The organism is Ruegeria sp. BA12 (genome assembly GCF_056539625.1).
On record NZ_JBQFVF010000004.1, the window covers coordinates 225,362 to 279,313 of the forward strand.

A 53,952-nucleotide genomic window follows, 5' to 3' on the forward strand; every position below is an offset into this window, starting at 1 on the left:
GGGTTTGCGCTTGGTCTGGCCGTGGTTGTGATTGTCGTGCTGAGATACCTGGCGTCCGAGGGGTCTGCCCCCTAGGCCAGGATAACGCCGGCTTCCCGCATTGCGGTTTCAGCAGCGGCCAGTGATCCATCCATATCGATAGCTCGGCACGCATCCATTCGGACCGTGACGTCAAAACCCAGACGTGCTGCGTCGATTGCGGAATAGTACACACAAAAATCAGTGGCCAAGCCGACGAGCGTCAGTTTCGTGATTCCGCGCGACTTAAGATACCCCTCCAACCCTGTTGGTGTTTTCTGGTCATTTTCGAAAAACGCCGAGTAGCTGTCGATACCGCTACGAAAGCCCTTGCGAAGGACAAGATCCGCATGGGTGTTCAGATCCGGATGGAAATTGGCGCCCTCGGTTCCCTGAACGCAGTGATCCGGCCAAAGTACCTGCGGGCCGTAGTGCATTTCCGTCATGTCAAACGGGTTCTTGTCGTCATGCGACCCGGCGAAGGACGAATGACCCGCCGGATGCCAGTCCTGCGTCAGGATCACGGCATCGAATTCGTCCATCATGGCGTTGATCGGGGCCACGATCTCATCCCCTCCGGGTACGGCCAGCGCGCCGCCGGGGCAGAAATCGTTCTGGACGTCGATCACAAGCAGGGCGTGGGTCATCGCGGTTTCTCCTTAGGTTGCTCTATCGGTAGGGCGCGCAGGCCCAATCGTCAATCTGGCTGCGAAGCGTCAATTCGATCCCTTGCGACTCTGTTGCGTCAGGTTTAGACCGCGCGCATGTATACCATCGCTGCTCTCTATCACTTCACCCGTTTCCAGGATCACGCTGCCCTGCGCGCGCCTTTGTTGGACCTGTGCCGTACGCAATCTGTCAAAGGCACATTGCTGCTGGCGCAAGAGGGGATCAATGGCACTATTGCCGGCCCCCGCGCTGGGATCGATGCGGTGCTGGCGCATATCAAAGCGCTGCCCGGCTGTGCCGATCTGGACTGGAAAGAGGCCACCGCCGATCACCCGCCTTTTGGCAAGATGAAGGTGCGCTTGAAAAAAGAGATCGTGACCATGGGGCAGCCGGATATCGATCCGCGCGCCCGTGTCGGCAACTATGTCGAGCCTGAGGATTGGAACGATCTGATCCGCTCGGACGACGTGGTGGTGATCGACACCCGCAACGATTATGAGGTGGCGATTGGCACGTTTGAGGGCGCAATAGACCCTGAAACGGCCAGTTTCCGTGAGTTCCCGGCTTGGTGGGAAGAGAACAAAGAGCGGTTCCACAACAAGCGCGTCGCCATGTTCTGCACCGGTGGTATTCGCTGTGAGAAATCCACCAACTTCCTGCTGGGGCAGGGGGTTGAGGATGTGTATCACCTGAAGGGCGGCATCCTGCGCTATCTTGAGGAAATGCCAGCTGATGACAGCACCTGGCAGGGCGAGTGCTTTGTGTTCGACAACCGTGTGTCCGTTGGGCACGGGCTGGTCGAGGGGCCGCATAACCTGTGCCACGGTTGCCGCCGTCCGATTCTGCCCGAGGATATGAAGCGCCCTGAATACGAACATGGCGTGTCCTGCCATCGGTGTGTTGACGAAACCTCTGAAGCCGACAAAATGCGGTTCCGTGAGCGGCAAAAGCAGATCGGTCTGGCGCGTCAGCGCGGGCAAGAGCATCTGGGCGCCGACTAACTCTCTGATAAATAAGGTTGCAGGCGCGGGTCGGAATGTCGATCATTGAACCTGCATCACCGTATCGGAGGTTTAATGCACCGCGACCCGACAACTCTGGATGAGTGGAAATCGACCTTGGTCGCGGCCCTGGGTCTGGTGGTCGTCAGCTTTGTTGCCTGGTATGGCCTGTCGCGGCTGAGCGAGACCACTGCTGGCGACAAAATAGGGACTGCAACAACCGTAGGGTTGACGATCTGGCTGGTGTCGCAGACCTGGTACTACATGACCCAGGTGAAATCCCCAAAGCGCCAACTGTTGCTGATGGGGATATCCTTTATTCAGGTCGTGCCTTTCTTGTTCGCAGCCGTTTACGGCTCGTTCGGGTATAACGATCTGTGTGTGGTCGGGGCCAAAGGGCCGTCAGACGTTTTGTATTTCTCATATGTCACATTCACGACGGTTGGGTTCGGAGACCTGCATCCCGCAGGCCTGTGCCGCGGGCTGGCCGTGGCTGAGGCGATCACTGGGTATATCCTGCTGGGCCTGTTCGTAGCGGCGGCCGTGGGCATTTACGCGCGCGGACACAGCCAGAATTGAACGGTCACTTGTTGTGGTCGATCCACTGGGACATTGCGTATTTGTCGCGAAAACACTCAGACGGGATTGGCCTGCGTTTGCTGCGCGAAATCCGTTCGGCAAAGGCGACCTGCTTGCCTGTGGGATAATTGGCAAAAGGTGACGGATCGTGTGGTTTATGTGCCGAAATCCAGGCTGACATTGATCGGCGGTCACGTTGTGCTTCGACCGGGATTTCCAGCGCCGACTGTTCCGCAATAGCGCGGGCAAAGCGCATCTGCCGGTCCGTGACGGGCAGCAGGTGATAGTCGTTTGTCGGGCCGCTTGGGGCGGAATTTCGCAAGTTCTGGGTCATCGGATGTTCCCCTGACTATGTAGAACATAAATGGAACATTAGCTTTTAATTTCAAGAGAGGGGGCTGCGACTCGGCGGGATATTGCCTGTTACGGCTTTTATTGACTGACCAATCAATAAAAGCTAAATCCGCGGATAACGCTCTTTGCCCGACGCGGGTGCAATCAAGAAAAGGACGCGGCATGAAGTTTCAGCCCAAGGCCAGCCATTTCATCAATGGCGAATATGTCGAAGACACAAATGGCGCCCCCATCGACGTCATCTACCCGGCCACTGGCGAGGTCATCGCGCGGCTGCATTCCGCCACGCCAGAGATTGTAAATCAGGCTCTAAACAGCGCCAATGCGGCGCAAGCGGAATGGGCCGCGATGTCCGGAACTGAACGTGGCCGGGTTCTGCGCCGCGCCGCCGATATCATGCGTGAGCGTAATCGTGAGCTGTCGATCCTCGAAACCCACGACACCGGAAAACCGCTGCAAGAGACCCTGGTGGCCGATGCAACCAGTGGCGCCGATGCGCTGGAATATTTCGGTGGGCTGACGGCGTCGCTGACGGGTGAGCATATCCCGCTGGGCGGTGGCGATTTCATCTACACCATCCGCGAGGCGCTGGGTGTCTGCGTCGGAATCGGTGCGTGGAACTATCCGACCCAGATCGCTTGCTGGAAGGGTGCCCCTGCGCTGGCCTGCGGCAACACGATGGTGTTCAAACCCTCTGAGACCACGCCCCTGTCGGCCTTGAAGGTGGCCGAGATTCTGATCGAAGCCGGCGCGCCCAAAGGCGTCTACAACGTGGTGCAGGGCTATGGCGATGTAGGTGCGTCACTGGTGACCGACCCGCGCGTGGCCAAGGTATCGCTGACCGGGTCCGTTCCGACGGGCCGCAAGGTCTATGCCGCCGCGGCGGATGGCATGAAACACGTGACCATGGAATTGGGTGGCAAGTCCCCAATGATCGTGTTCGATGACGCCGATATCGAAAACGCCGTATCGGGTGCGATTTTGGGCAATTTCTATTCCTCAGGTCAGGTCTGTTCCAACGGCACCCGCGTGTTCGTGCAGAAAGGCATCAAAGAGACCTTCCTGAACCGTCTGTCCGAACGTCTGGCAACGGCGAAAATCGGCGATCCGCTGGATGAAGAGGTCAATTTCGGCCCCATGGTCAGCGAAAACCAGATGAACATCGCGCTGGGTTATATCGAAAAGGGCAAGGCCGAGGGCGCACGGCTGGTCTTTGGCGGTGAGCGCATCGAAGGTGACGGGTTCTATATGCAGCCTACTGTTTTTGCCGATGTCACCGATGATATGACCATCGCGCGCGAAGAAATCTTTGGCCCGGTCATGTCGGTGCTGGATTTCGACACCGAGGAAGAGGTACTGGCCCGCGCCAACGACACAGAATTCGGCTTGGCCGCCGGTGTGTTCACCAACGACCTGACCCGCGCCCACCGCATTGTGGCCGGGTTCGAGGCGGGCACCTGCTATATCAACACCTACAACCTTGCTCCGGTCGAGGCACCGTTTGGCGGGTCGAAAATGTCGGGTGTCGGACGTGAGAATTCGAAACTGGCGATCAACCATTTCAGCGAGATGAAGACGGTTTATGTCTCAATGAACGATGTCGAGGCACCGTATTAACTCATCTCTGCGTGAAAATTATTCATACCGAGAATACTCTGTTCCCGACATTTCGCGTCGGGAACAGAGCATAAGCCACCTTTGACCTGTGGCTGACTTTCCTGACAGGGTGCGGTTCATGCGCCCGCCAGCAGGAGGTCACACCCATGAAAACCCACGCCCAGGCCGTTGTGATCGGAGGAGGCCTTGTCGGCTGCTCGATCCTTTATCATCTGGCCAAGCTCGGCTGGACCGACGCGGTGCTGCTGGAGCGGGATGAGTTGACCTCGGGTTCGACCTGGCATGCGGCGGCGAATATTCATGGGCTGCACGACAACAACAACATCACCCGCATCCAGCATTATACGATGAACCTGTATAAAGAGCTGGAAAAGGAAACCGGACAGGGCTGCGGCGTGTTCCAGTCGGGCTCGCTGTATCTGGCGCAGACCGAGGACCGCGAACACCAGCTGCGCCTGCAAGAGGCCAAGGCAAAATTCTACGGCCTGAACTTCTATGAGATCAGCTGCGAACAGGCGATGGAACTGCATCCGCTGGCGCAGTTCGACGATATCCGCTGTATCATGTTTGAACCCGATGGCGGCAACGTCGATCCGTCGGGTGTGACTCACGCCTACGCCGCAGGGGCGCGCGCGATGGGGGCAACGATTGAGCGGTTTTGCCCTGTAATAGGGACTGAACAGAAATCTGATGGCTCGTGGATCGTGCGCACCGAAAAGGGTGATATCCACACGCAGTGGGTGGTCAATGCCGGGGGTCTGTGGGGGCGAGAAGTCGCGGCGCTGGCCGGGATCGAACTGCCGCTGCAACCGACCGAGCACCAGTATTTCGTGACCGAGGCGATTGACGAGGTTGCGGAACTGGGCCGTCGCCTGCCCTCGATCGCCGATCGGGATGGTGAGTATTATTTCCGTCAGGAAGGAAACGGCCTGCTGATCGGAGCCTATGAGAAAGACATGCGGTTCTGGGCCGAAAACGGCACGCCGCTGGACTTCGCCCATGACCTCTTCCCCGACGATCTGGACCGGATCATGGAAAACGTGATCCGCGCCACCGAACGTGTGCCGGTAGCGGCAACGGCCGGGGTCAAACGGGTGATCAACGGCCCGATGATCTGGTCGCCGGACAGCAACGCGATCTGGGGGCCGGTGCCAGAACTGAAGAACTATTTCTGCTGTACCGGTATCATCCCCGGCTTCTCGCAATCCGGTGGCCTCGGGCTGTTGGCGGCGCAATGGATGGTCGAGGGCGAGCCGCAATATGACATGTTCGCCTGGGATCTGGCGCGGTTCGGCGACTGGGCCGATAAGAAATTCACCAAGGCCAAGGTGGAGGATGTCTATACCCACCGTTTTGCCATCCATTTCCCGAATGAGGAACGCAGCGCTGGCCGTCCGGCCCGTGTGCGCCCGGCTTATGAAATGCAAAAGCAGATGGGTTGTGTGTTCGGCCTGAACTGTGGCTGGGAACACCCCTTGTGGTTCGCCGATCAGCCCGGTGCGACCGAAACCAACGGCTTCACCCGCCAGAACTGGTGGGAGCCAGTTGGCCGCGAAGTGCAGATGCTGCGCGATCATGTGGGCGTCATCGATATCTCGAACTTTGCCAATTACGTGGTCAAAGGGCCGGGCGCGTATGACTGGCTGGATCGTCTGGTGGCCAATCAGGTGCCGACTGCAGTGGGACGGTCCTGCCTGACGCCACTGATCTCGGTTCGCGGTGGCGTGGCCGGTGATTTCACCATCACCAAAGTGGCCGAGGACGAATACATGATGATCGGCTCTGGCATGGCGGAACGCTATCATCAGCGCTTTTTCAACATGGTCGATCTGCCCGAAGGCACCACGTTCGAGGTTGCCACCAATCGGATTGCGGGCTTCAACGTGGCCGGTCCAAAATCGCGCGATCTGCTGCAACGGCTGACCAACGCAGACCTTTCGAACGAGGCGTTCCGCTTTATGCGGTCCCAGACCATCGAAGTGGCCGGGGTGACCTGTCTGGCCATCCGCGTTTCGTTCACCGGTGATCTGGGGTGGGAGCTACACTGCGCCGAATCCGATCAAATCAGGCTCTATTCCGCGCTTTTGAACGCGGCGAAAGAGTTGAACGGTGGCCCGGTTGGCGGTCGCGCGTTGGGATCGCTGCGCATCGAAAAAGGCTACGGCTCGTGGGGACGGGAGTATTCTCAGGAATACTGGCCGCAAGAGGTCGGGTTGGCCGGCCTGATCAAACTGGACAAGGATTTCCTGAACAAAGACGCCTATCTGTCCATCAAAGATAATTCTGCCCGCGAAGTGCTTTCGATCTTTGAGGTTGATGCCGTTGACGCTGATGCCACCGGAGGTGAGCCGATATTCATGCCCGATGGTACGCCTGTAGGCCGGGTGACCTCGGGTGCCTATGGCTATTCGGTGGGCAAGTCCCTGGCCATTGGGTATGCCGACCCCAAGGTGGCCGGCCCCGGCGATACGGTCGAAATCTACATTCTGGGCAAGCCGCACAGCGCCAGAATCCTCTCGGAACCGCCATTCGATCCCAAAGGTCTCAAATTGCGTGATATTCAGCCGGTCGTCGAAGGCGTCTCATGACCGGAACTTTCGCCCGCGTCGCAGATTTTGCCCTGAACCGATCTGCCGATCAGATGCCCGACAGCGCCAAGGAAGCGGCTGCGCTGATGATGCTGGATACGATGGGCATCCTGATCGCCTCTGGCCCGATGGAGGCCGGGGTGATCGCACGCGACACGGCGGCCCTGCTCTATGGCAGCTCTGATCCGGACTACAGCGCCCGGATGATGTTCGACGGGCGTCCGGTCAGCATGGCCGGGGCGGCTTATGCGGCGGCGACCCAGACGGATAACCTGGATGGGCATGACGGCTATAACCCGACTAAGGGGCATATTGGTGTCGTGGTTTTGCCCGCACTGATCGCCATGGCCGCCCATCGCCCGGATCTGACGGGCCCCGAAGCACTGGCGACGGTGATCACCGGCTATGAAATTGCCGGGCGCGCGGGGTTGTCGCTGCATGCCTCGGTCAGTGACTACCATACGTCAGGTGCATGGAACGCGTTGGGTGTGGTCGCGATGGCCGCCCGTCTGCGCGGTCATTCGCTGGATCAGATGCGGCAGGCGATGGGTATCGCCGAATATCACGGTCCCCGCAGTCAGATGATGCGCGAGATTGCCAACCCCACGATGCTGCATGACGGATCGGGTTGGGGTGCGCTTGTCGGAGTTTCAGCCGCTATTCTGGCCGAACGTGGCTTTACCGGTGCCCCCGCCATCACGATCGAGGCAGAAATCGCCGCGCCTCATTGGGCCGATCTAGGCCAGTTTTGGCAGGTCGAGCATCAATACGTGAAACCCTACCCAATCTGCCGTTGGGCCCATGCCGCAATCGACGGTGTCCGGGCGGTAATGCGGGACAATGACCTGTCTCATGCGCAAATCCGGTCTATTCAGATCAACTCATTCCATCAGGGTGCTTGCCTGTATGCCGGAATGCCCGGCACGACCTCTCAGGCACAGTATTCGTTGCCTTTCGCGGTGGCCGTGCAGGCGCTTTACGGTCGGATCGGGGTCGAGCATATTTCCGGTTCCGGTCTTTCTGACCCGGCAGTGGCCGCGCTGATACCCCGTATTCACGTGGCCGAGAGTGATCGTCACAATGCCCGCTTCCCCGAGGGGCGTTGGGCCGATGTCAGTGTCGAAACCACGGATGGGCAGATTTTCGACTCTGGAGATGTCCACGCCCGAGGCGGTCCTGAGGTCCCCATCAGCCGCGAAGAAGTGATCACCAAGTACTTGGAATTCGCAACGCCAGTCATCGGCCCGACCCGGGCTGCGGCAATTCGGGATGCAATTTTGGGATGGGTCGCGCCGGACTCTCGGATGTCTGACTTGTCTCCGTTGATATTTGATCCTTAGAAAATGTGTCGTTTACGTCGCGCGTGTCGACAAACATCAGGAAAGTGTCCGGGTTAGAGCCGTATTCACGGCTGACTCAATATGGCAAACAACTCCGCAATCCTGTTGCGGGTTTCCACGCTGTCCCTCAATAGGTTCTCCGCGTCGGCCAGGGGCGTTTCAGGAAGTCGGGCCGGTACGGCTGTTAGACCTTGGGATGTCTGGACGACCTGATCGAATTTGGTGTGATTTTCCAAATTCACTTGCTCTGGTAGATCGGCCAACCAGAACAAGCGGTTTGCTTCATCCTCACGACCTGAGTTGCGCATCAGATCACCCGCCGCCGCAAAATCCTCTGCTGCAATCAGGGCTTCAGTCCACAGCATAATCGCTGCGTCCGTCTGATCATCGGCCAGTTCCAGCATCGCTTGATGCGGACGCTGATCCAATAGCGCGGCTTTGGCCCGCAGACGGGCACGCTCACCCCGCCTCAGCCTGTCCTGAGGACGCTTTGCTAGTGCGTATGCATGTCGTGAAAACCCAAGCTTTGCCAGTCGGTCAGCAACGGCAATGGCTGTGTCGGTTGTCAGATTTTGAGAATGCTTATGTGACAAGATCAGGACGCGGCGCAAAAAGGTCGCATCATCGGCGCGTTCGGTCAGGATAAGCACCGCACGGTTCAGAGCGTCCGCGGATTCCGCATCCTCTGACAGCTCTGCCGCCAAATCCAGAGAGGCATCGAATTCCTGACTCAGGCTTAGCGCGAACATATGGGTTTGTTTCATCAGGGGGCCGATGTCAGAACGGCGAAACTCAATCGTGTAGGATTCCGCCAGAGCCAGTTCCTGAGGAGAGATTGCGCCACGTTCCAGCCAACGTTTGTCGACCAGTCGGGCCAGTGCCAACGGCGCCTCAAGCGTGGCGTCTGACGCTTCGATCGCTTCAGTCAGCAAGACTTCGGTCCGGGGGGCGTCACCTTCGGCCGCTGCAACCTTGGCCTTTGCCTGCGCGACATTTGCGCTGGTTTGCGTCTTGACGCGACCGACCGAGCGCAAGATCCGCCGGGCGGCTTCTAACTCGTCCCCTTCTACCAGAATGTCCGACAAGGCCGGGCCGACATGGCGCCGCAGATGGTCCGGTAAGCGGGCAAAAGACTGTTCGATAGCCGTTAGATTGGCGTCGCCTTGCAAGTTGCCTTCACTCAGCGCTGCCCACAAAGCCGCATCGCCCTCGCAACGCTGCAAGCCCTGGAACGGATTGTCTTCGATCAGCGGCCCATCATCCAGAACACGGGCAATGGCCGCGATGTGTTCGGTTTCCAAAGATCGCTCGTCCAGCAGGTCCAACGCCCGGATCGCTTCGGCGCCAAACCCGGAATGCGCGTACAGTTTCGCCAGTTTCAGCGCGCTCTCTTTGTCGATGGTATCGAATTCTTGGTACAGTTCTGATCGAAGCTGCGCGGCTTGTTCTGGAAACGGACGCTCGTCAGACCAACGGTCAAAAGCCAGCTCGGCGCTGGATACGCAGGGTGGGCGCCGTTCCACTTTTGGAACATCCGGACCCAAAAGCCCGTTCAAACCGTCCAAAACCGAAGTCACTTGAACATTCAATTCAACATCGGCTGGCAAAAATACGCTTTGATTCCCGTTGGATGCGCGTGGCCCCACCGGCGCAATGTTCAGATCAATGATTCCGCGGTCCGCCCCCTGCAGCAGCCGGGTCGAAAGCTGGTCTTCGAATCCGTTCGCGTTGAGGTTCAACAGCGGCAGGGCCAGTGCATCAATGGTCTGCTCCGGGCCTGTCGTTTTGATTTCTTTTGGGGTTTTGGGCAGGACCGGGGCCGGAATATCACTGGTGAGCGGCGGCAGGAAGGTGCCGGGTGCGATATCAATCACAATCATCGTACTTTTGAAAAGAAAGGCTGAAGCGACACAATCGCAACCGAACTCCAGTTCCAGTGCACCGCCTGGTTCGGCCTGCGAAATCGCGGCAAGTCGGTTTTGCGTCAGGCGTTGGAAGACGGTGCCGGTTCGGTATGTCACATCCTTCAGCGCGACGTTCAGGCGTGCGCCGTTTTTTGTCTGTTTCAGAACCCAATCGGTGTCTTGAGGCACTTTAACCACCAATCTGGTATAACCTTCATGCTCACCCGAGCGCACCGTCAGATCTTGCGCTGCGGCTCCGCTGGCCCCGGAGATGAACGCCGAGAATAAGAATGCAAACCGGGTCATGCGGCTGCCTGTTTGAGTTCTTTCAACGCTTCTTCCAACTCGGTGAAATCAGGGCGGTTGTGGGTTGGGGTGTTCTGACGCCCAACCTCAATGCACATGGCGGCGTTGTGGTTGTGCAGATTGGCGACCAACACTTCTTTGATCAGCTGGTAGAAGTGGTTGTCTTCTTCGACGACAGCTTTCAGTTTGCCCGCGAAAGGTCCGACCAGACCATAAGCCAGAAACACCCCAAGAAAGGTCCCCACCAGGGCGCCTCCGATCAATTTACCCAGCACTTCGGGGGGCTGGTCAATCGAACCCATCGTCTTGATCACGCCAAGAACCGCCGCAACGATGCCCAAGGCGGGTAGGCCATCCGCAACCGTCTGCAAGGCGTGGCTGGAATGCATGGCATGGTGGAAGTTCGCCTCCATCCGCTTTTCAAGAACTTCTTCCACCTGATGCGGATCATCATAGTTCATCGAGGCGGCGCGCATCGTATCGCAGATCAGGCCAACGGCCTCTTTATCTGCCTGAATTTTCGGGTAAGCCGAAAACAGAGATGAATTTTCCGGGTCTTCGATATGTTGTTCCACCTCGACCGGGTTGGCCTTGGCAATACGGATCAGCGAGAACAGCAGGCACAGCAGGTCGCAGTAGTCCTCAGGTTTCCATTTTGGTCCTTTGAACACTTTGCCCATGTCTTTGAGGGTGTGTTTGACGGCGCTCATGTCATTGCTGATCAGGAAAGCGCCAACAGCGGCACCGCCGATCATCATCATCTCAAAAGGAAGCGATTTCAAAATGATGGTCATTTTGCCGCCCGCAGCCAGATAACCGCCGAACACCATGGCGAAAATGACGACAATTCCGATTATTCCGATCATGGGTGATCTCCAGCAAAATCCTGTGCGGGGTTAGAGTTTTATTCCTGTGGGGCGGCGGCGTTGCGGCCTGCCATTATGACGCTGATGGTATAGGCGGCTTCGGGGCGCAGACCGGCCAGAACACCAGCAGCCGCATCGGGTGGCATGCGAGACAGGAATCCGGCGGCAAAGCTTGGGTCCATCGTCTCAAACAACGCTGCGGCGTCCTTGGGTTTCATGCTTTGATAGACATCCGTCAGGCGCGTCAGATCGGTCTCGGCAGCTTTTTCGGCAATGGCGAGCGTCGCGCGCAGGGCTTCTTCGGCCTCTTGCAGGGCAACCAGTCGCATCTCGATCGCCTGATCGGCGATGGCCAATGCCTTTTCCTTGTCAAGCGCTGCTGCCTCGCGCTTTTTCAGCGCTTCTTCCCGGCGCAGCAGTTCGGTCAGCAGGACCTGTGCGCCGGGCAGATCGGCCTGTGCGTGTTTGACTTTGGGGGCATAAGGTTCGGCAGTTTTTGCCAACGCTGGTCCTGCTTCCAGCCCAAGACGAATCGCGGCAGACCCGATCATCAGCAAAGAGATGACCGCCAGCACGCCACCTTTTGGGCGCCTATCGGCTTTCCGGCGAGTCATGATGCGGCCTCACCCTGAGAGCGATCGTGGCGGAAGAACATCAAGCCGCCCGGCCGCTTGGCCGGTTCTGGGGCGGTCGCGTCCTTTTTTGGCTTTTCGGGTGCTTCGATCGTTTCAGCGACTTCATCTGACTCAGCCACGGCGGATTCCGCCTGTTCCTCGGGTGCGGCGCTGATATCTTCTTCGGGGTCGGTCGACTGGTCCGGTTTGTCTTGCGATGGAACGACGTCGTGCATCGAAGCCATCATCAGCTCTAACCGCTGCGCCACCGATTCGGCCCGCTGCGTCAGCTCTTTCAATTCCGCACCGGACTGGTCCGAGGCTGCTCGTGCGGCACCCAGGGATTTCTTAAGCTCATCCGCCTGGGTCGACAGAACAGCAACCGCGCCGCCCACGCCTTTTTCCAGATCGGTGAAGCGTTTCAGCCGTCGGGACAGCACGAAACAATACAGACCCGCACCCAGCGCGCCGGCGACCAGCAAAATATCTGCAATCAGCTCCAATTTCGCCTCCTAGTTCAAAACGAATTCCATCACGAGAACGTCGCGCACGCGGCCTTCTCCGACGACGATTTCAATGCGGCGCAGCAGATGGCCGCGGATGCGCATCAGGGCCAAAGAATCTTCAAGGTCCGAGACTTCGACCGCGCGTAGATACCCGTTCAGGATGTCCATGATTCGGGGTTTCATCTTTTCGACATCGGCGGCGTATTCGCTGTTTACCTCAAGCTGAGCGTGAAATTTCAGATGCCGCGAATCGCCTGCGTTCACCGACACGATCACCGGCGGCAGATCGATGAATCCCACTTGCGGCAGGGCCTTTACAGCCTTGCCCTTATCCGTTTCCTTGACGTCTTCCATTGCGGGCTTGCCACCAAAAGGAAGCAACCCGGAGGTGGTCAGGAAATAGCCACCAGCCGCCCCGGCCACGGCCAGAATCACCCCTATGATCATCCCTTTTTTCCCAGATTTTTTTGGTACTTCTGCCTGTTCTGCAGTCGCGTCAGTCATGACGTCCTCATTTGTCCGTTCTGCAATCGTCATAACCCGGCAGGGACTAACCGATTGTTAAGGGCAATCGTTCAAACAAGGGATGCGCCGGGCAGAATGTCGGCGAGTCGGAGGTGATCGTGCAGCAGATCGGAACTGTCTGGGCAAGTTTGGACAGGCGTAAACAAATCATCGTCGCCGGTGCAGTAGTGCTGGTTTTTCTTGGGGTTCTTGCGATGTCGCGACTGGTCACGGCGCCGTCGATGACCTTGCTTTATGCCGGGCTGGAAAGTGGCGCGGCGGGGGATGTCGTCCGCTCGCTGGATCAGCGCGGGGTGCCTTATGAGATTCGGGGCGGCTCGATCTACGTGCCCGGATCACAGCGAGATGAGCTGCGCATGACACTCGCCAGCGAGGGGATGCCCGCCAACGGCAATCAAGGCTATGAGCTGCTGGATTCACTTAGCGGGTTTGGCACCACCTCGCAGATGTTCGATGCCGCCTATTGGCGCGCAAAAGAAGGTGAGCTGGCCCGAACCATCGTTGGCAGCCCTCATGTCAGCCAGGCACGGGTTCATATTGCCAACGGATCGAACAACCCGTTTCAGCGCAGCGTGGCGCCGACGGCCTCGGTCTATCTGGTGCCGTCAGGGGCGCAGATCACATCCGATCAGGCCAAGGCGATCCGGTTTCTTGTGGCGTCTGCCGTCAGTGGTCTGGCGCCTGAGAATGTCACCGTGGTCGATTCGAACGGGGCGGTGATCGGCGCGCAGGAGACCGCAGTCGCTGCGGATACGGCAGATGACAAGGCGCGCCAGTTGCGCGAGCGTGTGATGCGATTGGTCGAGGCGCGCGTCGGCACGGGCAATGCTGTGGTTGAGGTCAGCGTCGACACCGTGACCAAGACCGAAACCATCCGCGAACGCCGTTTTGACCCCAATGGCCGCGTTGCCATCAGCACTGATGTCGAGGAACGCTCGGACAGCGCCCGCAATCAATCCGCCGATGTCACCGTGGCGTCGAACCTGCCGGATGGCGATGGCGCGGGTGGGGACGAATCGAATTCGAACGCGACGCAGACGCGGGAACGGGTGAATTACGAGGTCTCGGAAACCGAATTCGAAGTCCACAATGCCCCCGGTGCGATCAAGCGTCTGACGGTTGCGGTTCTGGTCAACGGCACACGGTCCGTGGATGCGACCGGAGTCGAGACATTTGAGCCGATGCCCGAAACCGAGATGGAGGCCTTGAAGGAGCTTGTGGCCTCGGCCGTGGGGTTCGACGCCGAACGTGGGGACGTCATCACCCTGAAATCGCTGGACCTGCCGGTGGTAGAGCCGCAGGGCACATTGGCAGCGGCCTCGATCTGGCAAAAGGTTCATTTCGACGCGATGTCGCTGATCCAGATGGCAGTGTTGGCGATTGTCTCGCTGGTGCTTGGGCTCTTCGTGATCCGTCCCATCCTGACTCAACCGGCGATGGCCCCGGCCTTGCTGCCCGCCGGGGCACCTCCTGAGCCCGAGGCCATTCTGACCGGCGAGATAGCGACTGACGAAAACGGACAATTTAGCGCGCTGCCGGGCCAGACTGCCGCTGGCGACGTCCCGGCGCTGGCCGCGCAGGCGGGCGCTGATCCGGTCGACCGGTTGCGGGCTATGATCGGCGATAAACAGGAAGAGACCGTCGAGATCCTGCGCAGCTGGCTTGAAGAAGGTGAGGAGCGTGTCTGATGTCGATTGCTCATCTTCTTGAGGATTTCACGCTGCAAGCCGGGGGTGGCAAGCTGCACCTGCTGGACGAGGACGCGCTGGAGGAACAGCGGCTGGCAGCGTTCGAGCAAGGCTATAGCGCCGGTTGGGAAGACGCGCTTCAGGCGCAAGAACAAAGCCGAGGTCAGGTCTCGGACGGGCTGGCCAGATCGTTGGAGGATATGTCCTTTACTTATCATGAGGCTGTCACCCGCATGACATTGTCGCTGGACCCGATGTTCCAAAGCCTGGTGGACACTGTCCTGCCCGAAACGCTGGATCGCGGTTTTGCTGTCCGGTTGGCCGAACAGCTGACCGAAATGGCGCGGGAACAGATTGGCCAGCCGATGCAAATCTTCGTGCCCAAGGGCCGCGCGGCTGGGGTAGAGGCCCTGCTGCCGCAGGAACTGTCCTCACCCACTCGCGTGATCGAAGACCCCTCGTTAGAGCCAGGACAGGCCCGGTTGCAGGTCGGTACAACCCAGCGTGAGGTGGATTGCAGCGGTCTGCTCGCCGCGGTCGCGGGGGCATTTGACGCATATGTATTTGAGGCAAAAGAGGCAGTGAACCATGAATGATCCCCAAACTCCGAAACCCGAAAAAGCCAATCCGTTCGAGGCGGTTCCGATTGAGGTTACGGTTTCGGTCGGGCGTGCGCGCCCGCTGATCCGCGACCTGCTGAACATGGGTGAGAACGCCGTGCTGACGCTGGACAAGCGGATCGAGGACCCGGTCGACCTGTATGTCGGAGACCAACTGGTCGCCCGCGGCCTGCTGGAAGAGATGGAGGGCGATCAGGTCGGGCAGCTTGCTGTGCGCCTGACAGAGATTGCGGATTTGCAGAACGGGATCGGTTGATGCGGGCTCTGCTTTGGTTGGTTGTTGCGCTGGCGACACTGTCCCCGTCTCTGGCTGCGGCGCAAGAGCTGTCGCTGTCATTGGGCGAGGGGGGGTCGATCTCGGCGCGGACCATCCAGCTGATCCTTTTGATCACGATCCTCAGCCTGGCACCCGGGCTGGCGATCATGGTCACCTGTTTTCCGTTTCTGATCACCGTTCTGGCCATTCTGCGTCAAGGGATCGGATTGCAGCAATCGCCACCGAACATGCTGATCGTCAGCCTGGCGATGTTCCTGACTTATTTCATCATGGAGCCTGTATTTTCCGAGGCCTGGGCCACCGGTATTCGACCGATGGTCGAAGAAACCATGGCGGTTGAACCCGCGTTGCAGATTGCCATTCAGCCCTTCCGAGCCTTTATGGCCGCGCGGCTGGACCCGGATACGTTTCACGCGATGGCGGCCTTGCGACCAGGCGGTGACGCTATCGCCCTGACGCCCGAGGCGCCGCTGTCGATCCTGATGCCGTCCTTCATGCTGTCCGAGATTGCACGCGCCTTTCAGATCGGCTTTCTGATTTTCCTGCCATTTCTGATCATTGATCTGGTTGTGGCGGCGGTGCTGATGTCGATGGGAATGATGATGGTGCCGCCTGCGACGGTATCGCTGCCATTCAAGCTGGCGTTTTTTGTTATTGCGGATGGATGGTCTCTGATCGCTGGGGCGTTGGTGCGCAGCTATATGACATGAGGTATCACTGCCGGGTGATTTGCAGCCGCGCGCGCAAGCCCTGGTCCCCGGCCTCAAAACTGAGGGAGCCCCCATGCTGTTCGGCAATTGTGGCCACGATGGTCAGACCCAGGCCGAACCCGTCTGAGGATCCGATGTTCGATCCGCGCCGGAACGGTGCCATCAGGTTTTCAATATCAGTGACGGACAGATCGGCACCCTTGTCCTCGACCGTGATGGTCGCGGTGCGGGCGTCGGTTTCCAGCTGCACCTCGGCATGGCGGCCGTATTTCAGGGCGTTGTCGATCAGATTTGTTAACGCCCGTTTCAGAGAAATTGGCCGCCCCATCACCAGCATCCGCCGTGTCTCGGGCAAGGATCCATGCCCGCGTCGGGACATGAAGACCGATGGCGCGCCTTCGACTGCGACCCGGGCGATTTTCTTCAGGGTTACCGGCAGGTCCATGTCCTGATAATCAGCGACCACAGACTCGACCAGTGCGGTCAGGGAAATCTGACGGGGGTCTTCAACGCTGAGTTCCGAGCGTGTGTAAGTCAGCACGCTTTCGATCATGCCCGTCATCTGATCCACATCGGCCTCAAGCTTTTCGCGCAGTTCGTCATCGGCGATCAGGGCCGCGCGCAGGCGAACACGCGTGGCGGGGGTGCCAAGATCGTGACTGACACCGGACAGAACGGTAGCGCGTTTTTCAAGCTGCATGCGCTCTGCATCCAGATGGTCGTTCACGGCTGACACGATGTCGCGCAGTTCCGCCGGGCCGTCGGCATCATAGCTGCTCGGCCCGCCCCGGCGTTTGCGGCCGCGCAGAGCGTTGGAAAACCGGGTGAAACTGTCCGAGACATTGCCGATCGATGTCAGGATGACCGCCAAAGCCACAATGGCGGCCAGAATGGCGGGCAGGCGCAGGTCGCCAGGGGCGGCCTTGCAACCCCAGATATCGGTGCCGTCCACCTGCTGCCAGCCCCTGTGTCCGAACCGGGCGATCAGGATTGGCTCGCTGCAATAGGTGGCCAGAAGGCGGGTCAGATTGCCCATCTTCTCGGCCCCGGTCTGGTCAACGCGGGACAGAAGATCAGACACCGGATAAACCAGCCGGTCGGACATCACCGCCAGCGTCAGTTCGCGCCCGGCCAGGGGGGCGGTGTTGTCGGTCAGGATCGACAGGTTGGTGACAAAGCTGCGATCCGACAGGCCGGGCAGTTGCTCGAACCGCCCGGCATCGGCCAACTGCGCAGCTTCGGGGGACAAGGGGGTGATCGTGATCCCCGGCGGGGGGATTTTGCTGACCCGAAGCTCTTCATAGACGGAAAACCCTGCGACATAGGCGCGGGTTAGAAAGTTGTCCCAGGCGCGGGCCGAAGAAAACCACAGCCCGGCGGAGAGTAGCCCCGAGGCAAAGGCGGCCCCTGTCCAGATCCAGCCCAGGCTGCGCAGGCGCGGGGCGTGTGTGGTCATGCGTCCTCTTCCACCGACACTTCGGCCGCAAAGACATAGCCGACCCCGCGTTCGGTACGCAGCATCTGCGGGTCTTTCGGGTTGACCTCGATTTTCGAACGCAACCGACCAACCAGCATGTCGATGGCGCGACCCTGCGCCTCGGGTTTGTCGGCGCTGCCGGTGACGTCCAGCGCAGCGGCGATTTCATCCCGGGTCAGGGGGATATGCGGGTTGGCCAGCAAAACCTTGAGCAGCGCAGTTTCCCGTTGCGACAGAGGAACCAGGTAGCCTTCCGGTGAATGCACCTCATCCCGTTTGCCGTCATAGGCCCAGTCGTTGAACCGAAAGCGGTGTGTGCGGCGGCGATAGGCCAGCGACGGCGTACGCCGGGCGCGTTGCATCACCGCACGAACCCGCGCCAGCATCAGCTGCGGGTTGAAAGGCTTGGCGATATAGTCGTCGGCCCCGACCTCGTACCCCGCCATGCGCTGATGGTCGGCTGACAGGGCCGAAACCAGAATGATCGGCACATCCTGTTCAGCCCGCAGGCGGGCGCAGATTTCGACTCCGTTCTCATCCCCAAGCATCACATCCAGCAGGATCAGGTCGATCCGTCCCGCTGTCAGATGGTTGCGGATTTCAGCCTCGGAACTGGCGGGCAGGGCGACGAACCCGTTCTGATGCAGGAATTGGGTCATCATCGACCGCATTTCAGGGTCGTCATCCACCACCAAAAGTCGCGGAATGCTCACGCGGTTTGTCCTCCCAGTTTCTGCTCCTCCGACATCATCCATTGTAACGAACGGAAACAGATTCAATGTCAACGTAACACGCTGTAACAAAAGCAGTGAATTTTTGGGTGGTTTCCGGGCTTTGGCGCGGATTCAGCGTTGCCAGATGACGAACTGGTCTCAGAATAACGGGCATCGCTGCATCAGCAGTCACTAAGTTCTCTAGGGAGGAGACAGACAATGAAGCATTTTGCATTCGCCACCGTTTCGACATTGGCCGTTGTGGCCGGGTCGTCGGTTCTGGCCGAGCCGCAGGCCGAGGTTCTGCATTGGTGGACGTCGGGTGGTGAGGCCAAGTCGGTCGCCGTACTGCAGGAAGAGTTCGCGTCGAATGGCGGAACCTGGACCGATATGCCGGTTGCAGGTGGTGGCGGTGACGCGGCCATGACCGCGTTGCGTGCCCGGGTGCTGGCCGGAAACGCGCCGACCGCAGTTCAGCTGAAAGGCCCCGCAATTCAGGAATGGTACGAAGAGGGCGTTCTGGCCGATATCTCATCCGTGGCCGACGCCGAAGGCTGGGCGGATGTGCTGCCCGCATCCATCGCAGGTCACATGAAGTGCGAGGGCACATGGTGCGCCGCACCAGTGAACGTACATCGCGTAGACTGGATCTGGGCCAATGCTGATGTTCTGGCCGCAAATGGCATCGAAATGCCGACCACCTGGGACGAGTTCAACGCTGCTGCTGATAAGCTGCAGGCTGCCGGTGTGATCCCGCTGGCCCATGGTGGTCAGTCATGGCAGGACGCGACCGTCTTTGAAACTGTGGTTCTGGGTATTGGCGGGCCCGAGTTCTTCCAGAAAGCGCTGGTCGATCTGGACCCCGAGGCGCTGACCTCGGACACGATGGTTCAGGTCTTTGATCAGATGCGTACCCTGCGCGGCTATGTCGACGAGAACTTCTCGGGCCGCGACTGGAACCTTGCAACAGCGATGGTCATGAACGGCGAAGCAGCCTTCCAGATCATGGGTGACTGGGCCAAGGGTGAGTTCCTGGCGGCCGGCAAGAAGCCCGGTGAAGATTTCCTGTGCGCCTCGACCCCCGGCGACGGCTATCTGTACAACGTTGACAGCTTTGCCATGTTCGACGTGGACGGAGATGACAAGAAAGCCGGTCAAGACCTGTTGGCCAAGCTGATCGTGGCGCCGAACTTCCAGAAGGTGTTCAATCTGAACAAAGGCTCGATCCCTGCCCGCACCGACGTCGCGCTGGATGATTTTGACATCTGCGCCAACCTGTCGGCTGAAGACATGGGCTCGACCTCGGACGCTGGGTCGCTGTTGCCGTCCTATGCCCATGGCATGGCGCTGCGCGGGTCGCAGTCCGGTGCGATCACCGACGTTGTGACCGCGCATTTTAACTCGGATATGTCCTCGGCTGACGCGGTTCAGCAACTGGCGGACGCGGTGGCGAACAGCTACTGATCCAATACGCTCTGCCCCCTATAATGCGGGGCAGAGCATCTTTCCCCGGAGGCTAAAATGTCCGAATGGCTGGAAAACCACCTGCCCAAGGTGGTGCTGGCACCGTCGTTCATCGCCGTATTGATCTTTGTTTACGGATTTATCGGATGGACCGCATGGGTGTCGCTGACACGATCTAAACTACTGCCGAAATATGAGATCAACGGGTTCATCCAATATGAGCGCCTGTTTGATTCACCCCGCTGGGATACGGCAATCAACAACCTTTACATCTTCGGTGCTCTGTTCATCGTGATCGCGATGGTACTGGGTCTGCTGCTGGCCATCCTGCTGGATCAGAAGATCCGCGTCGAAGGAGCCATCCGCACAATTTACCTGTACCCGATGGCACTGTCGATGATTGTGACCGGTACCGCGTGGAAATGGATACTGAACCCGGGTCTGGGTATTGAATCCATGGTGCAGGGCTGGGGTTTCCCGAATTTCGAGTTCGATTGGCTGGTGAACCCGGATTACGCGATCTACACCATCGTAATCGCCGCAATCTGGCAGAGCTCGGGCTTTGTTATGGCGCTGTTCCTCGCCGGTCTGCGTTCGGTGGATGGCGAAATCATCAAGGCCGCGCAGGTCGATGGTATCCCCACGTGGCGCATCTATACGGCGATCATCATCCCGTCGATGGCCCCGATCTTCCTGTCTGCCTTCATCGTGCTGGCCCACCTTGCGATCAAAAGCTTTGACCTTGTCATCGCCCTGACGGGTGGCGGTCCGGGCTACGCGACCGATCTGCCAGCCACCTACATGTATGCCATGGCGTTTTCGCGCGGCGATATCGGTCAGGCGGCCTCTTCCGCGATGATCATGATGCTGGTCGTCTTTGCCATCGTGGTTCCCTATCTTTACTCAGAGCTGAGGGCTAAAAATGACTGATCTGTCGATGCCCCAAACCCAAACCCGCACGCAAAGCGCAACCGGCAAAATTGCCTTGCGCTGGTTGCTGTATGTCCTGCTGGGCCTGTTCGCGCTGTATTACCTGATGCCGCTTTTCGTGATGTTGACCACGTCGCTTAAAAGCCTTGAGGAAATTCGCACAGGCAGCCTGATCTCGCTGCCGCGTGAGGTCAGCTTTGACGCCTGGAAAACCGCGTGGTCCGGGGCTTGCACCGGTATCCAGTGTGAAGGGCTGCGGCCTTACTTCTGGAACTCGGTCCTGATCGCGGTGCCTGCGGTGGCCCTTTCGACCCTGCTGGGCGCGCTGAATGGCTATGTCGTGGCGCAATGGCGGTTCAAAGGCGCTAATATCATCTTCTCGCTGATGCTGTTTGGTTGCTTCATCCCGTTTCAGGTTGTGCTGCTGCCGATGGCGCGGCTGCTGGGCATGATGGGGATCGCCGGGACCATTCCGGGTCTGATCTTCGTCCACGTGATCTATGGCCTCGGTTTCACCACACTGTTTTTCCGCAATTACTATGTCACCATTCCGGCCGAGCTGACCAAGGCGGCACGGGTCGATGGGGCCGGATTCCTGCGGATATTCTGGTCGATCTTCCTGCCGCTGTCGCTGCCCATCATCGTGGTGACCGTGATCTGGCAGTTCACGCAGATCTGGAACGACTTCCTGTTCGGCGTGTCGTTCAGCCAGGCGGGAACGCAGCCCGTGACCGTGGCGCTCAACAACATCGTAAACTCCACCACCGGCGTCAAAGAGTACAACGTCGACATGGCCGCCGCGATCATCGCGGGGCTACCGACGCTGCTCGTTTATGTCGTCGCCGGTAAGTATTTCATCCGCGGTCTGACCGCTGGCTCAGTGAAGGGATAACCCATGGCTCCCATCCTCGATATCAACAATCTGTACAAGAATTACGGCGCAACCGAGGTTCTGAAGGACATCAACATTTCGATCGAACCGGGTGATTTCCTGGTGTTGGTCGGCCCCTCGGGTTGCGGCAAGTCCACCCTGCTGAACTGTATTGCGGGGCTGGAGGAAATTACCGGCGGCACGCTGTCCATCGGGGGCAAGGACATGACCCATGTCAGCCCCAAGGATCGCGACATCGCGATGGTGTTCCAGTCCTACGCCCTGTACCCGACAATGTCCGTGGCCAAGAACATCACCTTTGGCATGAAGGTACGCGGGGTCGATCAGGCGACGCAGGAGGCCAAGCTGAACGAGGTTGCCTCATTGCTGCAGATCGAGCCGCTGCTGAACCGCCGCCCCAGCCAATTGTCAGGCGGTCAGCGTCAGCGGGTGGCGATGGGCCGGGCACTGGTGCGCGATCCCAAACTGTTTCTGTTTGACGAGCCGCTGTCGAACCTTGACGCGAAGCTGCGGGTCGAGATGCGAACCGAGATCAAGAAACTGCATCAGACGCTGGATGCCTCGATCGTCTACGTGACCCATGACCAGATCGAGGCGATGACGCTGGCGACCAAGATCGTGGTTCTCAAAGGTGGAATCGTGCAGCAGATCGGCAGCCCGGCTGAAATCTACAACAACCCGGCCAACCTGTTTGTGGCTGATTTCATGGGCTCACCGGCGATGAACCTGATCCCGGCGCAAGCGTCCAAGACCGGCCCGGGCACGCAGATCGCCATTGCACGTGAAACGGGCGAGACACTGGTTCTGAACGATGCCCGCGATCTGTCACTGCCCGAGGATGTGATTCTGGGCCTGCGCCCCGAAGACATTGCCGAGGCCGGGTTCCGAGCCGGTGATGGTGTGCAAGAGGCCTCCTGTATGGTCGACATGGTCGAACCGGCGGGGGCTGATACTTATGTGGTCTCGGAACTGGGCGGCAAACAGGTCACTGCGCGGCTGCACGCGGAAACCAGTGCGCAGGCGGGCAAGATGTTGAACCTGGCCTTTGACATGAGCAAGGTGTCCTATTTCGCCAAGGAAACTGGCGAACGCCTGAACTAAAACCAAAAAAGCGCCGCGCGAAACCAATCGCGCGGCGCTTTTTCATTTGTGAACCGGATCAGCTGAGCTTGTTTCGGCTCATATCCTTGATCAGGCGGTTCAGATCGCCCCCACGCGCATCCAGCATGGCGCCGACCTCGGTCCGTTCGGTCAGCAGCATGTTCACCCCTTCGATGAACATGTTGAAGAACTTGTCGCGGCCCGATTTGTCCGACACCAGGAATGTCACCTCAAACGGGGAAGACCCCTGCAACTTGACCGAGGTGCGCACCTCGTAGCCCGCCTTGATTTTGCGGGCATTGCGAACTGTGACTTGGCCACCAATGAACTCGCGGAAGCGGCGGCCATATTTGTTGGAAATATAGCCCTGAAACGCTTTGGTGAATTGCTTGATCTGCGAGGGGCTTGCTGAGCGGCCATCTGCCCCCAGCACATAGCGCGCCATGATCGGCACATCTGCATATTGCACGAAGATCTTTTCAAAATCGCGGATCATCGCCTTTTCGGATTTGCCCGAGGCGATCACGCGGTTGATATCGTCCACGACACTGACAACCAGTGCCTTGGCGCTGGCTTCGGTCTGGGCAAAGGCGGGCAGGGCGGTCAGCATCGCACTGGCCAGGCCAGTGGCGATAAAACCGCGTCGGTTCAGATGGTTATTCGGCATAGGGGTCCTCGTAGGGGTCTAGGTAGGGGTCCCTGACTGGGTCAGTCCCGATATCTGCATAAGGGTCATCATACAAACCCAGATAGGCGTCCTCATCGTCGCGTGCCAGTTCAAAGCGGCGGTTTTGGATGTAAATTGTCTGTGCCTGCGCATAGCTGTCGGCGCTTTCATACAGGATTGAATCCACCGTATCCGAGAACCGGCCCCGATCACCCATGCGGCGGACGACCTCGGCATATACGCCGATATTGTCCACCGGACGGACCGGTGTGAAATTGATCGGATTCGAGAATAGATTGACCACAACACCAATCGCATCCCGTTGGGTTGACGGGCCATAGAAAGGCAGCTCGACATAAGCGCCCTCGCCAACGCCCCAAACATGCAGGGTCTCGCCGAAATCGGTATCCACCGGCGGCAGGTTCAACTCGGCAGCGGGGTCAGACAGGCCCAAGCCGCCCACAGTGGTATTGACCACAAAGCGCAGCAAAGCGTTGCCGGATTGTTTGACATTGCCTTGCAACAGGTAGTCCAGCGCCTGCCCGGGCATCGTCAGGTTTTCAGCGAAATGGTTAAAGCTTGTCACCATCGGATCGGGTACGATCTTGACATAGCCTTTCGAGGCCGGACGGAACAGAAACCGGTCAACGCCCAAGTTGAATTTGTGAATGCCCCGGTTGGTGTTCTCATAGGGATCGAACACCTCATTCGACGGGGTCCCCTCCGGCGGTCGCGTGGCGCAGGCGCTAAGGAATGCCATCACGGACATGACGATAAGGTGCTTCAGGCGGGGTCTGCTCAACACGGTCTTTGCCACTCCTAAACGTTCGGGTTCCACACGCCCGAACTGTCAATCAATACTGCCCGTGGCCACATAGCATGGCCCAATCCGATGTCACATATACGTTTCGCAACCAGTATGAAACAAAAAGCGTTTAACCTGTGCGACGTACTTACGTAAAGTGGTACAGGTTCAACTGTTCGGCATAGGAAGAGTTACGCTGACCGCTCTGGGTCGTCTATCCCCGTTTTCGTACTTTCCGATCCCGGTCTTCCCGGTTAGCTTCGCCCCGACTCAAAGATTGGGAGGAAACTTCATGAGCATCGCAGCAAAACTGGAAAGCCTGGGCGTCAACCTGCCGGACGCGCCTGCGCCGGCGGCGAACTATGTACCCTTCGTTCGGGTGGGCAACATCGTCTATGTCTCGGGCCAGATTTCCAAGGATGACGATCTGATCACCGGCAAGCTGGGCGATGACATGGAAATCGAAGCCGGTGCCGCGGCGGCAAAGGTTTGCGCCATCAATCTGCTGGCGCAGGTCAAGGCAGCCTGTGGCGGTGACATCGACAAGCTGGTGAAAGTGATCAAGCTGACCGGTTTCGTGAACTCGACCGCCGATTTCACAGCACAGCCCCAGGTGATCAACGGGGCGTCGGATTTCCTGGTCGAGGCGCTGGGCGAGGCTGGCCGTCATTCCCGCTCGGCCGTCAGCGCCGCGGCACTGCCGCTGGGCGTGGCCGTCGAAATCGAAGGTATTTTCGAGGTTCAATGACACCGACCTTGCCGTCAGTTTTCCTGCAGGCCCCGATTGCGCATCGGGCGCTGCATGACCTTTCGGATAACCGCCCGGAAAACAGCCGGGCGGCCATCCGTGCGGCTGTCGAGGCCGGGTACGGGATCGAGATTGATTTGCAGCGAACCTCGGACAGCCGGGCAATGGTGTTTCATGATTACGACATGACACGCCTGACCGGGCAGCCCGGCCCTATTCAGCAGGTGACGGCGACACAGGCGCAAGCGACGCAGCTGCTGCATGCTGATGATGGTATTCCGACGCTGGACGACGTGCTTGCACAGGTGGACGGCAAGGTTCCCTTGCTGATCGAGTTCAAGGATCAGGACGGCGCGATGGGTCCCAATGTCGGATCACTTGAGGCCGACGCGGTACGGGCCTTGCAGGGTTATGACGGGCCAGTGGCCTTGATGTCTTTCAATCCCAACAGCGTGGCCGAACTGGCGCGTCTTGCCCCCCATCTGCCGCGCGGGTTGGTGACTTGTTCTTACCAGCCCAAGGTCGAGCTGTTGCCGCAGAAGGTCTGCGATCACCTGCGCGACATACCCGATTTTGACAGGGTCGGTGCCAGCTTTATCAGCCATGAGGTCGCCGATCTGTCCCGCCCCCGCGTGGCCGAATTGAAAGCGCGCGGCGTGCCGGTTCTGTGTTGGACCGTACGCTCGGCCGAGCAAGAAGCTCAGGCCCGAAGGGTTGCCGATAACGTGACCTTCGAAGGGTATTTGGCCCCACATCCGGGTTGAACCTGCCCCTCGGTGTCACAGATAAAGATCAGACGCGGAGGGCACATGGATCAGGCGCAAATCGAAGTTCAGGTTCTGAGATCGCTTTCGCAGATTTCTGCGACCGAATGGGATGCCTGCGCCTGCCCCGAGGCCGCCGACGGTGGTCGGCCGCTTGATCCCTTTACCACGCATCGATTCCTGCTGGCGCTGGAAAACAGCGGTTCGGTTGGGCCGGGCACTGGCTGGCAGCCTCAATACCTGACCGCATATCTGGATGGGATGCTGATCGCGGCCGCGCCGATGTATGCCAAATCGCACAGTCAAGGCGAATACATCTTCGACCACAGCTGGGCCCATGCTTATGAAAACGCAGGCGGGCGGTATTACCCCAAACTGCAGATCGCGGTACCGTTCACTCCGGCCACCGGGCGGCGGTTTCTGGTGCGACCGGGCTACGAGGTGCCGGGCATGTCGGCCCTGGTGCAAGGGGCCGTGCAGATTGCAGCCGATAACCGGGTGTCTTCGGTTCATGCCACGTTCTGCACCGAGGACGAAGCGCTGGCGGGCGAACAGATGGGTCTGTTGCTGCGTCAATCACAGCAGTTTCACTGGCTTAACGGCCAATATGCGGATTTTGATGGGTTTCTGGCCGCGCTGTCCTCGCGCAAGCGCAAGAATATCCGTAAGGAACGCGCGCAGGCCTGCGAATTTGGCGGAGAAATTCACACCTATTCCGGTGATGATCTGCGCCTTGAACATTGGGATGCGTTCTGGCGGTTCTATCAGGATACCGGCGCGCGGAAGTGGGGATCGCCTTACCTGACGCGACAATTCTTTGATATCGCTCAGGAAACCATGACTGACGATATGGCATTGGTTCTGGCAGAGAGGGATGGCTATCCGATTGCCGGGGCACTGAATTTTATTGGGCGCGAAACGCTTTATGGCCGCTATTGGGGCTGCGTCGAACATCACCCCTGTCTGCATTTTGAATTGTGCTACTATAGGGCGATCGACTTTGCCATTGCAGAAGGATTGGCCCGTGTTGAGGCCGGTGCGCAGGGCGAACACAAGCTGGCGCGGGGCTATCTTCCCATGCGCACGTATAGCTTGCATTGGGTCGCCGACCCCGGCTTTGCCGATGCGATCAAGAAATATCTGGACGCCGAGGCCCACGCAGTGGGACAAGAGATTGAGATTCTGACGGAATACGGCCCGTTCAGGAAATCGAACCCGGAGGAACAGCAATGACCGAACTATTGTCGCCCGAGACCCGCGGACCGCTTCTGGACCCGCTGTTCAACAACGGCTGGACCATGGTCGAAGACCGGGATGCGATCACCAAGACCTTTATCTTCGAAGATTTCGTGCATGCCTTTGGCTGGATGACGCAGGTGGCGATTTTTGCCGAAAAGTGGAATCACCACCCCGAATGGTCCAACGTCTACCGCACAGTCGAGGTGACGCTGGCCACCCATGATGTCGGTGGCATTTCGGCGCTGGATGCAAAGCTGGCGCGCAAGATGGACAGCCTGGTTTAGCCTCTGTCGCTCCGCGAGCCTTCTCCGCCGGCCAGGGATGCAGCAATACCCAATTGCCGGAACTCATCAGGTGTCACGGTTCCGTCGCTGACGTTGATATTGCCAGGAATTTGCGTCGTCCGATTGCCGATTTGGCGCACACTGCGGGCTGCCGGATTAATATTCAGACATTTGGTGTTATAGCAGGTCAGCCCGGAAGTGTTGATCTGGATAAATGTCTGCCCGTCCGGTCCGGTCACAACCGGCGCCTGCGGTACATCGCAGGCCGCCACCAGTAAAAGCGCACCCAAACGGATCCATTTGTTCATCGTGCGCTCCTGTTGCTAGTCCAGGTGACCGTTGCCGTTTTTATCCGCCGCATTGAAATCGTCGTTCATCTGCGCGTCGTATTCCGCCCGAGAGATAAAGTCGTCATTATCGCGGTCAACGTCCTGAAACTGTTTTATGTCCAGAAACGGCTTGGCTTCGTCCAATCCCAGCGTGCCGTTCTTGTCGTCATCCATTTCCTGAAAGGCATAATCGGAAAAGGCATCGAACTCATCGCGGGACAAGAAGCCGTCATTGTTCTTGTCGATGGCCTTCAGTTCGTTTTCATGCAACTCGCCCACGGTCTCGGCTGTGGCCGCACCGGCCAGTATAAGGGCCGCAGCAATCAAAATTCCACGTGTCATCTCGGCTCTCCTCAGCATGCGTATCTGTTGCCTTCAATCGCGCCAGCGGCTGCGCCTGCCGCAGTCAGGATGGATTTACCTGATCCGCCACCGAATTGGTTGCCGATCGCGCCGCCGATCAATGCACCGCCCAGTGATCCGCTGAGACATGCGATTTCATGCTGCCGCGCCGCCTGTTGCTGAGGGGTGGGTGCCGGGCCGCAGGCGGCCAATGCCCCCGCTGTGCCCAGTAATAGAGTGAATACTTTCAGTTTCATCAATGAACTCCCTGATTGTATGCCACAACTATTGGCTGATCAGGGCGTTGCATCAAGTTAAATGCGTTTGCGGCCCCGAGGTGACCCGGGGCCGCGCGCAGGATCAGATCGCGTCCAGCAGAGTTTCGCCTGCTGAAATCTCGCAGGTGCCGGGGCTTTCTTCCAGGTTCAGCGCAGTGACCTTGCCGTCTTCGACCAGCATGGCATAGCGTTTGGACCGGGCATACAGTCCGGCGGGCGGGGCGTCGAATTCCATGCCAATGGCCTTGGTGAATTCGGCTGAGGCATCGCCCAGCATGGTCAGGCCTGCATCGGCCGCGCCTGTGGCCTCGCCCCAGGCTTTCATAACAAACGGGTCGTTGACCGAAACGCAGATGATCTCATCCACGCCATTGGCGGTAAACTGGTCTTTGGTGCGAATGAAGCTGGGCACATGGGCCGAACTGCAGGTCGGCGTGTATGCTCCGGGCACCGCAAAGATCACCACTTTGCGCCCTTTGGTTTTGTCTGAAATCCGCACCTCTTCGGGGCCGTCTGCGCCCAGTTGCGTCAGTGTGGCGTCGGGCAGTGTCTCACCTGTTGAAATCATTTTTTAAGCTCCTGTCGTTTGGATTTGCAGAGTCGGGCTCAGCCGCAATATAGGTGGTCGCGTGGATGAGACCACGGGAATTCGACACGGTGGGAGGAACATGAGCCATATTGTCGTCATCGGTGCCGGGCAGGCGGGGTCGTCGCTTGTTGCCAGGCTGCGCAAAGACGGGTTCGAAGGGGACGTCACTCTGATCGGGGCCGAGCCGCATCTGCCTTATCAGCGCCCGCCGCTGTCCAAGGCTTATCTGCTGGGTGAAATGGAGCTGGAGCGCCTGTTCCTGCGACCCGAAAGCTTCTACGCCGAGAACAATATCACCCTACGTTTGGGTCAGCGCGTGACGGCGATTGATCCGCAGGCCAAAACCGTGACCGTAGGGGATGAGGTCATCGCATATGACGAACTGGCCCTGACCACCGGGTCGGACCCGCGCTACCTGCCTGCCGCGATTGGCGGTGATCTTGAAGGTGTCCACGTAGTACGCGATCTGGCCCATATCGACGAGATGGAGCCCCGCGTGAAAGATGGCGCGCGCGCCCTGATCGTGGGCGGCGGCTATATCGGGCTTGAGGCCGCAGCTGTCTGCGCCAAGCGCGGGGTCAAGGTGACTTTGGTCGAGATGGCCGACCGCATCCTGCAACGGGTCGCCGCGCCCGAGACCAGCGATTACTTCCGCGCATTGCACAGTGAATATGGCGCCGATATCCGCGAAGGTGTCGGGCTGGATCGTCTGGTGGGCGACAACGGCAAGGTGGTTGGTGCGGTTCTGACCGACGGCACCGAGATCGAGGTCGATTTTGTTGTTGTCGGTGTCGGCATCGTCCCATCAACCCGACTGGCCGAGATCGCAGGGCTTGAGTTGGAGAACGGCATTAAGACCGATGCGCATGGTCGAACCTCTGATCCGGCGATCTGGGCGGCGGGCGACTGCGCGTCCTTCCCACATGGCGATGCCCGTATTCGTCTGGAAAGCGTGCCGAACGCGATTGATCAGGCCGAGATCGTAGCCCAAAACATGCTGGGCGCAGCCAAGGACTATGTGGCGACACCGTGGTTCTGGTCGGATCAGTATGACGTCAAACTGCAGATCGCGGGCCTGAACACCGGCTATGACCGCGTGGTGACCCGTCAGGGTGACGGTCAGACCGTGTCCTTCTGGTACTACAACGGCGATCAGCTGATCGCCGTTGACGCGATGAATGATCCTCGCGCTTATATGGTTGGCAAGCGTCTGATTGAGGCGGGCAAAACCGCTGATCCGGCCGTGGTCGCCGACCCGGACGCGGATCTGAAACCGCTGCTCAAGGCGTGAGGATCATCGCCGGAGAGTTCCGGGGCCGGGCCTTGGCGTCGGTTGGCAAAGGGGATGCGGGCGCTCATTTGCGCCCCACCACCGACCGGGTGCGCGAAAGCCTGTTCAACGTGTTGGGTCATCAGATCGACTTTGACGGGCTGCGCGTTCTGGACCTGTTTGCCGGAACCGGCGCGCTGGGGCTTGAGGCGCTGTCGCGCGGCGCTGCACGGGTGACCTTTGTGGATGACGGGCGGGTGGCGCAGGGGCTGATCCGCAAGAATATCGACCTGACCCGCAGCGCCGACCGCACCACCTTGATCCGCCGGGACGCCACGCGGCTGGGCGAAAATCCGGGTGCGCCCTATGATCTGATCTTTCTGGATCCGCCTTATGGAAAATCCATGGGGCAAAAGGCCATCGCTGCCCTGTCCCATGGCTGGATTGCCGACGACGCGCTGATCGTGTGGGAGGAAAACAGCCCCATGGCAGCGCCGCAGGGGTTCGACCTGCAGGACAGCCGGAAATACGGTGACACGCATATCTCGTTGATGTGGCGAAATGTTTCAGGCTGAAACCCTGCGGGCAAGGTTCTGCTGACACCCGGTTTGCACCTGCGCGCACGGTTGGCTAGGCACAGTGCAAAACAAAGAGGGCAGGCATGCACGATCTGGTCATTTTCGATTGCGACGGTGTTCTTGTGGACAGTGAACCGCTGTCCAATCAGGTGCTGGTCGACAATCTTGGACGGTATGGGCTGAACTTGACGCTGGAAGACAGTGTTGCGTTCTTTCTTGGGGGTACAATGACCGGAGTGCGCGACAAGGCCCGTGCGCTGGGCGCAAACCTGCCCGAAGATTGGGTCGATGAGGTTTATGCAGAAACCTATGATCGTTTGCGGCAGGGCGTGGATCTGGTTTCGGGTATTCCGGAACTGCTGACCGCGCTGGATGCCAAGGGCATCCCCTTCTGTGTGGCGTCAAATGGAAGTCCCGACAAAATGCAGATCACTCTGGGCCAGAACGGTTTGTGGGAGCGTTTTAGCGGCGCAATGTACTCCGCCCATGTCTTGGGAACCGCCAAGCCTGATCCGGTCATGTTCCAGACGGCCGCCGATCAATTCGGGGCCACCGCACCAGTGGTGATCGAAGACAGCCAGAACGGCGTAATGGCAGCCAAACGCGCGGGCATGCGCTGTCTGGCCTACGCGCCGCATGGGCAGGGCGAGAAGCTGGCGGAACTTGGGGCCGAAGTCTTTACCGATATGGCCGAGGTTCCGACGCTTTTGGGAATCTGACCTGGACGTGCTAGCATTCGGGGCATGGACCGTACCTTAAATCCCCCGATCTGGACCCTTTCAAAGGATACGGAATCGACTACCGGCCCCGAACGCAATCCCATGCGCGCGCCGGTATTCATCCATGACGCAGTAACGCCGTGGAGGGATGAGACATTGCTGCTGAAGCTATTGCGCGATCAGGCCGTCAATCAGGACGAATAGGTTGGGTGAAACTTGTTGCCCGGTGACAGGGTAAAGATCTCAACCCCATCTGCCGTGACACCCACCGAATGTTCGAACTGCGCCGATAGTGACTTGTCACGGGTCACGGCGGTCCAGTCATCGGCCAGCGTTTTGGTCTCGGGGCGGCCCAGATTGACCATCGGCTCGATGGTGAAGAGCATGCCTTCTTCCAGCTTCGCTCCGGTCCCCGGACGGCCATAGTGCAGCACGTTGGGCGGGGCGTGGAACACACGACCCAACCCGTGGCCACAGAAATCGCGGACAACGCTCATCCGGTGCGCCTCGACATAAGCCTGAATCGCGTGGCCGATATCGCCGAAGGTGTTGCCCGGCTTGACCATCTCAATGCCTTTGAACAGCGCATCATGGGTCACCTGAATCAGACGCTCTGCCTTGCGGGGCAGTTTGCCGGCCACGAACATGCGCGAAGTATCGCCGAACCAGCCGTCAACGATGACGGTAACGTCGATATTCAGGATGTCGCCATCCTTCAGGCGCTTGTCGCCTGGGATGCCGTGGCAGACCACATGATTCACGCTGATACAGCTTGCGTGCTGATAGCCCTTGTAGCCTATGGTGGCCGACGTTGCGCCTGCATCCTCGACCATCTGAGTGATCAGGCGGTCGATCTCACCGGTTGTTTGGCCGGGAAAGACATGATCCGCAATATCGTCGAGTATCCGCGCCGCCAGTGCCCCTGCCGCGTGCATGCCGGCAAAGTCACCCTGTTCATAGATGCGGATGCCATCCTTGGTCAGACGGCCACGATGTTCTTTCATGGATGCGAGGCTCCAAATGTTTCGCGCAGCACTCCTTTTACGCTGCTTGTGCAGAAAGTACCAGAGGGCGTTGGGTCGTAATGTCAAGTCCGCGCCCGGTTTGGTACCTGATCGCATATAGACCCTCAGGTAATTTTCAACTAGCACAAAGCAAGGCTGCGCGGGTGCGCGAAACAGGAGAAGGCGTGCAAATGCAAAGAAAAGCAGACCAGTTGAGGGCCGAGATCACCAATATCAGCGCGCTTCTCCAGGCTGGTCGGCTGGATCAGGCCTTTAAACGCGCCACCAAGGCGGCCAAGAAATGGCCTAAGGCTGCGGCGTTGCCCCGAATTGCCGGTCTGTGCGCAATTCAGCAGCAGAACTTCAAGCAGGCCCAGATTTATTTTGAACGCGCTTGGCGGCTGGACCCCGGCAATGCCGAACTGATCCAGAACTATGGCCTGAGCTTGATTCAAGGCGGCGAACCGGCTGCTGCCTTGAAGTTTCTGGAAAAAATCAGCGCACGTGGTCCTCTCAGCCCGGCGCAGCTGTTCATTCAGGCGTTGGCCCTGCTGCAAGAGCAAGAAGCGGAAATGGCCCTTGTAGCCATCGAACAAGTCCTGAAGCGCGAACCCGCCAATGTGAATGCGCAAATTCTGAAGGCGGACATTCTGGACGCGTTGCAGCAATGGGATAGTGCTGTAGACATGTTGAATACGCTGGTTCGAAAAAACCCGCGGTTTCTTCCCGGCCTGTTGCGTCTTGCCAGATCTCAGTTGGGTTTGGGCCAGCTTGGCGAGGTGTTAAAGAACCTACGCACAGCCCTGGTGCAAGCGCCTGGTCACCCCGAGGCGCTTGAGATGATGGCGGGGTTGCCCAACCTGACCTTCGAGGATGCCGCAACGCTGAAGACGCAGATCGCAGCTGCGCTGGAGCGCGGCGTGCCAAACCCTAAGGATGCTGTGATGGTATGCTTTGCTGCGGCCAGCCTGGCACGCCGCGAAAAGAACACACCGCTTGAAATGCAGCACCTGTCTGAGGCTCATTTGATGCAGCGTGCGGGGTTTGACTCTTGGGAAGAACGCAGCGTGCAGGAATGCGATAAACGGCTGGCTGCGCCATTGCCCGCTGCCCAGCCCAAACCATCCAAGGGCAGTACCCGGCCGATTTTTGTGGTTGGTCTACCCCGGTCGGGCACCACGCTGGTCGAGCGTATTCTGGGCCGTCACTCTGCTGTTCAGGGTTTGGGTGAGCTGGCATCAGTACACCAATGGGCCAGACAGGCCGAAGCGCAACCACCCGAATGGCGCGAGGCTCATAATCTGGCCGATTTCTACACGGGTAAGCTGCCTTCGTTGACAAATGGCGCAGTGGCTTTTGTGGACAAAGCACCGGGCAACTACGCTTTTTTGGGTGAGATTGCGCAAGCTTTCCCCAATGCCGTGATTTTTAACGTGCTGCGAGACCCGCGCGATGTCGCGCTGTCCATGTGGCGCGCGAATTTTGGCGCGGGCGGGTTGTATTTCACCCATGACCTGGACTGGATGGCGGCCGAGGCCAACCGGTATCAGCGCTATATGCGGCACTGGCACAAGGTACTGCCCGGGCGCATTCACGACGTTCGGTACGAGACGTTGGTAGGCAATCTGGAAGAAACCGCAAAAGAACTGGCTCAGATTTGCGATCTGTCCTTTGAGGACGCGATGCTGTCACCGGACAAGTCCCCGAACGCGATTAAGACGGCCAGTAACCTACAGGCGCGCAAGCCGGTCAATGCCGCCTCGGTCGGGGGCTGGCAGGCGGTGACAGATGAGTTCGAGCCGTTTGTGAACGGACTGGATGCCGAGTTGTGGGCAGAGTTTCTGGATGCGCCGGGCGATGCTGAGGAACAGCAAGCCTGAAACCGGTTGCGCCCTTATCCATTGTGGCCGCTTCGGTTCAATCCCTTGCGGGCAAACGATCGCGCGCAAGCGCAGTCCAGAAATCGACCCCCAAGAGCAGCAATTCATCATTGAAATCGTAATCGCTGGAGTGCAGCGGTTGCCCATGCGGTCCGGTTTCGCCATTTCCCATCAGCAGAAAACAGCCCGGAACGGCCGCGCTGAAATGAGCGAAATCTTCGGAAAAGCTCATGGGTTGGCGGTCGGGGATGGTGTCGGCGCCGATGAATCGTGCGGTCCGAACAACGGCCTGTGTGGGTTCCTCGGCATTAATTGTTTCGATGAATTCCGTGTTGAACATGACATCGACCGAGACCCCGTGCGCGATGGCCACACCGCGTGCGATTTCGCGCATCAGGCCCTCGATGGTGATGCGGTCTTCGGGGCTGCGGGCGCGTACGTCGCCTTTCAAAGTCGCATGTCCCGGCAGAACATTGCGTTGCCCATCGGTCAGAAACTCGGTTACTGACACCACTGCCCCGGCACCGGGGGCAAGTTTACGCGATACGATGGTCTGCAATGCCTGCACCATGTCCGCGCCAATGGTTATCGCATCGCGCCCTGCTTGCGGCATCGAGGCATGACCCCCCTGACCGGTGATTGCAATCTCGAACAGGCTTTCTGAGGAACAGATCAACCCGATCCGCGTCGATACCTGCCCGACAGGGGCACCGGGAAGGTTGTGAATGGCATAGATCTCGTCCACCGGAAACTGTTCCAGAATCCCTTCATCAATCATCGCCCGCGCGCCGAGCCCATGTTCTTCATTGGGCTGGAACAAAAAAACTATGGTGCCATCGAAGCCGGGATCAGCAGCCAGTTCCTTCGCGGCGCCCAGCAACATCGACATGTGGCCGTCATGCCCACAGGCATGCATCACGCCGTCGGTCTCCGAAGGGTAATCGTGCTGGCTGGTCTCATGGATTGGCAGGGCATCCATATCAGCGCGCAGCCCGATGGCCCGGTTGCCTGTACCCGCTTTCAACACCCCCACGACGCCGACGCCTTCGTGAACGTCCAGCCCAAGGTCGCGCAAAAATTCCGCTACTTTGGCCTTGGTACGTGTCTCATCGAACCCAAGTTCCGGAAAGCGGTGAAAATCTTGCCGCAAGGCAACTAGCTTTTCTTGATTGGACTCCAAGTGCGTTCCCCTGACTGGTTGGTAAATCGTTGGTGCGGGTGACCCGGGCATAGTCAAACGCGCGGACCGGGAAATGGCAACGGGCGCAACAGATAAAATCCGGCCTTATCCGGGTTGCGCCCGAATCCTTTCGCCGACCGTGATTTCGGTGGGTGCAATGCGCGTGCCGTAAATCAGCCGCTCGACCCCTTGCCCCTGCGCGACCTCGAACGCGGCCGCGTAGGCTGGGTCGATATCCGCGGCCAGCGCGAACCGGTCGCAATCGGTGCGCTGCATCAGATACAGCATGATCGCGCGGTGCCCCTGCGCCGCCATCTCCGCCAATTCGCCCAGATGTTTTGTGCCGCGCGCAGTGACGCTGTCCGGGAACTCGGCCAGTCCCGGTTGGCGAGACAGGGTGACGCTTTTAACCTCGACATAGGCATCTGGCAGGCCCGGTTGGGTCAATAAAAAGTCGATGCGGCTGTTTTCGCCGTATTTCACCTCGGGGCGGACGGTCCTATAGGCAGCAAGTTCCGGAATCTCACCAGCTTCCAGTGTCGCGCGCAGGGCTTTGTTGGGAACCGAGGTGTCGACCCCGGTAAAGTGTCCATTTTCATGATCGACCAAACGCCAGCCGTATTTCAGTTTCTTCTTCGGGTCGTCATTGGGCTCAAGCCAGATTTTCCCACCCGGCTCCGCCAGACCCATCATTGAGCCCGGATTGGCGCAGTGTGCGGTCACCTCGCGCCCGTCCTCCAACGTGCAATCGGCCAGGAAGCGTTTGTAGCGTCGGATCAGGCGGGCGGGGACAAGGGGGGTTTCAAATTTCATGCCTCAGGGCCTATACCTGCCCCAAAGGTCGATCAAGAGGGAGGCACGCGCCATGGCCAATCCAACCGCTGCAATGCTGGTGATCGGGGATGAAATCCTTTCAGGCCGCACCCGAGATGCGAATATGCATTACCTCGCCGGTGAACTGACCAAACATGGCATCGATCTGAAAGAGGTGCGCATTGTCAGCGACGACGCATCCGCCATTGAAACGGCGGTCAAGGCGTTGTCGGAAGCCTATGACAATGTCTTTACCAGCGGTGGGATCGGCCCGACCCATGACGATATCACCGCCGACAGCATTGCCCGTGCGTTCGACACGCCTATCGACGTGCGCGAGGATGCGCGCGCTTTGTTGCAGGCCCGCTATGACAAATCCGGGCAGGAGTTGAACGCGGCCCGCCTGCGTATGGCGCGCATTCCGGACGGGGCGGCGCTGATCGACAATCCGGTTTCGACCGCGCCGGGGTTCACCATTCAGAACGTGCATGTGATGGCCGGGGTGCCCTCGGTGTTTCAGGCGATGGTTGCCAGCGTGTTGCCCGGCCTGACCGGTGGCAGCCCGTTGTTGTCGCAAACCCTGCGCGTGGAACGTGGTGAGGGTGATATCGCGGGCCCGCTGTCCGCCTTAGCTGAAGATTTCTCGGACCTGTCCATCGGCAGCTACCCGTACCAGATCAACGGCGTGTTTGGGGCGAACGTGGTTGTGCGCGGCACAGACGGGGCGCGGATCGACGCGGCTGTCACCCGGTTGGCGAAAGAGCTTGATCTGTGAGCGTCAACTGGCCCGACATCGTTGACGGCACCTGGCCCGCTGCGGGCTATGAACGGCTGGGTCCGTTTCAGCTGCGACAAGGGCAGGGCGGCGGATCGCGGGTGTCAGCGGCCAGTGCATTGGGTCCGGTGACCGAAGCTGATATCAACGGTGCCGAGGCTGCGATGCAGGCGATGGGGCAAAAGCACCTGTTCTGTCTGCGTCCGGGGGATGAGGCATTGGATGCTCAGCTTGCCGCGCGCGGGTATGAGGTTCTGGATCCGGTTAACATCTATGCCTGTCCGACAGGCCACCTCACCGATACACCGATCCCGCGCGTGATGGTCTTTCCCACGCCGGAACCCCTTGCGATCATGCGTGAAATCTGGGCGCAGGGGGGAATTGGCCCGGCGCGGGTTTCCGTGATGGATCGGGTGAAAGGCCTAAAAACAGGGCTGCTGCTGCGCCGCGACGATCAACCCGTCGGTACTGTATTTGTCGCGATACAGGACGGTGTTGCGATGGTTCACGCGCTTGAGGTTCTGCCGCAGCACCGGCGACACGGGTTGGGTGCCTGGGCGATGCGCGCGGCAGCCTTTTGGGCACAGGAAAACGGTGCCGAAACACTCAGCGTGATCTGCACCAAGGCGAATGCTGCGGCCAACGGGCTTTATCACGCACTTGGGATGGAGATTGTCGGCGAATACCACTACCGTCAGCTTGTCCAAGGAGAGAGCCTGACGTGACCGACCAGAATATGCCCACCGCGCTGAATTTGCCGATGGTGGACCCGCTGCCGCCCGAGACGCAGAAATACTTTGATATCTGTGTGGAAAAGCTGGGCTTTGTACCGAATGTGCTGCGGGCCTATGCGTTTGATATCGACAAGCTGAACGCATTTACGGCGACGTATAACGATCTGATGCTGGGCGACAGTGGGCTGAGCAAGCTGGAACGGGAAATGATCGCCGTGGTCGTGTCGGCGATCAACAAATGCTTTTACTGCCTTGTGGCCCATGGCGCAGCGGTGCGGCAATTGTCGGGCGATCCTCAACTGGGTGAGATGCTGGTGATGAACTACCGTGTGGCGCCACTGGACCCGCGACAGCGCGCGCTGCTGGATTTCGCCGCCAAAATCACGACTTCCAGCGCCGAGATCGAAGAGCCCGATCGCCAACACCTACGGGATGTCGGGCTGACAGACCGGGATATCTGGGACCTTGCCAATGTCACCGGATTTTTCAACATGTCGAACCGGGTTGCCAGTGCTACGGCCATGGCCCCGAACGACGAATATCACGCGCAGGCCCGATGACCCGAATTGCCTTTCTGATCCTGGTGTTGCTGGCCGGACCGCTTGCCGCGCAAGACCTGACCCTGCCTAGCGGCGCACGTCAACTCAGCGACCGTGTCAGCCCCTTGGACAGTTACGATCTGCCAACTGGCCCCTTTGCCGATGGCAGCCTGCCCGTGCGCCACGTCGAAGGGCAGATTGAGCGCATCACATGGCGTGTGCAATCGGGCTCTAGCACCACGTTGCAATTGTTGGCGCCATTGCGTGAACAGATCATCGCGCAGGGCTATGAGGTTTTGTTCGAATGCGAGGCTCGGAACTGCGGCGGGTTCGATTTCCGCTTCGGGACCGAGGTGGTGCCGACCCCCGACATGTATGTCTCGATCCAGGATTATCGCTTCTTGGCTGCCACGCGCGGGGATGAGGTGCTGAGCCTGCTGGTCAGCCGCAACCCGCCCAGCGGCTATGTGCAGATGATCCGTGTCACCCCGGTTGGTGTCGCTGCTCCGCCGCCGCTGGTGATTGAGGAAACGGTCAGTGGTTCGGACGGCCTGCTGAGCGAATTGGCCCAGAACGGGCATGTGATTCTGGACGACCTGCATTTCCGTACCGGTGAGATCACGCTGGGTGACGGGCTCTTTGCCTCTCTGGATTTGATTGCCGGGTATTTGGCCGACAATCCGGGTACGCGGCTGGCGTTGGTGGGCCACACAGATGATACCGGCGCGCTGGATGCTAATATCTCGGTTAGCACGGGTCGGGCGCAAGCGGTGCGAACCCGCCTGATCGAGGCGCATGGGGTTGCCGCCGACCGGCTTGAGGCGCGGGGGATTGGGTATCTGGCGCCGTTGACGTCAAACGCGACCGCCGAAGGGCGCGACCTGAATCGCCGGGTTGAGGCCGTATTGCTGGTCAATTGATCGCACCGACTTAGGTCAGTGAGAGGTCCAAGAGTGAAGGAGCCCGCCATGGCCGATCAGACACAAACCCCTCAGGCATTGATCATCGGCGCGGGGGCAGGCCTGTCGGCCTCATTCGCGCGGGCCTTGGCTCGGGATGGATATGCGCTGCACTTGACCGCGCGCGATATCGCGAAACTGGAACCACTGGCTGCCGAAACGGGTGCGACGCTTCATCAGCTGGACGGTACGGATGCCACGGGCGTAGCGGCGTTGGTCGCCGATCTGCCGGGTGAATTGCGTGTGGCCTGTTACAACCCTTCGGCCCGGCAGCGTGGTCCCATCACCGATCTGGACCCCGAAACGGTACGCAAGGCAGTTGAAGTAACGGCCCACGGGGCCTTTTTGTTAGGGCAGGCCGCTGCCCGCCGCATGCTGGACCAGCCGATGCGGGACAACCGGCGCGGAACGATTCTGTTCACCGGTGCCTCGGCTGGGGTCAAAGGCTTTCCGCTGTCCGCACCCTTTGCCATGGGCAAATTTGCACAACGCGGATTGGCTCAATCCATGGCGCGCGAGTTGCACCCCAAAGGCATCCACGTGGCGTGGGTCAATATCGACGGTGGCATCCGCAATGCGTCCCGTCCGGAACGGGTTGAGGCTACGGACAACCCCGACAGCATGTTGGACCCGGACGCCATCGCGCGGGAATACATGCATTTGGTACATCAGGACCGATCCGCCTGGAGTAACGAGCTGACCTTGCGTCCTTGGGTCGAGCGTTTCTAAAAGACAATCAAGAAAAAAAGACCCGCACTGATGCGCGGGCCGTCGAGGTTCACCGGGGGAGATCTTTCCTGTTACTTGCACTATCACTGGCAAAAGAGACGATTTGTCGACAAAACGAAGACGATCTGTGGTTGTTCTTCGACTAATCGCCTTCGGTTGGCTCTGACCGTCAGGGTTTCTGACTGCGACGTTGATTTCGCAAGCGCGCAATCAGGCCATATTCCGCGATCCAGTCAGCATAGACGTGATAGTCTTCGTCGGTCATAAGATGCTTTTCTTCCGTCTTGGCGCGCGCGTAATACAGTGCATTCACCCCCAACAACAAAATGCAGCTTTGAAGGGCGGCCGCTGGTCCGACGGCCGAAAGAAATGGCATGTAAAGCATCCACCACATGATGTTTTTGGACAGATAGGCAGGATGCTTGGAATAACGAAACGGCCCGGTCGTGATAATCCCGCGATGGGTCAGGTTCGAAAAACGAAGCCCGAACGCAGCGGTTGCCCAGGCATAGATTATGGCAAGCAACAGAATTACGCCGCCCCAAACAATCAAAAGCACAGGCTGATCCGACAGCCAATCCGTCCATGATTGCGTGCCTGCGCGATAGTCGAGCGGGCCGCCAGTGGTCATCAACGCGAAGGGGGGATAACACACCAGCGCAGCGACCCAGGCAGACAGATACGGGTTCGCAGTTCTAATATGTGAATCGAGAACCCGGAACGTGCAGACATAGCCAATCGACCCGATGCACACATCCACAAGAAAGGAAACCTGGATCAAGAGCAGGATGAGCGACACTGGATCGGCAAAAAAGCTCTCTAGATCCGCGTTGGTCACGAAACTGACGATCTGCGGTAGGATGGTGATCATGAAGGCCAGGAAAAACCCTTTGACCAGCCATGTCCTGCAATGGTCTTTAATCTTTTCAGAATCCACGACGGAAAGCTGCAGGGTGATCAGCTTACCAAAGTGCCAAAGCTCGTCGCGCGGCTCGACCATGTGGCGGGTGGTGAAGGCAATATAAGCTGGGGACAGAATCCAAATTATAGGAAACCACGCAAGGGTCAGTGCGCGAACCAGCTCGTATTTTGACGAGTCGTAGGTCGGAATGATCTGGTAGGCCATGGCGATGACGAAAAAGGTCGCCCCAAGGCCCAGGGTCTTTGTTACCGTGATTGAGACAACATCTGAAGAGTGCCTCCTGAGCCTATAATCCAATCCTGTTGAGGCGCGCAAATGGGCCTTGTCCAGCAGGATAGACGACACAATCATCGGAAGCGCGGCACCCGCCAACAACAACTGAATGGACTGCAACAACGGCGTGTCGAAATAGACGGCTGCCAATGTTGCTGCAAAAAGGCCGACTACGCCAATCAGGCCAGTGATTTCGCTTACGGCTGAAACCGGGGGCGTTTTTGACCCTGTTGACGATGCAGGACGTGCGTCGCCATCGGCGTGCTCGGTGCTATTCTCGGTCTGAATAGCTGTATTCATTTGTTCAGCCTGTTGAGCATCGGGTCAGTCCACCCAATCCATCAGGCCTTTTTCCGCAAAGGACTGAACCAGGAAATCGATGAACGCGCGTACTTTGGGCTGCGTGAAGCGGCCGGGTGGATAGACGGCATAGATACCCTGCACCTCATCGGGCAATGACGGCATCGCATCCAGTACCTCGCCGGATTTCAGCGCCTCGGCATATAGGTAGCTGGGCAGATATGCGATCCCCAGCCCCGAGATCGCCGCGTTCAACAGCGACTGACCGTCATTCACGCTGAGCCAACCGGCGGTGCGCACTTGTCTTTTTTCACCTGACGGTGCGGTCAACCTCCAGACATTGCCCGAGGATTGGCTCGAATAATGCAGCAGCTTGTGTTCATTCAGATCGTCGATTTTCTGCGGACGACCGAATTTCTCGATATAGCTGGGCGCGGCCACCATTCGTTTCACGGTTTCGGTCAGTTTACGTGCGCGCAGGGTGCTGTCCTCAAGCTCACCAATGCGTACGGCGACGTCGAAGCCTTCGGAAATCAATTCCACGTAACGGTTGTTCAGAACCATATTCACGGTGATATCCGGGTACGCGGCCAAAAAGTCCGACAGCACCGGCGACAGATGGTTCACCCCGAAATCTGTCGCCACGCTGATTCGCAGCAGGCCAGAAGGTGCCGATTGCATTGAGGTGACCAGCGCATCCGCTTCGCCCGCGTCATTCAGTACGCGGCGCGCGCGGTCGTAATAGGCCAGCCCGATCTCGGTCGGGGATACCCGACGCGTGGTACGGTTCAGCAATCGTGCGCCCAGCCGTGCCTCAAGGCTTGATACATGCTTTGATACTGCAGATTTAGAAATACCCATCTTCTTGGCCGCATCGGTGAACCCACCCTGATCCACCACATTGGCAAAGGCTTCCATTTCGGTCAGTCGGTCCATACTCGTTCCCCGGGTGTTTTGTCTCTGCCTGACTTTGGCGCCCAATCTGGGCGGAAACGGGGCAGACATGGGATAATATCAGGGATTTAATTGCTATCGTTTGCAGATGGGAAACGCGGAAACAATAGTTTCCAAGGTGACTACACCCCAAAAAAGACAAAGGGTTTAGGGGCATTGGCGCGAATATGCTAAGATGAGAATGGCAAATTTGTGACCACGGAGGAGATCATGAAAGCCTTTTTCGCCCTTGCTGCCCTGTGCCTGTCCGCAACCCTTGCGTTGGCCGGTGGAGAAACGCCATCCAACCCCGAAGCAAAGGTTTATTTCGTCAATCTGGCGGACGGGGATACCGTCAAGTCCCCTGTGACGGTGGTCTTTGGTCTTAGCGGCATGGGCGTGGCCCCGGCCGGGACCGAGAAGGAAAACACCGGTCACCATCATTTGCTGATTGACCGCCCACCGCTAGGAGAGGGCGAAGACGGCGCGGATGAGCTGGCCTATGGTTTGCCCGCAGACGACAATCACCTGCATTTTGGTGGCGGTCAGACCGAAGTGACGCTGGACCTTGCCCCCGGTGAACACACGCTGCAACTGGTGTTGGGCGATGCAGGGCACGTGCCGCATGCAACACCAATTGTGTCCGAGGTGATTACGATTACGGTGGAGTAGTCACCAGAACTGCCAGCTAAAACGGTTTACATTAATTTGATTGTCGGAAACTCTGCCTCGGAACAAGTTGGAGGCGGCATGTCGCTTGAGTTTTTTCTGACATCCCTAATTGTGGTGCTATTGCCGGGGACCGGTGTGATATACACGCTGGCCGTTGGTCTTGGGCGCGGTTTTCGCGCCAGCCTTGCGGCCGCAGTTGGATGTACAATTGGAATCGTTCCGGCAGCGCTTGCCAGTATCATCGGGCTTGCCGCGCTTTTGCATACCAGCGCGCTGGCGTTTCAGCTCATCAAGTATCTGGGTGTCCTTTATCTGTTTTATATGGCTTGGGGGATTCTCAAAGATGGCGGCGCATTGGAGGTCAATGCCGAGAAATCCTCGGTAAGCCACGTCAAAATCGCGGTGACCGGAACTTTGATCAATGTTCTGAACCCCAAACTATCCTTGTTCTTTCTGGCCTTCCTGCCACAGTTCTTACCGGCAGGTACGGCGAACGCAGGGCTGGAACTGATCAAGCTCGCCCTTGCCTTCATGGCACTGACCTTTGTGGTCTTTGTTGGATACGGAGCCTGCGCGGCGCTGGCGCGGGATTATGTCATTCACCGACCATCCGTCATGACCTGGATCAAGCGGTGTTTCTCAACCGCGTTTGGTGCGCTGGGCGTCAAGCTCGCGCTTTCCGAGTAACCTTTGTACGAACTCAGAGGCTAGCCGCCAACCGTGTGCCCTGATTGATCGCCCGCTTGGCGTCCAGCTCTGCCGCTACATCCGCGCCACCAATCACGTGCGGGGTGATGCCGCGATCGATCAGCGCGTTGGCAAGGCAGCGTTCAGACACCTGACCAGAACACAGAACAATCGTATCCGCTGGGATGACAGTCGGATCAGCGCGTTCTTCGCCAAAGGTTACATGCAGGCCGTCCTCGTCGATGCGTTCATAGTTCACGCCGCCTACGAAATTGACGTTTTTCATCTTTAGCGTTGCGCGGTGAATCCATCCCGTAGTTTTGCCCAGCCCTTTGCCGTGTGCCTGCTTCTTGCGCTGCAACAGGGTGATCTGCCGCTTGGGAGCCTCGGGCTGCGGGCCTTCGGGGGCCAGGCCCGAGCGGTGATCCTCGGGGTCGGTCACACCCCATTCCTTCATCCAGACGGGCAAGTCGGTTGTGGGGCTATGTCCGTCTTCAATCAGGAATTCGGACACATCAAAACCAATGCCGCCTGCGCCGATCACGGCGACGGACGCGCCGACCTCGTCCTTGTTGCGCAGCACGTCGATATAGCTGAGGACGTTGTCCCGATCCTGTCCCGGTATCTGCGGATCGCGAGGGGTAACACCGGTGGCGATGATCACTTCGTCAAAACCGGTCAGGTCATCGGCACTAATCTCGCGGTTCAGTTCCACTTTCACACCCAGATCAGCCATCATGGTGCGGTACCAGTCGACCAGGCCCCAGAACTCTTCTTTACCCGGTACCTGTTTGGCCATGTTCAGCTGACCGCCAATTTCACTGGCGCGGTCGAACAGGGTGACCTCATGGCCGCGCTGGGCGGCGGTCATGGCGGTGGATAGACCAGCCGGGCCAGCACCGACAATAGCCACTGTCTTGACCGTATCTGCCTTGGCAATCTCCAACTCGGTCTCGTGGCAGGCGCGCGGGTTAACCAGGCATGAGGTCAGCTTGCCGCTGAACGTGTGATCCAGGCAGGCCTGGTTGCAGGCGATACAGGGCGCGATCTTGGCGCTGTCCCCGGCAATCGCTTTGTTCACGAAATCCGCATCCGCCAGCATTGGGCGGGCCATTGAGACCATATCGGCGCAGCCTGTCGCCAAAACCTCTTCGGCCACTTCCGGTGTATTGATCCGGTTTGAGGTGATCACGGGGATCGAGACCTTGCCCATCAGCTTTTTGGTCACCCACGCAAAGGCGGCGCGGGGAACACTGGTCGCAATCGTCGGAATCCGTGCTTCGTGCCAACCGATGCCGGTGTTGATGATCGTCGCACCGGCCTGTTCTACCCGCCGCGCCAATTCCACCACCTCATCATGGGTCGAGCCGTTGGGGATCAGGTCAATCATCGACAGGCGGTAGATGATGATGAAGTCCGTTCCCACCGCCTCGCGCGTGCGGCGTACGACTTCGATGGGCAGGCGCATCCGGTTCTCATACGACCCGCCCCAACGATCGGTGCGCTTGTTGGTGTGGGTTACAAGGAACTGATTCAGAAAATACCCTTCAGAGCCCATGATCTCGACCCCGTCATAGCCTGCCTTCTGGGCCAATCGGGCTGCGTTGACGATATCGCTGATCTGTTTCTCGATGCCGTCTTCGTCCAACTCGTTTGGTGGAAACGGCGAGATCGGAGACTTCACAGGGCTGGGAGCCACACATTTCGGGCCATAGGCATAGCGGCCCGCGTGCAGGATCTGCATCGCGATCTTGCCGCCTGCTTCGTGTACCCGCTGCGTCACAATGGAATGGTTCGCCACTTCTTTGTCGTTGGTCATCATTGACGCACCCGGCAGGACCGAGCCTTCAAGGTTCGGGCCAATCCCGCCCGTCACCATCAGTGCCACGCCACCCCGCGCACGGTCGGCATAGAACTCGGCCACGCGGTTCCAATCGCCGGTTTCCTCAAGCCCTGTATGCATCGAACCCATCAGCACGCGATTCTTCAACGTGGTAAAACCCAGATCCAGCGGGGCCAGCATGTTTGGGTACGCAGTCATGGCGAAACTCTCCCTCACGAATTTGCAACCTAAATTGACGCGCGCGTAAACTTTGTCACGCGAAACCTAACGTCACCCCCTTTGCGGACCTCGCGGCGCTTGTTAGAGGTTGCCTGAACATCCCCATGAGGCCACGCATGACCCCCGAAGAAATCGCCAAACTTCCCTATCGCCCCTGCGTCGGGTTGATGCTGATGAATGCCGACGGCAAGATTTTTGTCGGCCAGCGCAATGACCGCCATAAGGACGCGTGGCAGATGCCGCAGGGTGGGGTGGACAAGGGTGAGGACCCCCGCGATGCTGCCTTGCGTGAGCTATGGGAAGAAACAGGCGTGACCGCTGATCTGGTCAAGGTGGTGGCCGAGACCGATGGCTGGCTGCCTTATGACCTGCCGCATGAGATCGTGCCCAATATCTGGAAAGGCCGTTTTCGCGGGCAGGAACAGAAATGGTTCCTGCTGCGTTTTACCGGCCGCGACGATCAGATCAACATCGCAACGGATCACCCGGAATTCACCCGCTGGAAATGGCAAGACCCCGGCAAGCTGATCGCGGAAATCGTGCCCTTCAAGCGTGAGGTCTATGAGCAGGTGGTGGACGCGTTCGCCGATTACCTGTCATAAACCAACATGCAGATCGAAGATATTTGGCCGAAATATCGCGCTCGTCTAAAGGCGTTTTTGCATTCGCGCGTGTCCAATGCGGCGGATGTGGATGACCTGCTGCAAGAGATTTCGGTCAAGGTCTTCACCGGCCTGCCTGATTTGAAAGATCCGGCCAAGCTGCAGCCGTGGCTGTTTCAGACGGCGGATCGCACTATCATTGACCACTATCGCAAAGCGGGCCGTGCGCAGGCGCATCCGGATGACCTGTGGTATCATCGCGATGATCCCGAAACCCGTCAGGATCTTGAAGGCTGTGTCGAACCCTTCATTCGGGGTCTGCCCGCCGAGTCCGCAGATATGTTGATGGCCATAGACATCAATGGCATGTCACAACGCGATTATGCACAGGCGCATGGGCTGTCCTATTCGACCCTCAAGTCACGCGTTCAAAAAGGTCGGTCCGAGCTGCGCAAGGCGTTTGAAGACTGCTGCAATATTTCGATGGATGTGCGGGGAAACATCTCGGACGTGCAGGAAAAATCCACCAATTGCAGAAAATGTTGATCTGATCGTCGTCTTTTTGGCGTGGGCTTCGTCTGACAGGTGAAGCAACCAAAAGGAAAGACCAATGATCCGTATTATCAGCTTTAAAATCTGCCCCTTCGTTCAGCGCGTCACGGCGCTGCTTGAAGCCAAGCAGGTGCCTTATCAAATTGACTTCATCAGCCTTAGCGACAAGCCTGATTGGTTTCTTGAGCTGTCGCCCACAGGCCAGGTGCCGGTGCTGGTGACCGAAGGCGGCACGCCGCTGTTCGAGTCAGACGCAATCGCTGAATATCTTGATGAAGTCGCTGCCCTGCTGCAACCCGATCTGACGCCCGAACAGCGCGCCTTGAACCGAGCGTGGAGCTATCAGGCCAGCAAACACTATCTGGTTCAGTGCAGCACCATGCAAAGTGCGGACAGCGCGGTATTTGGTGAACGCGTGACCAAATTGAACGCCGCCTTTGCCAAGGCGGAAAAACAACTGGGCGATGGTCCGTTCTTTGCAGGGGAAACGCTGGGCAATGTGGATATGGCATGGCTGCCCTTGTTGCACCGCGCTGCGATTGTCGCCGATCACAGTGGGCACGACATGCTGGCCGATTATCCCAAGGTGAAAGCGTGGCAGCGGGCCCTACAGGCCACGGGCATTCCGCAGAAATCCGTGTCCGACGACTTTCACGACCGCTTCACCGATTTCTATCTGACTGAGCGCACCTGGCTGGGTCGGGGTGCGAATGTGAACGAGGCTCCGTCGGCGACCGAAGTGAAACAATCCGGTGGCTGCTGCGGCTGATCGTTCACCGGCCCGCACGTTGGCGTGAGAGGGCGTGGTCGCTTGTCCGAGCCCTCTCTAGCTTGGTGCGTATGAAAGACACCGCGCATCCCCAGCCCGCCATTGCCCCCGCCGGACGCAAGTTCACAGGCACCGACCGTCGTGCCCCCTTGCGTGGCGGTTTGCAAAGTTGCAGTGAATTTGGCGCGGGACAGACAGCGGGGCGGTTTTACCCCATCGCCTGCGTCGCGCTTGAGGTCACCCAGCACTGCAATCTGGATTGCACGCTATGCTACCTCTCGGACCGGGCCGAGATGACCTTTGACCCACCGCTTTCGGTTCTGTTTGCACGGCTCGCCACGATCCGCAGCCACTATGGCACAGGTGTCTCGGTACAACTGACGGGCGGTGATCCGACCCTGCGCAAAGTCGAGGATCTTGAGACCCTGTGCCGCGAGATCCGCCGTCTGGGCATGCGGTCCTGCCTGATGACCAACGGTATCCGCGCCAGCCGGGCTTTTCTGACGCGGCTGGCAGCGGCAGGGTTGGATGATGTCGCCTTTCACGTCGACCTGACCCAGGAACGAAAAGGGTTCAGCACCGAGGTCGAACTGAACACCGTGCGCCGCGCCTACATCCGCCGCGCGCGCGGGTTGGGGTTGCGTATCCTGTTCAATACCACCGTGTTTGGCGGCAATTTCGGCGAGATACCGAAATTGGCCCGGTTTCTGCGTGACCGCCCGGAGGTTACCTTTGTGTCGTTCCAGATGCAGGCCGATACCGGGCGCGGTGTTATGCGCGTGCGGCCCGATGCGATCACGCAGGACAGTGTGACGCGCGCGATCGAAGCAGGCTACGGCACGCCGCTGCATTTCGACACTGCTGCCGTTGGGCATTCCAAATGCAATCGTTATGCCAGTGTGGTCACCGCCGGAGGGCGCGCGGTCTCGTTGCTGTCGAACCGGCGGCTGGTGCATCGGGTGATCGCCGCGCTTGAGGGCGTTGACGATAAGCAGGACGCGCATATCCGCATCCGCCCCAAACTGCGGCGCATGATCCGGCGGCACCCGCTTCTGGCCTTGCGGGCGCTTGGTCATCTGGCGTTAAGCGTGGTGCGTCTGGGATCAGGGCTGCTGCGCGGCCCGGTGCGGCGGCAGGCCGTGTTCATCCATAACTTCATGGCGGCGGATGCGCTTGAGGAGGATCGCTGCGCCTCATGCGTGTTCATGGTCGCGACGGCCAACGGACCGCTGTCGATGTGTGTACACAATGCGCAGCGCGATATGCATCTGGCCAGCCCGGACCGGATCGAAGGCCCGACCGGCCCAAGCTGGTGGAACGCCGCCGTGCCGCGTCTGTCTGGTGGGCCGGATCTGCCCGAGCTTGGCGACCCCTCGCTTGCCCCGCTGAAGCGGCTCAAGGGTCAGATGCGGGCCCTGCGCCAGATTCGGAAGGACGCGTCATGAGATACCTGCTGATCCTGCTGCTGTCCTTGCTGGCCGCCTGCGCCAGTGTTGAGCGTTTGGCGCTGCCCGCGCCTGAGACCTTGCCGGGGCAGACCTTGACAAGCTACGCGCCACTGCCCGGACAACGGGTTGATCACGGTGATTGGACGGCTTTCCTGTCCCGTTATGTCGCGCCGGATGCGCAAGGTGTAAATCGGCTGGCTTATGGGCAGGTGACGCAGGCCGACCGGGCGCGGCTGGATGGTTATCTGACCGATTTGCAAGCCTTGGATCCGATGCAACTGACCCGCGATCAGCAGCTGGCCTATTGGATCAATCTCTATAATGCGGTGACGGTGGATGTGGTTCTTGATAACTATCCCGTGGCCTCGATCCGCGACATCAAAGACGGGCCGCTGTCGATCGGCCCATGGAACCGGCCTCTGGTTGAGGTGGCGGGGCAGACGCTGACCCTGAACGAAATCGAGCATCGCATCATAAGACCCACATATGATGAGCCCCGCATCCACTATGCGTTGAACTGCGCGGCCGTGGGTTGTCCCAATCTGATGAGCCGCGCTTGGCAGGCCGAGACCTTGGAGCAGGACTTTGCCGCGGCCGAGCGTGCCTATGTCAATGATCCGCGTGGGGTGCGGTTCAATGATCACGGGAGGCCTGTCCTGTCAAAAATCTACATCTGGTTCCGCGAAGATTTTGGACCAAATGAACAGGCCGTGCTGGCCTATATTCGAACGGTCGCCGATCCCGACTTGCGGGCCCGATTGCAGCAAACACAGCGGGTCAGGGCGTATGATTACGATTGGCGGCTGAACGACGCGGCCGGTTCATAGCACGATCTTCCGATCACACCTGGCCGAGAATACCCTGCGGGAGTTCCACGACGCGGTTCATGTCGGGTGTCGCAACAGGCACAAGGATACCGCGCCGATACCAGGCCGGTCTGTGGCGATTGCTTTGAACGTTCCGGACGTGACTGAGATGAGCATCGCTATCATCGACCTGACCCAAAGCAATGTGGTCAAGAATAATCCGTTCCCACTTGTCCAGATTCTTCCACGAGCGCGGCGCGTTCTTCATCATGATCTTTCGGTCACGATGGGCCTGATGCACGGCGTTCGAACACATCCGCATGTGCAGCAGATACAGCCCTTCAGGCATGTTTACAGTGTAGGAAGATGACCCTCGAGGGTTTATGTGAACCCCATGGTTTTCCAGCCGCATGCCATTTCGTACCGCAAACGCCTTGGAATACCTGGCAAGAACCAGACCATAGCGCCGCTGGGCGGTGATAGGGTCTGGCGTCAGTTCCTTTTCGCTTTCGTGCTGGAAAACCTCAAGGCCGAGAGCAAAGGCGAACGGAACCTCCTGACGCTGCAGGATCTCGGGCACGGTTCCATATGCCCTGTCCGCGACAATGAACTCATCCGAATCCGTGCGAATGACCCATTCATAGGAACTGGACAGGAATTGAACGAAGCGATGCAGCATTTCGAACCGCCACGTGTCGAAATTCGCAACGGGCTCCCTTGGGACAGTGATGCAGTTGCACCCTTGGGCAATCTCACGGTGCCGTGGGTCGGCACCATGAGAGACGATAAAAAGGTTTTCGGGGCCCAGCATGTCGCCGTAATAATCGCACCAGCGCGCCAGCATTTCATAGTCGCGGTACACCATCGTCAGCGCAGCTATTTTCATGCGATGCCCTCTGTCCGGCCCTGACTTTTTACAGCAAGCCTGCGGCGCGCAGCAGTTCCTGCATATTTGCTTCGGGCCTTGGGCCGATATGGCTGATCACTTCACGGGCGCAGACATTGCCGATGCGGGCGCAGGTCTCATAATCGCGACCGGTGGCCATGCCATACAGGAATCCGGCGGCAAACTGGTCGCCCGCGCCGGTCGCGTCCACCGGCACCACCTTTTCCACCGGAACATCGGTGCGTTGGCCGTCATACAGAACCGTTACCCCGTCACCCGACCGGGTACACACAACCAGAGGGCAGATCGCGGCGGTCTTTGCCAGCGCTTCTTCCAGATCGTCGGTTTCGAACAGCGACTTGATCTCGGCCTCGTTGCCGATGACGAAATCCAGCTCGTTCTCGATCAGCAGCAGGAAATCGACCCGGTGACGTTCCACGCAGAACGGGTCCGAGATGGCGATGCCCGCCATTCCGCCGCCTTTGTGACAGTTTCGCGCAGCCTCAAGAAACGCCGCCTTGCCCTTTTCCTTGTCGAACAGATACCCCTCAAGGAACATAAGCTGGCTGTTGCCTGCTACGTCAGCAGAGACGTCCGCCGAGGACAACTCGGACGAAATCCCCAAATAGGTGTTCATCGACCGTTCCCCATCGGGCGAGACAAAGATCATTGAGCGCGAGGTCGGCAGTTCGCCACCCGGCACCGGCGGGTTCACGAAATCCACGCCATCCTCGTTCATCGCATCCGCATAGAACCGGCCCAGCGCGTCATCATGCACTCGTCCGATAAACGCGGCATCCAGCCCCAGTGCGCCGGCCCCGGCGATGGTATTTGCCACAGACCCGCCCGGCGTCTGAACCCGACCTTCCATCGAGGCATACAGCACCTCGCCGCGTTCCTGTTCGATCAGCTGCATGATGCCTTTTTCGATGCCCATCAGTTCCAGGAAACTGTCATCGGCCTGGGAAATCACGTCCACAACGGCGTTTCCGATGCCAACAAGCTGGTAGGTTTTCATAGGTTCTTGTCCTCAAATTCGCAGAGATCGCGGATGATACAGGTGCCGCACATGGGTTTGCGCGCCTTACAGTGATAGCGGCCATGCAGGATCAGCCAGTGATGTGCATGCAGCTGGAAATCGGTTGGAATGTTGTCTTCGATGGCACGCTCGACCGCGTCCACGTTTTTGCCCGGGCAGATGCCGCTGCGATTGCCGACACGAAAGATATGGGTGTCCACCGCCTGCGCCGGATAGCGCCACCACATGTTCAGCACCACATTCGCCGTCTTGCGCCCCACCCCCGGCAGCGATTGCAGTGCCGCACGGGAATTGGGTACTTCGCCGCCATAGTCTTCGACCAGAATACGGCTGAGCTTGATGACGTTCTTGGCCTTTTGTCGAAAAAGACCGATGGTTTTGATGTGTTCGATCAGGCCGTCTTCGCCCAGATCCAGCATCTTTTGCGGGGTGTCGGCAACCTTGAACAACGCGCGTGTGGCTTTGTTGACGCCCGCGTCCGTCGCCTGCGCAGACAGCGCTACGGCCACGACCAAGGTGTAGACGTTCACATGCTCCAGCTCGCCCTTGGGTTCGGGGTCGGCGTCATGGAAACGCGTAAAGATCTCGCGGATCGTGTGATAGTCGAGTTGTTTTGCCATCCGGGCCTTAATGCCGCCCGCTGGCCCGTGACACAAGCCCAAAGCCAATGCGCAAGTTCCGGGTCGCTTGGACGTGGCCTGCGCGCTATGGTTTATCCCAGATAATGAGGTGAAAGACATGAACGTCCAGACTCCTGAAAGCGGCTATCACTACAACGTCATGCGACGCGCGATCGAGTTGATTGATCAGGGCGGTGAGCCCCTCAGCCTGGATGAGTTGGCCCGCCAAATGGACATGAGCCCAGCGCATTTCCAGCGCCTGTTCTCGCGCTGGACCGGCGTGTCACCGAAACGGTACCAGCAATACCTGACTTTGGGTCACGCTAAGGCTCTGTTGCGCGAACGGTTCACGACGCTGGAGACCGCCCACAATGTGGGCCTGTCCGGCTCTGGCCGCCTGCACGATTTGTTCCTGAAATGGGAATCCATGAGCCCCGGCGAATACGCCCGCAAAGGGTCAGGGCTGACGATCTATTGGGGTTGGTTCGAAAGCCCCTTTGGCCCCGCGCTGGTGATGGGTACCGACAAAGGCATTTGCGGCATGGCCTTCGGCGCCGAGACCGGTGAAGAAGACGCGATGGAGGATATGCTGTCGCGCTGGCCGCAGGCGGACTTTGTCGAGGACCCGATGTGCCTGCGCCCGTGGGTGCTGAGCGCGTTTGGATCGGTCAGCGACCGCTTGGAGCCGACGCCCCTATACCTGATCGGCTCACCCCTGCAGATCAAGGTGTGGGAGGCACTGATGCATATACCCTCGGGCCAGGTCACCACTTATTCCGAGATCGCGCAGCGGGTAGGGTCCCCGCAAGCGGTGCGTGCGGTTGGCACGGCTGTAGGGCGCAACCCGGTCAGCTGGCTGATCCCCTGCCACCGGGCGCTGCGGAAATCTGGCGGTTTGGGCGGCTACCATTGGGGCCTGCCGGTCAAACGCGCCATGCTGGCCTATGAGGCTGCACAGGCGGAAGCCTGAAAACAGAGCGAGGCACCGTAAGGTGCCTCACAATTGGATTAATCAAACTTGATTACTCGGTAGCCCAGCCACCGACGGATTTGACTTCCAGAAAGTCCTCCAAGCCCCAAACGCCGCCTTCGCGTCCATTGCCGGATTGCTTCATCCCACCAAACGGTGATCCGGCACTGCGTGACTGGCCATTCATTTCAACCATGCCCGACCGCAGCACCCGCGCCATACGATTGGCGCGCGCGGGGTCTTGTGTCTGGACATAGTTGGTCAGACCATAAGGCGTGTCATTGGCGATCTCGACGGCATCTTCTTCGGTGTCGAAGGGCATCATGGTCAGGACCGGGCCAAAGATTTCTTCACGCGCGATAGTCATCTGATTATTGGCGTCGGCAAAGACGGTGGGGCGGACGTAGTACCCTTTGTTCAGCCCCTC

At 59.0% G+C, this 53,952-nt stretch carries 61 protein-coding genes (2 of these 61 only partly in view); 36 read left to right on the plus strand and 25 right to left on the minus strand.

What is annotated here, in order from left to right:
- Nucleotides 1-75: the 3' end of a hypothetical protein gene (locus tag ACR0B0_RS10590; RefSeq protein ID WP_170349732.1), read on the plus strand. It extends 459 nt beyond the left edge of the window; 75 of the gene's 534 nt are visible here — the last part of the coding sequence; its start codon lies off the left edge, out of view; its stop codon occupies nt 73-75.
- Here the strand turns inward: ACR0B0_RS10590 and pncA are convergent.
- Complete coding sequence (gene pncA / locus ACR0B0_RS10595; RefSeq protein ID WP_170349733.1) at nt 72-665, minus strand: bifunctional nicotinamidase/pyrazinamidase; 594 nt, start codon at nt 663-665, stop codon at nt 72-74. The genes ACR0B0_RS10590 and pncA overlap by 4 nt on opposite strands.
- Nucleotides 666-782: 117 nt before the next feature.
- Here pncA and trhO point away from each other — a divergent pair, with 117 nt between their 5' ends.
- Nucleotides 783-1,688, plus strand: a complete 906-nt coding sequence (gene trhO / locus ACR0B0_RS10600) for an oxygen-dependent tRNA uridine(34) hydroxylase TrhO (protein ID WP_170349734.1) — start codon at nt 783-785, stop codon at nt 1,686-1,688.
- Nucleotides 1,689-1,763: 75 nt separating this feature from the next.
- A complete protein-coding gene (locus tag ACR0B0_RS10605) occupies nt 1,764-2,267 on the plus strand; it encodes a potassium channel family protein (protein WP_170349735.1) in 504 nt (167 codons plus the stop codon).
- Nucleotides 2,268-2,271: 4 nt separating this feature from the next.
- Here the strand turns inward: ACR0B0_RS10605 and ACR0B0_RS10610 are convergent, their stop codons facing one another.
- Nucleotides 2,272-2,601 (minus strand): hypothetical protein, encoded by a 330-nt coding sequence (locus ACR0B0_RS10610; protein WP_170360821.1) that lies wholly within the window; start codon nt 2,599-2,601, stop codon nt 2,272-2,274.
- A gap of 182 nt (nt 2,602-2,783) precedes the next feature.
- Here ACR0B0_RS10610 and betB point away from each other — a divergent pair, with 182 nt between their 5' ends.
- The 3 genes from betB (at nt 2,784) to ACR0B0_RS10625 (ending at nt 8,166) form a co-directional block, all read left to right on the plus strand.
- Nucleotides 2,784-4,238 (plus strand): betaine-aldehyde dehydrogenase, encoded by a 1,455-nt coding sequence (gene betB / locus ACR0B0_RS10615; RefSeq protein ID WP_480647705.1) that lies wholly within the window; start codon nt 2,784-2,786, stop codon nt 4,236-4,238.
- A gap of 146 nt (nt 4,239-4,384) precedes the next feature.
- Complete coding sequence (locus ACR0B0_RS10620; RefSeq protein ID WP_480647707.1) at nt 4,385-6,826, plus strand: GcvT family protein; 2,442 nt, start codon at nt 4,385-4,387, stop codon at nt 6,824-6,826.
- A complete protein-coding gene (locus ACR0B0_RS10625) occupies nt 6,823-8,166 on the plus strand; it encodes an MmgE/PrpD family protein (protein ID WP_480647709.1) in 1,344 nt (447 codons plus the stop codon). Before ACR0B0_RS10620 ends, ACR0B0_RS10625 begins: the two co-directional genes overlap by 4 nt.
- Before the next feature lie 65 nt (nt 8,167-8,231).
- Here ACR0B0_RS10625 and ACR0B0_RS10630 read toward each other — a convergent pair whose 3' ends face one another.
- Genes ACR0B0_RS10630 through ACR0B0_RS10650 form a run of 5 tightly spaced genes read right to left on the minus strand, consistent with a single transcriptional unit; the run spans nt 8,232 to nt 12,866 of the window.
- Nucleotides 8,232-10,376, minus strand: a complete 2,145-nt coding sequence (locus tag ACR0B0_RS10630; RefSeq protein ID WP_480647710.1) for a hypothetical protein — start codon at nt 10,374-10,376, stop codon at nt 8,232-8,234.
- A complete protein-coding gene (gene motA, locus ACR0B0_RS10635; protein WP_480647712.1) occupies nt 10,373-11,242 on the minus strand; it encodes a flagellar motor stator protein MotA in 870 nt (289 codons plus the stop codon). Before motA ends, ACR0B0_RS10630 begins: the two co-directional genes overlap by 4 nt.
- 38 nt (nt 11,243-11,280) lie before the next feature.
- Entirely contained in the window at nt 11,281-11,856 is a 576-nt protein-coding gene (locus tag ACR0B0_RS10640) for a MotE family protein (protein WP_170410821.1), read from the minus strand.
- Nucleotides 11,853-12,359 carry a hypothetical protein gene (locus ACR0B0_RS10645; RefSeq protein ID WP_480647715.1) on the minus strand — a complete coding sequence of 169 codons (507 nt, stop codon included), beginning with the start codon at nt 12,357-12,359 and terminating at the stop codon, nt 11,853-11,855. Before ACR0B0_RS10645 ends, ACR0B0_RS10640 begins: the two co-directional genes overlap by 4 nt.
- A 9-nt stretch (nt 12,360-12,368) precedes the next feature.
- A complete protein-coding gene (locus tag ACR0B0_RS10650) occupies nt 12,369-12,866 on the minus strand; it encodes a flagellar basal body-associated FliL family protein (protein ID WP_480647717.1) in 498 nt (165 codons plus the stop codon).
- Nucleotides 12,867-12,985: 119 nt separating this feature from the next.
- On the opposite strand from ACR0B0_RS10650, the gene fliF reads away from it, so the two are divergent.
- From fliF to fliP, 4 genes are read left to right on the plus strand one after another with little or no spacing between them, the layout of a single operon-like run.
- Nucleotides 12,986-14,575: a flagellar basal-body MS-ring/collar protein FliF gene (fliF, locus tag ACR0B0_RS10655; RefSeq protein ID WP_480647719.1), complete on the plus strand. Its 1,590-nt coding sequence runs from the start codon at nt 12,986-12,988 to the stop codon at nt 14,573-14,575.
- Entirely contained in the window at nt 14,575-15,171 is a 597-nt protein-coding gene (locus ACR0B0_RS10660) for a FliH/SctL family protein (protein WP_170349746.1), read from the plus strand. The genes fliF and ACR0B0_RS10660 overlap by 1 nt, the downstream gene beginning before the upstream one ends.
- Nucleotides 15,164-15,451, plus strand: coding sequence for a FliM/FliN family flagellar motor switch protein (locus ACR0B0_RS10665; RefSeq protein ID WP_170549993.1), 288 nt, complete (start codon nt 15,164-15,166; stop codon nt 15,449-15,451). Before ACR0B0_RS10660 ends, ACR0B0_RS10665 begins: the two co-directional genes overlap by 8 nt.
- Nucleotides 15,451-16,182, plus strand: a complete 732-nt coding sequence (gene fliP, locus ACR0B0_RS10670) for a flagellar type III secretion system pore protein FliP (protein ID WP_480647721.1) — start codon at nt 15,451-15,453, stop codon at nt 16,180-16,182. The genes ACR0B0_RS10665 and fliP overlap by 1 nt, the downstream gene beginning before the upstream one ends.
- 4 nt (nt 16,183-16,186) lie before the next feature.
- On the opposite strand, the gene ACR0B0_RS10675 is transcribed toward fliP, so the two are convergent.
- Nucleotides 16,187-17,638 (minus strand): sensor histidine kinase, encoded by a 1,452-nt coding sequence (locus ACR0B0_RS10675; protein WP_480647723.1) that lies wholly within the window; start codon nt 17,636-17,638, stop codon nt 16,187-16,189.
- On the minus strand, nt 17,635-18,372 hold the full coding sequence (locus ACR0B0_RS10680) for a response regulator transcription factor (RefSeq protein WP_170349750.1): 738 nt from the start codon (nt 18,370-18,372) through the stop codon (nt 17,635-17,637). Before ACR0B0_RS10680 ends, ACR0B0_RS10675 begins: the two co-directional genes overlap by 4 nt.
- A gap of 219 nt (nt 18,373-18,591) precedes the next feature.
- Here ACR0B0_RS10680 and ACR0B0_RS10685 point away from each other — a divergent pair, with 219 nt between their 5' ends.
- From ACR0B0_RS10685 to ACR0B0_RS10700, 4 genes are read left to right on the plus strand one after another with little or no spacing between them, the layout of a single operon-like run.
- A complete protein-coding gene (locus ACR0B0_RS10685) occupies nt 18,592-19,836 on the plus strand; it encodes an ABC transporter substrate-binding protein (protein ID WP_170349751.1) in 1,245 nt (414 codons plus the stop codon).
- 57 nt (nt 19,837-19,893) lie between these two features.
- Nucleotides 19,894-20,766 carry a carbohydrate ABC transporter permease gene (locus ACR0B0_RS10690; RefSeq protein ID WP_170349752.1) on the plus strand — a complete coding sequence of 291 codons (873 nt, stop codon included), beginning with the start codon at nt 19,894-19,896 and terminating at the stop codon, nt 20,764-20,766.
- A complete protein-coding gene (locus ACR0B0_RS10695; protein ID WP_170349753.1) occupies nt 20,759-21,658 on the plus strand; it encodes a carbohydrate ABC transporter permease in 900 nt (299 codons plus the stop codon). The genes ACR0B0_RS10690 and ACR0B0_RS10695 overlap by 8 nt, the downstream gene beginning before the upstream one ends.
- 3 nt (nt 21,659-21,661) lie before the next feature.
- Nucleotides 21,662-22,759, plus strand: a complete 1,098-nt coding sequence (locus ACR0B0_RS10700) for an ABC transporter ATP-binding protein (RefSeq protein ID WP_170349754.1) — start codon at nt 21,662-21,664, stop codon at nt 22,757-22,759.
- 58 nt (nt 22,760-22,817) lie between these two features.
- Here the strand turns inward: ACR0B0_RS10700 and ACR0B0_RS10705 are convergent, their stop codons facing one another.
- Together ACR0B0_RS10705 and ACR0B0_RS10710 are read right to left on the minus strand one after the other, a co-directional pair.
- Nucleotides 22,818-23,426, minus strand: coding sequence for an MlaC/ttg2D family ABC transporter substrate-binding protein (locus ACR0B0_RS10705; RefSeq protein WP_170349755.1), 609 nt, complete (start codon nt 23,424-23,426; stop codon nt 22,818-22,820).
- Nucleotides 23,416-24,195: an MlaA family lipoprotein gene (locus tag ACR0B0_RS10710; RefSeq protein WP_170349851.1), complete on the minus strand. Its 780-nt coding sequence runs from the start codon at nt 24,193-24,195 to the stop codon at nt 23,416-23,418. Before ACR0B0_RS10710 ends, ACR0B0_RS10705 begins: the two co-directional genes overlap by 11 nt.
- A 328-nt stretch (nt 24,196-24,523) precedes the next feature.
- Here ACR0B0_RS10710 and ACR0B0_RS10715 point away from each other — a divergent pair, with 328 nt between their 5' ends.
- The 4 genes from ACR0B0_RS10715 to ACR0B0_RS10730 are packed head-to-tail and all read left to right on the plus strand — an operon-like array spanning nt 24,524 to nt 27,266.
- Nucleotides 24,524-24,979 carry a RidA family protein gene (locus ACR0B0_RS10715; RefSeq protein ID WP_058282655.1) on the plus strand — a complete coding sequence of 152 codons (456 nt, stop codon included), beginning with the start codon at nt 24,524-24,526 and terminating at the stop codon, nt 24,977-24,979.
- Nucleotides 24,976-25,743: a glycerophosphodiester phosphodiesterase family protein gene (locus ACR0B0_RS10720; RefSeq protein WP_425081349.1), complete on the plus strand. Its 768-nt coding sequence runs from the start codon at nt 24,976-24,978 to the stop codon at nt 25,741-25,743. The genes ACR0B0_RS10715 and ACR0B0_RS10720 overlap by 4 nt, the downstream gene beginning before the upstream one ends.
- Before the next feature lie 45 nt (nt 25,744-25,788).
- Nucleotides 25,789-26,976: a GNAT family N-acetyltransferase gene (locus ACR0B0_RS10725; protein WP_170376248.1), complete on the plus strand. Its 1,188-nt coding sequence runs from the start codon at nt 25,789-25,791 to the stop codon at nt 26,974-26,976.
- Nucleotides 26,973-27,266 (plus strand): 4a-hydroxytetrahydrobiopterin dehydratase, encoded by a 294-nt coding sequence (locus ACR0B0_RS10730; RefSeq protein WP_170349758.1) that lies wholly within the window; start codon nt 26,973-26,975, stop codon nt 27,264-27,266. The genes ACR0B0_RS10725 and ACR0B0_RS10730 overlap by 4 nt, the downstream gene beginning before the upstream one ends.
- Here ACR0B0_RS10730 and ACR0B0_RS10735 read toward each other — a convergent pair.
- The 4 genes from ACR0B0_RS10735 to ACR0B0_RS10750 form a co-directional block, all read right to left on the minus strand.
- The gene (locus ACR0B0_RS10735; RefSeq protein ID WP_480647726.1) at nt 27,263-27,574 is read right to left on the minus strand and encodes a hypothetical protein; all 312 of its coding nucleotides are present in this window, start codon (nt 27,572-27,574) and stop codon (nt 27,263-27,265) included. The genes ACR0B0_RS10730 and ACR0B0_RS10735 overlap by 4 nt on opposite strands.
- A 15-nt stretch (nt 27,575-27,589) precedes the next feature.
- Complete coding sequence (locus tag ACR0B0_RS10740) at nt 27,590-27,937, minus strand: EF-hand domain-containing protein (protein ID WP_254428477.1); 348 nt, start codon at nt 27,935-27,937, stop codon at nt 27,590-27,592.
- Between the two features lie 11 nt (nt 27,938-27,948).
- Entirely contained in the window at nt 27,949-28,194 is a 246-nt protein-coding gene (locus ACR0B0_RS10745; RefSeq protein WP_058282649.1) for a glycine zipper 2TM domain-containing protein, read from the minus strand.
- A gap of 103 nt (nt 28,195-28,297) precedes the next feature.
- Nucleotides 28,298-28,783: a peroxiredoxin gene (locus ACR0B0_RS10750; RefSeq protein ID WP_170349761.1), complete on the minus strand. Its 486-nt coding sequence runs from the start codon at nt 28,781-28,783 to the stop codon at nt 28,298-28,300.
- A gap of 100 nt (nt 28,784-28,883) precedes the next feature.
- On the opposite strand from ACR0B0_RS10750, the gene ACR0B0_RS10755 reads away from it, so the two are divergent.
- From ACR0B0_RS10755 to ACR0B0_RS10770, 4 genes are all read left to right on the plus strand, one after another.
- Nucleotides 28,884-30,095 carry an NAD(P)/FAD-dependent oxidoreductase gene (locus ACR0B0_RS10755; protein WP_480647729.1) on the plus strand — a complete coding sequence of 404 codons (1,212 nt, stop codon included), beginning with the start codon at nt 28,884-28,886 and terminating at the stop codon, nt 30,093-30,095.
- Complete coding sequence (rsmD, locus tag ACR0B0_RS10760; RefSeq protein ID WP_170376240.1) at nt 30,092-30,649, plus strand: 16S rRNA (guanine(966)-N(2))-methyltransferase RsmD; 558 nt, start codon at nt 30,092-30,094, stop codon at nt 30,647-30,649. The genes ACR0B0_RS10755 and rsmD overlap by 4 nt, the downstream gene beginning before the upstream one ends.
- 86 nt (nt 30,650-30,735) lie before the next feature.
- Nucleotides 30,736-31,371: an HAD family hydrolase gene (locus ACR0B0_RS10765; RefSeq protein WP_425081353.1), complete on the plus strand. Its 636-nt coding sequence runs from the start codon at nt 30,736-30,738 to the stop codon at nt 31,369-31,371.
- Between the two features lie 24 nt (nt 31,372-31,395).
- Nucleotides 31,396-31,575: a hypothetical protein gene (locus ACR0B0_RS10770; RefSeq protein ID WP_170349765.1), complete on the plus strand. Its 180-nt coding sequence runs from the start codon at nt 31,396-31,398 to the stop codon at nt 31,573-31,575.
- On the opposite strand, the gene map is transcribed toward ACR0B0_RS10770, so the two are convergent.
- Nucleotides 31,563-32,375 (minus strand): type I methionyl aminopeptidase, encoded by an 813-nt coding sequence (gene map / locus ACR0B0_RS10775; RefSeq protein ID WP_480647731.1) that lies wholly within the window; start codon nt 32,373-32,375, stop codon nt 31,563-31,565. The genes ACR0B0_RS10770 and map overlap by 13 nt on opposite strands.
- 191 nt (nt 32,376-32,566) lie before the next feature.
- Here map and ACR0B0_RS10780 point away from each other — a divergent pair, with 191 nt between their 5' ends.
- A complete protein-coding gene (locus ACR0B0_RS10780; protein ID WP_170349767.1) occupies nt 32,567-34,255 on the plus strand; it encodes a tetratricopeptide repeat-containing sulfotransferase family protein in 1,689 nt (562 codons plus the stop codon).
- A 37-nt stretch (nt 34,256-34,292) separates the two neighbouring features.
- On the opposite strand, the gene ACR0B0_RS10785 is transcribed toward ACR0B0_RS10780, so the two are convergent.
- Both ACR0B0_RS10785 and sfsA read right to left on the minus strand, forming a co-directional pair.
- Nucleotides 34,293-35,435, minus strand: a complete 1,143-nt coding sequence (locus tag ACR0B0_RS10785; RefSeq protein WP_480647733.1) for an amidohydrolase — start codon at nt 35,433-35,435, stop codon at nt 34,293-34,295.
- Between the two features lie 105 nt (nt 35,436-35,540).
- Complete coding sequence (gene sfsA, locus ACR0B0_RS10790; RefSeq protein WP_480647735.1) at nt 35,541-36,248, minus strand: DNA/RNA nuclease SfsA; 708 nt, start codon at nt 36,246-36,248, stop codon at nt 35,541-35,543.
- A gap of 52 nt (nt 36,249-36,300) precedes the next feature.
- Here sfsA and ACR0B0_RS10795 point away from each other — a divergent pair, with 52 nt between their 5' ends.
- The 5 genes from ACR0B0_RS10795 to ACR0B0_RS10815 are packed head-to-tail and all read left to right on the plus strand — an operon-like array spanning nt 36,301 to nt 39,984.
- The gene (locus tag ACR0B0_RS10795; protein ID WP_170349770.1) at nt 36,301-37,023 is read left to right on the plus strand and encodes a competence/damage-inducible protein A; all 723 of its coding nucleotides are present in this window, start codon (nt 36,301-36,303) and stop codon (nt 37,021-37,023) included.
- Complete coding sequence (locus tag ACR0B0_RS10800; RefSeq protein ID WP_480647737.1) at nt 37,020-37,748, plus strand: GNAT family N-acetyltransferase; 729 nt, start codon at nt 37,020-37,022, stop codon at nt 37,746-37,748. The genes ACR0B0_RS10795 and ACR0B0_RS10800 overlap by 4 nt, the downstream gene beginning before the upstream one ends.
- Entirely contained in the window at nt 37,745-38,317 is a 573-nt protein-coding gene (locus tag ACR0B0_RS10805) for a peroxidase-related enzyme (RefSeq protein WP_480647739.1), read from the plus strand. The genes ACR0B0_RS10800 and ACR0B0_RS10805 overlap by 4 nt, the downstream gene beginning before the upstream one ends.
- Nucleotides 38,314-39,216 (plus strand): OmpA family protein, encoded by a 903-nt coding sequence (locus ACR0B0_RS10810; protein WP_170349773.1) that lies wholly within the window; start codon nt 38,314-38,316, stop codon nt 39,214-39,216. Before ACR0B0_RS10805 ends, ACR0B0_RS10810 begins: the two co-directional genes overlap by 4 nt.
- Nucleotides 39,217-39,264: 48 nt before the next feature.
- On the plus strand, nt 39,265-39,984 hold the full coding sequence (locus ACR0B0_RS10815) for an SDR family NAD(P)-dependent oxidoreductase (RefSeq protein ID WP_170349774.1): 720 nt from the start codon (nt 39,265-39,267) through the stop codon (nt 39,982-39,984).
- A 169-nt stretch (nt 39,985-40,153) separates the two neighbouring features.
- Here the strand turns inward: ACR0B0_RS10815 and ACR0B0_RS10820 are convergent, their stop codons facing one another.
- Together ACR0B0_RS10820 and ACR0B0_RS10825 are read right to left on the minus strand one after the other, a co-directional pair.
- Entirely contained in the window at nt 40,154-41,479 is a 1,326-nt protein-coding gene (locus tag ACR0B0_RS10820; RefSeq protein WP_425081357.1) for a methyltransferase family protein, read from the minus strand.
- 24 nt (nt 41,480-41,503) lie between these two features.
- On the minus strand, nt 41,504-42,415 hold the full coding sequence (locus ACR0B0_RS10825) for a LysR family transcriptional regulator (RefSeq protein WP_170349776.1): 912 nt from the start codon (nt 42,413-42,415) through the stop codon (nt 41,504-41,506).
- Nucleotides 42,416-42,643: 228 nt separating this feature from the next.
- Here ACR0B0_RS10825 and ACR0B0_RS10830 point away from each other — a divergent pair, with 228 nt between their 5' ends.
- Both ACR0B0_RS10830 and ACR0B0_RS10835 read left to right on the plus strand, forming a co-directional pair.
- Nucleotides 42,644-43,084, plus strand: coding sequence for a DUF4399 domain-containing protein (locus tag ACR0B0_RS10830; RefSeq protein ID WP_170376221.1), 441 nt, complete (start codon nt 42,644-42,646; stop codon nt 43,082-43,084).
- Nucleotides 43,085-43,162: 78 nt separating this feature from the next.
- Nucleotides 43,163-43,771, plus strand: coding sequence for a LysE family translocator (locus tag ACR0B0_RS10835; RefSeq protein ID WP_170349778.1), 609 nt, complete (start codon nt 43,163-43,165; stop codon nt 43,769-43,771).
- Nucleotides 43,772-43,784: 13 nt separating this feature from the next.
- Here the strand turns inward: ACR0B0_RS10835 and ACR0B0_RS10840 are convergent, their stop codons facing one another.
- Nucleotides 43,785-45,812 carry an FAD-dependent oxidoreductase gene (locus tag ACR0B0_RS10840; RefSeq protein WP_480647742.1) on the minus strand — a complete coding sequence of 676 codons (2,028 nt, stop codon included), beginning with the start codon at nt 45,810-45,812 and terminating at the stop codon, nt 43,785-43,787.
- A gap of 137 nt (nt 45,813-45,949) precedes the next feature.
- On the opposite strand from ACR0B0_RS10840, the gene ACR0B0_RS10845 reads away from it, so the two are divergent.
- From ACR0B0_RS10845 to ACR0B0_RS10865, 5 genes are all read left to right on the plus strand, one after another.
- Nucleotides 45,950-46,435, plus strand: a complete 486-nt coding sequence (locus ACR0B0_RS10845; RefSeq protein ID WP_170410760.1) for an RNA pyrophosphohydrolase — start codon at nt 45,950-45,952, stop codon at nt 46,433-46,435.
- A gap of 6 nt (nt 46,436-46,441) precedes the next feature.
- Complete coding sequence (gene sigZ / locus ACR0B0_RS10850; protein WP_480647744.1) at nt 46,442-46,981, plus strand: RNA polymerase sigma factor SigZ; 540 nt, start codon at nt 46,442-46,444, stop codon at nt 46,979-46,981.
- A 64-nt stretch (nt 46,982-47,045) separates the two neighbouring features.
- Nucleotides 47,046-47,756: a glutathione S-transferase family protein gene (locus tag ACR0B0_RS10855; RefSeq protein ID WP_170549930.1), complete on the plus strand. Its 711-nt coding sequence runs from the start codon at nt 47,046-47,048 to the stop codon at nt 47,754-47,756.
- Between the two features lie 71 nt (nt 47,757-47,827).
- Nucleotides 47,828-49,201 carry a radical SAM protein gene (locus ACR0B0_RS10860; RefSeq protein ID WP_480647745.1) on the plus strand — a complete coding sequence of 458 codons (1,374 nt, stop codon included), beginning with the start codon at nt 47,828-47,830 and terminating at the stop codon, nt 49,199-49,201.
- A complete protein-coding gene (locus ACR0B0_RS10865) occupies nt 49,198-50,031 on the plus strand; it encodes a DUF547 domain-containing protein (protein WP_480647746.1) in 834 nt (277 codons plus the stop codon). Before ACR0B0_RS10860 ends, ACR0B0_RS10865 begins: the two co-directional genes overlap by 4 nt.
- 13 nt (nt 50,032-50,044) lie before the next feature.
- On the opposite strand, the gene ACR0B0_RS10870 is transcribed toward ACR0B0_RS10865, so the two are convergent.
- Genes ACR0B0_RS10870 through nth form a run of 3 tightly spaced genes read right to left on the minus strand, consistent with a single transcriptional unit; the run spans nt 50,045 to nt 52,555 of the window.
- Nucleotides 50,045-50,896: a glycosyltransferase family 2 protein gene (locus tag ACR0B0_RS10870; protein ID WP_480647747.1), complete on the minus strand. Its 852-nt coding sequence runs from the start codon at nt 50,894-50,896 to the stop codon at nt 50,045-50,047.
- 28 nt (nt 50,897-50,924) lie between these two features.
- Nucleotides 50,925-51,914 carry an adenosine kinase gene (locus ACR0B0_RS10875; RefSeq protein ID WP_170349786.1) on the minus strand — a complete coding sequence of 330 codons (990 nt, stop codon included), beginning with the start codon at nt 51,912-51,914 and terminating at the stop codon, nt 50,925-50,927.
- Nucleotides 51,911-52,555, minus strand: a complete 645-nt coding sequence (gene nth / locus ACR0B0_RS10880) for an endonuclease III (RefSeq protein ID WP_170349787.1) — start codon at nt 52,553-52,555, stop codon at nt 51,911-51,913. Before nth ends, ACR0B0_RS10875 begins: the two co-directional genes overlap by 4 nt.
- Nucleotides 52,556-52,673: 118 nt before the next feature.
- On the opposite strand from nth, the gene ACR0B0_RS10885 reads away from it, so the two are divergent.
- The gene (locus tag ACR0B0_RS10885; protein ID WP_170349788.1) at nt 52,674-53,525 is read left to right on the plus strand and encodes a methylated-DNA--[protein]-cysteine S-methyltransferase; all 852 of its coding nucleotides are present in this window, start codon (nt 52,674-52,676) and stop codon (nt 53,523-53,525) included.
- A gap of 52 nt (nt 53,526-53,577) precedes the next feature.
- Here the strand turns inward: ACR0B0_RS10885 and ACR0B0_RS10890 are convergent, their stop codons facing one another.
- Nucleotides 53,578-53,952 carry the 3' end of an aldehyde dehydrogenase family protein gene (locus ACR0B0_RS10890; protein WP_480647749.1) on the minus strand. It continues 1,065 nt past the right edge of the window, so 375 of the gene's 1,440 nt are visible here — the last part of the coding sequence; its start codon lies off the right edge, out of view; its stop codon occupies nt 53,578-53,580.

What these genes read in the sequence shown, in the direction of transcription:
- pncA (WP_170349733.1), bottom strand. Translation starts at nt 665, where the DNA reads ATGACCCACGCCCTGCTTGTGATCGACGTCCAGAACGATTTCTGCCCC.
- trhO (WP_170349734.1), top strand. Translation starts at nt 783, where the DNA reads ATGTATACCATCGCTGCTCTCTATCACTTCACCCGTTTCCAGGATCAC.
- ACR0B0_RS10605 (WP_170349735.1), top strand. Translation starts at nt 1,764, where the DNA reads ATGCACCGCGACCCGACAACTCTGGATGAGTGGAAATCGACCTTGGTC.
- ACR0B0_RS10610 (WP_170360821.1), bottom strand. Translation starts at nt 2,601, where the DNA reads ATGACCCAGAACTTGCGAAATTCCGCCCCAAGCGGCCCGACAAACGAC.
- betB (WP_480647705.1), top strand. Translation starts at nt 2,784, where the DNA reads ATGAAGTTTCAGCCCAAGGCCAGCCATTTCATCAATGGCGAATATGTC.
- ACR0B0_RS10620 (WP_480647707.1), top strand. Translation starts at nt 4,385, where the DNA reads ATGAAAACCCACGCCCAGGCCGTTGTGATCGGAGGAGGCCTTGTCGGC.
- ACR0B0_RS10625 (WP_480647709.1), top strand. Translation starts at nt 6,823, where the DNA reads ATGACCGGAACTTTCGCCCGCGTCGCAGATTTTGCCCTGAACCGATCT.
- ACR0B0_RS10630 (WP_480647710.1), bottom strand. Translation starts at nt 10,376, where the DNA reads ATGACCCGGTTTGCATTCTTATTCTCGGCGTTCATCTCCGGGGCCAGC.
- motA (WP_480647712.1), bottom strand. Translation starts at nt 11,242, where the DNA reads ATGATCGGAATAATCGGAATTGTCGTCATTTTCGCCATGGTGTTCGGC.
- ACR0B0_RS10640 (WP_170410821.1), bottom strand. Translation starts at nt 11,856, where the DNA reads ATGACTCGCCGGAAAGCCGATAGGCGCCCAAAAGGTGGCGTGCTGGCG.
- ACR0B0_RS10650 (WP_480647717.1), bottom strand. Translation starts at nt 12,866, where the DNA reads ATGACTGACGCGACTGCAGAACAGGCAGAAGTACCAAAAAAATCTGGG.
- ACR0B0_RS10660 (WP_170349746.1), top strand. Translation starts at nt 14,575, where the DNA reads ATGTCGATTGCTCATCTTCTTGAGGATTTCACGCTGCAAGCCGGGGGT.
- ACR0B0_RS10665 (WP_170549993.1), top strand. Translation starts at nt 15,164, where the DNA reads ATGAATGATCCCCAAACTCCGAAACCCGAAAAAGCCAATCCGTTCGAG.
- fliP (WP_480647721.1), top strand. Translation starts at nt 15,451, where the DNA reads ATGCGGGCTCTGCTTTGGTTGGTTGTTGCGCTGGCGACACTGTCCCCG.
- ACR0B0_RS10675 (WP_480647723.1), bottom strand. Translation starts at nt 17,638, where the DNA reads ATGACCACACACGCCCCGCGCCTGCGCAGCCTGGGCTGGATCTGGACA.
- ACR0B0_RS10685 (WP_170349751.1), top strand. Translation starts at nt 18,592, where the DNA reads ATGAAGCATTTTGCATTCGCCACCGTTTCGACATTGGCCGTTGTGGCC.
- ACR0B0_RS10690 (WP_170349752.1), top strand. Translation starts at nt 19,894, where the DNA reads ATGTCCGAATGGCTGGAAAACCACCTGCCCAAGGTGGTGCTGGCACCG.
- ACR0B0_RS10695 (WP_170349753.1), top strand. Translation starts at nt 20,759, where the DNA reads ATGACTGATCTGTCGATGCCCCAAACCCAAACCCGCACGCAAAGCGCA.
- ACR0B0_RS10700 (WP_170349754.1), top strand. Translation starts at nt 21,662, where the DNA reads ATGGCTCCCATCCTCGATATCAACAATCTGTACAAGAATTACGGCGCA.
- ACR0B0_RS10705 (WP_170349755.1), bottom strand. Translation starts at nt 23,426, where the DNA reads ATGCCGAATAACCATCTGAACCGACGCGGTTTTATCGCCACTGGCCTG.
- ACR0B0_RS10710 (WP_170349851.1), bottom strand. Translation starts at nt 24,195, where the DNA reads ATGTCCGTGATGGCATTCCTTAGCGCCTGCGCCACGCGACCGCCGGAG.
- ACR0B0_RS10715 (WP_058282655.1), top strand. Translation starts at nt 24,524, where the DNA reads ATGAGCATCGCAGCAAAACTGGAAAGCCTGGGCGTCAACCTGCCGGAC.
- ACR0B0_RS10720 (WP_425081349.1), top strand. Translation starts at nt 24,976, where the DNA reads ATGACACCGACCTTGCCGTCAGTTTTCCTGCAGGCCCCGATTGCGCAT.
- ACR0B0_RS10725 (WP_170376248.1), top strand. Translation starts at nt 25,789, where the DNA reads ATGGATCAGGCGCAAATCGAAGTTCAGGTTCTGAGATCGCTTTCGCAG.
- ACR0B0_RS10730 (WP_170349758.1), top strand. Translation starts at nt 26,973, where the DNA reads ATGACCGAACTATTGTCGCCCGAGACCCGCGGACCGCTTCTGGACCCG.
- ACR0B0_RS10735 (WP_480647726.1), bottom strand. Translation starts at nt 27,574, where the DNA reads ATGAACAAATGGATCCGTTTGGGTGCGCTTTTACTGGTGGCGGCCTGC.
- ACR0B0_RS10740 (WP_254428477.1), bottom strand. Translation starts at nt 27,937, where the DNA reads ATGACACGTGGAATTTTGATTGCTGCGGCCCTTATACTGGCCGGTGCG.
- ACR0B0_RS10745 (WP_058282649.1), bottom strand. Translation starts at nt 28,194, where the DNA reads ATGAAACTGAAAGTATTCACTCTATTACTGGGCACAGCGGGGGCATTG.
- ACR0B0_RS10750 (WP_170349761.1), bottom strand. Translation starts at nt 28,783, where the DNA reads ATGATTTCAACAGGTGAGACACTGCCCGACGCCACACTGACGCAACTG.
- ACR0B0_RS10755 (WP_480647729.1), top strand. Translation starts at nt 28,884, where the DNA reads ATGAGCCATATTGTCGTCATCGGTGCCGGGCAGGCGGGGTCGTCGCTT.
- ACR0B0_RS10765 (WP_425081353.1), top strand. Translation starts at nt 30,736, where the DNA reads ATGCACGATCTGGTCATTTTCGATTGCGACGGTGTTCTTGTGGACAGT.
- ACR0B0_RS10770 (WP_170349765.1), top strand. Translation starts at nt 31,396, where the DNA reads ATGGACCGTACCTTAAATCCCCCGATCTGGACCCTTTCAAAGGATACG.
- map (WP_480647731.1), bottom strand. Translation starts at nt 32,375, where the DNA reads ATGAAAGAACATCGTGGCCGTCTGACCAAGGATGGCATCCGCATCTAT.
- ACR0B0_RS10780 (WP_170349767.1), top strand. Translation starts at nt 32,567, where the DNA reads ATGCAAAGAAAAGCAGACCAGTTGAGGGCCGAGATCACCAATATCAGC.
- sfsA (WP_480647735.1), bottom strand. Translation starts at nt 36,248, where the DNA reads ATGAAATTTGAAACCCCCCTTGTCCCCGCCCGCCTGATCCGACGCTAC.
- ACR0B0_RS10795 (WP_170349770.1), top strand. Translation starts at nt 36,301, where the DNA reads ATGGCCAATCCAACCGCTGCAATGCTGGTGATCGGGGATGAAATCCTT.
- ACR0B0_RS10810 (WP_170349773.1), top strand. Translation starts at nt 38,314, where the DNA reads ATGACCCGAATTGCCTTTCTGATCCTGGTGTTGCTGGCCGGACCGCTT.
- ACR0B0_RS10815 (WP_170349774.1), top strand. Translation starts at nt 39,265, where the DNA reads ATGGCCGATCAGACACAAACCCCTCAGGCATTGATCATCGGCGCGGGG.
- ACR0B0_RS10820 (WP_425081357.1), bottom strand. Translation starts at nt 41,479, where the DNA reads ATGAATACAGCTATTCAGACCGAGAATAGCACCGAGCACGCCGATGGC.
- ACR0B0_RS10825 (WP_170349776.1), bottom strand. Translation starts at nt 42,415, where the DNA reads ATGGACCGACTGACCGAAATGGAAGCCTTTGCCAATGTGGTGGATCAG.
- ACR0B0_RS10830 (WP_170376221.1), top strand. Translation starts at nt 42,644, where the DNA reads ATGAAAGCCTTTTTCGCCCTTGCTGCCCTGTGCCTGTCCGCAACCCTT.
- ACR0B0_RS10835 (WP_170349778.1), top strand. Translation starts at nt 43,163, where the DNA reads ATGTCGCTTGAGTTTTTTCTGACATCCCTAATTGTGGTGCTATTGCCG.
- ACR0B0_RS10840 (WP_480647742.1), bottom strand. Translation starts at nt 45,812, where the DNA reads ATGACTGCGTACCCAAACATGCTGGCCCCGCTGGATCTGGGTTTTACC.
- ACR0B0_RS10845 (WP_170410760.1), top strand. Translation starts at nt 45,950, where the DNA reads ATGACCCCCGAAGAAATCGCCAAACTTCCCTATCGCCCCTGCGTCGGG.
- sigZ (WP_480647744.1), top strand. Translation starts at nt 46,442, where the DNA reads ATGCAGATCGAAGATATTTGGCCGAAATATCGCGCTCGTCTAAAGGCG.
- ACR0B0_RS10855 (WP_170549930.1), top strand. Translation starts at nt 47,046, where the DNA reads ATGATCCGTATTATCAGCTTTAAAATCTGCCCCTTCGTTCAGCGCGTC.
- ACR0B0_RS10860 (WP_480647745.1), top strand. Translation starts at nt 47,828, where the DNA reads ATGAAAGACACCGCGCATCCCCAGCCCGCCATTGCCCCCGCCGGACGC.
- ACR0B0_RS10865 (WP_480647746.1), top strand. Translation starts at nt 49,198, where the DNA reads ATGAGATACCTGCTGATCCTGCTGCTGTCCTTGCTGGCCGCCTGCGCC.
- ACR0B0_RS10870 (WP_480647747.1), bottom strand. Translation starts at nt 50,896, where the DNA reads ATGAAAATAGCTGCGCTGACGATGGTGTACCGCGACTATGAAATGCTG.
- ACR0B0_RS10875 (WP_170349786.1), bottom strand. Translation starts at nt 51,914, where the DNA reads ATGAAAACCTACCAGCTTGTTGGCATCGGAAACGCCGTTGTGGACGTG.
- nth (WP_170349787.1), bottom strand. Translation starts at nt 52,555, where the DNA reads ATGGCAAAACAACTCGACTATCACACGATCCGCGAGATCTTTACGCGT.
- ACR0B0_RS10885 (WP_170349788.1), top strand. Translation starts at nt 52,674, where the DNA reads ATGAACGTCCAGACTCCTGAAAGCGGCTATCACTACAACGTCATGCGA.